A 57,671-nucleotide genomic window follows, 5' to 3' on the forward strand; every position below is an offset into this window, starting at 1 on the left:
TCGAGGCCGCCAGGCAGGGTGACGTCGAGGCGCGCCGGGCCGTCCTGCGCTACGTCAAGGTGCTCGCGCTGGCCACCACCGCGATGGCCCTCACCGTCGACCCCGACCTGGTGGTGCTCGGCGGGGGGTTCTCGCGCTCGGCCGACGTGCTGATGGAGCCGCTGAGGGTCGAGCTGGAGACGATGTGCCTGCGCACGCCCGAGCTGCGGGCCTCCGTGCTCGGCGACGAGTGCGTGGCCATCGGGGCCGTGTGCCACGGCGTCGAGCATCTGGCCAAGGTGCTCTTCGACCCGGAGATCGACCTGGCGGTCGCGGCGCCTCCTCCCTCATTAATGGTGTAGCTCACTGAATATAGTCATTTGCATCGAACTTCGATATAAATGGGCGCGTGGCATCCTCTCAGGCGGACCCCTGCCCCGCCCTCGACCTCGACGCGCTGGTCGGCGCGATCGAGGACTTCAACGCGTACTTCATCCGGCTGCCCTCGGTGCGGCGGCTCAGCTTCTCGACCCTGTCCGTGCTGCACACGCTGGCGGGCAAGGGTCCGATGCGGCTCACCGACCTGACGGCGACGGAACAGCTCAAGCAGCCCGCGCTCACCAGCCTGGTCGCCAAGCTCGAACGGGACGGGCTGGTCTCGCGCCGCCCCGACCCGCGCGACGGCCGCGCCGTCCTGCTGACCCTCACCGAGGAGGGCAGGGACATCGTCCGCTCCCGGCGCGCCGACCGGGTGGCGCGGGTCGCCCGGCTGGTGGCGCACCTGAGCGAGGACGAGCGCGCGGAGCTGGCCCGGTACGCGGGCGTCCTCGGCCGCCTGACCGAGATCGCCGCGCGTGTCGAAGACTAGGAGGACGGTTCCCTTGACTCGCTCGACTTCCTTCCCGTTGCGCCCCGAGCCGCTGCACGTACCGGACGAAGTGCTCGACGACCTGCGCCGCAGGCTCACCATGACCCGATGGGCGCCGTCCGCCGGGAACGACGACGGCTTCTACGGCGTGCGCGGCGAGTACCTGCGCGAGCTGGTCGCCTACTGGGCCGACGGCTTCGACTGGCGGGCGGCGGAGCGGGCGATCAACGCCTACGAGCACTACCGGGTGGACGTCGGCGGCGTGCCGGTGCACTTCATGCGCAAGCCCGGCGTCGGCCCCGCCCCCGTGCCGCTCATCCTCAGCCACGGCTGGCCCTGGACGTTCTGGCACTGGTCGAAGGTCATCGACCCGCTCGCCGACCCCGGCGCCCACGGCGGCGACCCGGCGGAGGCGTTCGACGTCATCGTGCCCTCATTGCCGGGTTTCGGGTTCTCGGCCCCGCTGGACGGCCGGCCGGACATGAACTTCTGGAAGATCGCCGACGTGTGGCACGAGCTGATGACCGGCGTCCTCGGCCATGACCGGTACGCCGCCGCCGGATGCGACGTCGGGGCGCTGGTCACCGGGCAGCTCGGCCACAAGTACGCCGACGAGCTGTACGCGATCCACATCGGCTCGGCGCAGAAGCTCACCTTCTTCAACGGCGACCGCGCCTGGGACCTGAGCGGCGGCATGCCCATCCCGGACGGCCTGCCCGCCGACGTGCACGCCCGGTTCGTCGAGCTGGACCGGCGGTTCGCGGTGCACCTGGCGGCGCACATGCTCGCGCCGTCCACGCTCGGCCACGGCCTGGCCGACTCCCCCGCCGGCATGCTGGCCTGGATCCTCGAACGCTGGACGAAGTGGTCCGACAACCACGGCGACGTCGAGACCGTCTTCACCAAGGACGACCTGCTCACCCACGCCACGATCTTCTGGGCGGGCAACACGATCGACAGCTCGATCCGCACCTACGCCAACAACAACCGCTACCCCTGGACGCCGTCGCACGACCGGTGGCCGGTCGTCGAGGCGCCCACGGGCATCACGTTCGTCGACTTCGAGAACCCGCCCGGCGTGACGACCGGCGAACAGCGGATCCGCAACTTCCTCGACGGCGACCGGGCCGCCTGGTACAACCACGCCGGCATCACCTGCCACGCTCGCGGCGGACACTTCATCCCATGGGAGATCCCCGACGAATGGGTCACAGACCTCCGCCACACCTTCCACCCCCACCGCTGACACACCCTTCCCGCCGATCCCGCCGAACGGCTCACGCGAGCCTCCTTCCTGCAACGGTGACGGGCTGCGGGGACCCCGCAGGACGGCGACCCGCTCGGTGGCCTGTTCGCCCGCGTCGAGGGCGGCCTCCTCGACCCAGGTCCGCAGTTCGGCCTCCAGGGCCTGACGCCGTACGGTCTGCCGAAAGTCGTCGCGCAGGACGTTGCGGGCGACCCGGAAGAGCCACGGCAGCTCGGCGTGGGCCGGGATGTCGTCCAGCCGCCGCCAGGCCACCAGGAAGGTCTCGCTGACCACTTCCTCCGCGAGCTGATGCCCGGCGCGGCCGGCCGCGTAGGCGTACACCCGCGGCCGGTAGGTGTCGTAGAGCACGGTGAAGCGCTCGTGTGGGTCGGGCAAACCGTGTCCTTCGGTCGCGGATGAGTCGTTCGTAGAACATGTGGTCCGAAGGACGGTTTTCTTACATCCCGGTTCCGGATTTCCGGCGAACCTGGCTAGCCGGCGAGGGCCTCGGTGATCTGCCGGGTGGTCTGCGCGGCGACCCTCGGGCTGACGGCGGCGTAGGCGGTGTACGCGTTCAGGCCGGTGGCCAGGGCCCAGCCGCGGCCCCGGGTCCAGGTGGCCTCGTCCACGCCGAGCGCGGCGCGGAAGACGGCCCGGCTGCCGGCCGACATCAGCGTGAAGGCGATCATCAGGTCGGCGGCCGGGTCGCCGAGGCCGAGCCCGCCGAAGTCGATGACCGCGCTGACGCGGCCGCCGACGGTCAGCACGTTGCCGGTGTGGAAGTCGCCGTGGAACCAGACCGGCGCGCGGTCCCAGCCGGGGGCGCTCATGGCCGCGTCCCACAGCCCGGTCATGGCGGCGCGGTCGAACACGCCGCCGAGCGCCGCGATGGCGGCCCGCGTCGCGCGGTCCCGGCCCGCCAGCGGCTGCTGCGCGAGGTCGGGACGGGCCTTCAGGGACGGGACGGACTCGGGCGCGAACCGCTGCAGGGCCACCAGGAACTCCGCCAGCGCCTCGGCGGCCACGGACGAGCCGGCCAGCGCCTCGACGGTGGCCACCTCGCCCGCCAGCCAGCGGGACACCGCCCACCGCCACGGGTAGCCGAAGCCGGGCTCCCCCACTTCCACCGGCACCGGGACGGCCAGCGGCAGCCGCGGCGCGAGCCTGGGCAGCCACTCGTGTTCCTTGTCGGCCTGCCCGACGGCGTCGGCGTGGCGGGGCAGCCGGACGGACAACTCGTCGCCCAGCCGGTAGATCACGTGGTCCGAGCCCGCCGGGTCGAGCAGCCGCAGCGGCAACGCGGCCCACTGCGGGAACTGCGTGTCGACCAGCCTCCTGACCAGGGCGGCGTCGATCGTGGGACGGGTGGGCGCGGTTCCCGGGACTGCCAAGGACGACTCCAGCGACGGGCCCGCTCCGTGCGGCGGGCGGCCGGTCCATCACAGTGCACCGCGCACCCGCGTGTCGACCCGATTATCGAAGGCCCGTGGGGCAGGTGGCGTCTGCCCCGCGGGGGTCGGCCGCGTCCTGTACGCGTTTCCGGGGCGGAGCCGCCGGGGTCAGCCGGGGCGGTTGCCGGTCGGAATCACGATCTTGGTCTGCGCGCCCTTGGTCAGGTAGAACGTGGTCCACTTCTTGATCATCTCGTCGAGCAGCCAGGCCGCGGCGGGCACCAGCGGCAGCCCGATCACCCCTTCCCTGAACGCCACCAGCAGCGGCCAGGCGGTCTTGACGACCGGGTCCCACAGCGGCTCGCGCGGGATGCCGTTCCAGTCGGCCGCCTGGTTGCCGGTGAGGTACCTGGAGAACGCGTTGACGAGCGGCTTGTCGATGCTCCCCGGGCTGGTCAGCTCCGCGAGCATGTCGCGCAGGATGTCGTTCAGCTCCACGCCCTCCGGCGTCGGCCCCATGTTCCTGGGCAGGACGATGTCCGACTGGGCGTAGGAGGTGTCCCAGGTGGCGGGGATGAACTCGTCCCTGATGCCGAGCATGTGCGCCAGCAGCTGCAACGAGTGCAGGTACGCCGCGGACTCGGCGGCGGAGATGCGCACCTTCCACTCGCGCATCCCGCGCATGGAGTAGGTCGCCAGGGTGTGCCACGTGACGAGCATGTCCTCCTGGCTGATCGGGATGGGCCCCGGCCAGTGGGGGGACGACTTGAGCAGGTGCCGCACGGCCGCGTGCACCAGCCGGGTCTTGACGGCCTCGACCACGGCCGTCCCGCCGGGCCCCCAGGCGTTCTGGGGCCTGACCGCGTACGCCAGGACGTTCGTCTTGGCGACCCGGTCCTTCAGGTCGGCGCCGCCCGCGGAGTAGTAGACCGCGCGGGCCTCCTTGGGGATGGCGGTGGCCAGCATGCCGGCCCCGACGATGGTGAGCACGACGATGTAGTTGCCCTTGAGCGCGTGGAACCGCGACGCGGCGTCCAGCTTGGCCTGGTCGGCCCAGGACGGGAGCTGACGCGCCTGCTCGATGAAGGCCCGCAGGTCGGCCGGCAGCCCGGCGGGCAGCGGCTGGTCGTTGCGGTTCCAGTCGTAGAGCAGCCGGTTGACCTCGGGGATGAGCCCGCGGTCGAACAGCGAGGCGAGGAGCGGATCGGCGACGTCGTCCCACACCCAGCGAGGGTCGGCGCCGGTGCCGGAGCCCGCGACCGAGCCGGCGGCCGGCCACTCCCAGCCGTCGGCGAGGGCCTTGGCCTGGGCCGGGGAGGTGATCCCCAGCGCGCCGAGGGCTCCCAGGGCGGTGCCCGAGATCAGTATCTCGCGCCTGCTCAGCTCTGCCATGCTCTGCACTCCTTCGAGATGGGGGGTCCCGCTCAGGGCAGTCTCGATCGGCTCGCCGGAGATCCACCGAACAGGGAGCGCGTGCCGTCGCCGTCGCCGGAATCACGCCTGCTGAGTTCTCCCACGCCGCTTCCTCCTTCTCGTCCGGGGCCGAGAAGTGGGTGATACTGAGAAACAAACCATGAGTCTGTGTATCATCATGAGAGCACGTTGTGATGGACATCACAAGACCCGCCCCTGAGGCAGAATCGATCCAGGAGGTGATCGTGGAATCCGTGCTGTCCGGCTTCATGGCGCCGTCGGGCTCGGAGTCGTTGCTGGAGCGCGCCTTCGTCGACGCCGTCGAAGGCGTCGGCGACCCCGACGAGCTGCGGACGCGCATCCTCGACGCGGCCTACGAGCAGTTCTGCCGGATGGGCATCAGGCGCTCCACCATGGAGGACGTCGCGCGCCTGGCCAAGGTGTCGCGGATCACCGTCTACCGGCGCTTCGACACCAAGGACACACTGGTCGAGCACGTGGTGCGCCGGGAGTTCCGCCGCTACTTCGACCGGTTCCTCATCGACATCGAGCAGGCGCGCACGCCGGCCGACCGGGTGGTCCTCGGCTTCGTCAGCTCGTTGCGGGCCATCCGCGGCAACCCGCTGATCGGCGGGCTCATCGCCACCGAGCCCGACCTGCTCGTGCCGTCCATGATGACCGACGGCGGCCAGACCCTCGCCACGGTGCGGCAGTTCGTCGCCGGCCAGCTCCGCCGGGAGCAGCGCGCGGGCAACGTGTCCGACGGCCTCGACGCCGACCTCGTGGCGGAGATGATGGTGCGCATCTCCACCTCCTTCCTGGCGATCCCCAGCGCCGTCATCGACCTCGACGACGACAGGCAACTCGCCGAGGTGGCCAGGCGCTTCCTGGTGCCCATGCTCCAGCCGCCCGCCTGACGCACGGGCCGGGTCTCACTTCCCGCCGGGGAAGGCGGCGCGCAGCGCGGCGCCGCGGGTGACGACGGCGACGCCGGCCAGGGCCAGCGCCGACAGGCCCTGGAGCACGGCGTACCAGGCCGGGCAGAGGCCGGGGATCAGGTCCACGCCGATGATCGCGATCGGCATGACGGTGGACAGGGTGCGCACCCGGTCGAACGCCTGGTACGACCCCGCCGCGGCGCGGACGGTCATCCGGTGCATCAGCGGAGCCATCGCGACCAGCACGACCTCCCGGACCCACATGAAACCGGACGCCTCGCCGCCGGTGAACGCCATCACCGCGACCACGCCGAGGACGATGACACCGACGGCCCCGAAGAGCGTGACGCACTTCTTCACCGTGGCGAGGGCCTCCTGCGCGCGGGCGTCGCCGAGGGCCGTCGTCGCGGTCGTGAGGTCGCCGGTGTTCGTCATGATCTGTCTCCTCCGTGTCGTTGTGGCAGCGAGCCTAGGAAGCACCCGCCGGGCCGGAACATGGGGTTGGCCGTACGGGTGGGTGGGGCTGGCCCCACTTCTGCCGGCGATCCCGTCCCGCCCGTCCCTCTTGACTTATTCTTTTGACCGACATATCTACTTTCCTGAAGGCATATTCCAGCCACGCAATGGTGGCCGATCAGATGAACTCCGAGGCGATTAGGCAATTCGTCTGGGACCATGAATTCGCGTCGTCACGTTCAGCCTTTCGCCGACCATCTGAACAGTGGAATGGAAATCCGCGATGTCTCACGCACCGGTTCCCTCCGACGTCTCCGCCTCCCCGTCCGGATCGATGTCGGGGCCGTCCCGGCGGGCCGTCCTGGCGGGTGGCGGCGCCGCGCTCGCCGCCGCGCTGGCCCCGGCCGCACCGGCGCGGGCCCGCGCGGCGCGGGACGCCGGCCCGACGGCCGTCACCTCCGGCACCGACTTCGCCGTCGCGCCCTCGCCCGACGGCCGCTTGCTCGCCCTCGACCTGCTCGGCGTCCTGTGGGTCTGCTCGGCCTCCGGCGGCGCCGCGCGCAGGCTCACCAGCGACCTGTACGACATCGCCCAGCCCGACTGGTCCCCCGACGGCGGGACGATCGTGTTCCAGTCGTACCGCGACGGCGTCTTCGACCTGTGGACGATCCGGCCCGACGGATCCGCGATCAGGAAGCTGACCACCGGCCCGTACGACCACCGCGAGCCCCGCTACAGCCCCGACGGCCGCACGATCGCCTACTCCTCCGACGCGGGCGGCAGCTACGGCATCCATCTGCTCGACGTCGCCACCGGCGCGAGCCGCGTCCTGACCGACGGCTCCGCCGAGGAGTACGAGCCGGCCTGGTCGCCCGACGGACGCAAGATCGCCTTCGTCGTCGCCGACACCAGGATCGACGTCGTCGAGGTCGCCACCGGCACGCGCGCCACCGCGGTCACGGTGCCCGCCGGGCAGGTCGTCCACCAGCCGTCCTGGCTGCCGAACGGCGCCGACCTCGCCTACCACCACTTCCACGCGGGCGCCAACGACCTGGCCGGCACCGCGGGCGCGCTCGTCACCGGCGAGGAGGTGTTCCCGTTCCGCGCCCGGTTCGCCCCGGACGGACGCTATTACTACACCTCCGCCGGCACCATCAAGGTCCGCCGCCTCGGCTCCACCACCGCCGGCACGGTCGGCTTCACCGCCGCGCTGACGACGACCACTCCGAAGTACCGGAAAAAGGTCCGGGTATTCGACCGGCCGGGCTCGTTCCCGGTCGTCGGAATCGGCAGCCCGGCCGTTTCGCCGGACGGCTCCGCCATCGCCTTCCGCGCGCTCAACGACATCTATCTCATGCGCGCCGGCGGCACCCCCGAACCGCTTTTCCGGGACCGCTGGTGGAAAGCCGACCCGGATTTCTCCCCCGACGGGCGGCGGCTGGCATTCGTCACCGACCGCACCGGCACGCTCAACGTCTGGGTCCGCGAGCTGGACACCGGCGCCGACCGGCAGGTGACCCGGTTGACCGACTCCGCCGCCCTGTCGGTCCGCTGGTCACCCGACGGCAGCGAGATCGCCTACCTGGACCAGGACGGCGCCCTGTGGGTCGTGGAGGTGTCCACCGGCGACCGCCAGAAGATCTACGACGCGACCTTCGAGCCGGGCCGCCCGACCTGGTCCCCCGACGGCAGGACGCTGGCGATGGCCGCGGTGGTGCCGTACTCGCGGCGCTACCGGGAGGGCCTGTCCAAGATCCTGCTCGTGGACCGGGCCACGGGCGCCGGCGCGTACGTCGATCCCGCGCCCCACCGGTCCCTGCAGACCCGGGGCGACGACGGCCCCGTCTGGTCGCCCGACGGCACGATGCTCGCCTTCGCCATGGAGTCGCTCCTGTGGGTGCTGCCCGTCGACCGGACCGGCCGGCCCACCGGCGCGGCCCGTCAGGTCACCCGCGAGGTCTCCGACGCCCCCGTCTGGGCCGGCGACTCGGCCACCCTGCTCTACCTGAACGAGGGACGTCTCAAGAAGGCGAGCCTCGACGGCAGACCCGCCCGGCCGGTCCCGGTGCCGCTGACCTGGCGCAACGACCCCGGCCCCGACCAGGTCGTCATTCACGCGGGCCGCATGTGGGACGGCGTCTCCGGCCGGGTCGTCCGTGACGTCGACATCGTCGTACGGGGCCAGCGCATCGCCGCGATCGAGCCGCACCGCGACGGACGGCCCGGCGACCTGATCGACGCCCGCGACAGGTTCGTCATGCCCGGCCTGATCGACATCCACCACCACCGCGAGATGCAGGGCTACGCCTACGGGTCGCGGCAGGGTCCGCTGTGGCTGGCGCTCGGCGTCACCACCACCCGCTCGCCGGGCTCGCCCGCGTACCACATGGTCGAGGAACGGGAGTCGGTGCAGTCGGGCGCCCGGCTCGCGCCGCGCTACCTGGGCACCGGCGAGGCCGTCGACGGGGCGCGCATCTACTACAACTTCATGCGCCCGACGTACTCGCACGAGCAGCTGCGGCTCGAACTGCGGCGGGCCGCCGCCCTCGACTACGACCTGCTGAAGTGTTACGTGCGGCTGCCGGTCGTCTGGCACCGGGAGGTCATCGACTGGGCCCACCGCCAGGGCAAGCCGGTCAGCTCGCACTACCACTACCCGGCGATCGCCATGGGCGGCGACCAGACCGAGCACGTCGGCGCCACCAACCGGTTCGGCTACTCGCGCACCGTCACGAACGTCGGCTCGGCCTACTCCGACGTCATCTCCATGTTCAACGCCTCGAAGATGGCCAGGACCCCCACCCTGTTCAACTCCTCGACCCTGTACCGGGAGGACACCTCGCTGGTCACCGACGAACGGGTGCGCCGGCTCTACCCGAACTGGCGGATGGCCGCGCTCCGGGCGACGGTCACCGCGGCGCAGACCGCCGACCCGGCGGCGGTCCAGGTGGTCCGGACGAACCTCGCCAACCAGGTCGCCCAGCTCACGGCCATGATCCGCGGCGGCGGCGTGGTCACCGCCGGCACCGACGCGCCGATCGACCACCTCGGGCTCAGCCTGCACATGAACCTGCGGGCCATGGTCCGGTACGGCCTGACCCCACGCGAGACGCTCACCGCCGCGACCAGCACGTCCGGGGCCTACCTGGGCCTCCCGCTGGGCCGGATCGCCCCGGGCATGTACGCCGACCTGGCCATCGTCGACGGCGACCCGCTGTCCCGCATCGAGGACGCGGCCAACGTCACCGCCGTCGTCGTCGGCGGCAGGCACCACACCGTCGAGCAGCTTCTCGCGCCCTATCCGTCCGCCACCGCCACCGATCAGGCGGCGTCCGCGGCGTCCGCGCCCGCCGGGCGGGTCAAGGCCCGCGTCCCCGTCCATCCGAGCACGGCGGGCCACTGGTGGAACGCCCCCGCCCACCTCGACGAGGCCCGCACCGCCTGCTGCGACGGCCACTGAACGGCCCCTGCTCGTGCCCGCGCGCCAGGTGATGGCCGTCCGGGTCAGGGCGCCGGAATGGCCGTACGGCCGATCCCGGTCGGCCGTTCGGCCGATCAAGGTCAACCGCACGGCCCCCTAGCGTCGGTGCCGACATCATCAGAAATGGGGGCTTTCTGTGCGTGCACGAAGAATCGTCACAGCCGTCGCCGCGAGCGCGACGCTGGTGGCGGGGATGGCGGTCACCGGCCAGGCGTCCGCGGACGTCAGGCGAGACCACGGGACCGACGCCCTGGCGACGTTCCACCGCCAGACGCTCGCCTGGCACCGCTGCGCGACCGGTCCGGCCGACGACGTCGGCGCGGCCCTGGACGCGGCGGGCGCCCAGTGCGCCGAGGTGACCGTCCCGCTGGACTACCGCAGGCCCCGGGGGCGGACCGTGTCGGTGGCGATCTCACGGATCAAGGCGGCCGATCCCGGCGCGCGCCGGGGCGTGCTGCTGATCAATCCCGGCGGTCCGGGCGGGAGCGGACTGCGACAGCCGCTGCTCGGCAGGCTCATGCCCGCCGTCGCGGCCCGTTACGACCTGATCGGGATGGATCCGCGCTTCGTCGGCCGCAGCACGCCGATCCGCTGCCGGTGGACGACCGACACCCCCACCCGGTCGGCCGGCCCGACCCGCCGCACGTTCGACGAGAGCGCCACGCTCATGAAGGAGCTGGCCGCCGGATGCGTCCAGGGCAACCGTGACCTGCTGCCGCACGCCACCACCCGCAACACCGCCCGCGACATGGACGTCATCCGCGCCGCGCTCGGCGAGCCCAGGCTGTCCTACCTCGGCTACTCCTACGGCACCTACCTGGGCGCCGTCTACACGCAGCTGTTCGGCGGCCGTGCCGACCGGTTCGTGCTGGACAGCGCGGTGGGCCCGGACGTCTACGGCCCCGACCTGCTGTCCGCGAACGGCCCGGCGATCGACGCCGCGCTGAGGCACTGGGCCGCCTGGGCCGCCGCCCGCGACTCCGAGTACGGGCTGGGCGCCACCGAGGCCGACGTCCTGGCCACCGTGGAGCGGGTGAACCGGGCCGCGACCCGTCGTCCGCTGCGCGTCGGCGGGTACCGGATCGACGCCCAGCACGTCCCCTACCTGCTGTTCATCCGCCTCTACGACGACAGCGCCAAGGCGTACGCGAGCTTCGCCGCGGAGGTGCGGACGCTGGCCGGCGCCGCCCGCGGCGACGCGGTCACCGTCCCGGCGTCGTTGAAGGAGACGCTCGACGGCCTGTTCACCGGGTGGGGGTCGGCCGAGGACCGGGCGGGCACCCCGATCCTCTGCGCGGACCGGGCCGCCTCCCGCGACCTGGAGTCCTACTACCGCGACATCCAGGCCCACCGCGCGGACGAGCCGCTGTTCGGGCCGATGACCCGCAACCTCGGTCCCTGCTCCTTCTGGCCGGCCGCGCCGGTGGAGGCGCCCACCGAACTCGGCAACGACGTCCCGCTGCTGGTCGTCGGGGCCGAGGGCGACCCCGTCACCCCCTTCCCCGGCCAGCGGTCCATGCACCGGGCGCTGACCGGCTCGCGCATGATCACTCTGCGCGGCGCCTTCCGCCACGGCGCCTACCTCGCCGCGGGCGACGCCTGCGTGGACGCCGCCGTCAACCGGTACCTGGTGGACGGCGTCCGTCCCGCCGAGGACACCACCTGCGACGCGACCGGCCGGGGATGACCCCGGCCGCGGATCGACAGGCGGGACCGGCCGGGGGCGAGCCCGGCCGCGGATCGATCGGCGGGCTGACCCCGCCGCGGGTCAGCCGGAGCGGGCGCGCCGGCAGCGGTCCAGCTCGGCGCGCAGGTCGCGGCGGAGCGCCCGGTCCAGGCCCGGCTGGGCGAGCGCGTCGGTGAAGTCGCGGGCCGCCTCCTCCCAGCGGCCGAGCCGGGCCAGCGCGGTGCCCCGGTTGTAGCGCGGCTCGGGCGCGGGCGACAGGGCCACCGCCCGGTCCAGGTCGGCCACGGCGGCGGTCACCTCACCGCGTTCGAAGCGGACGGCGGCGCGATTGGTCCACGCCTCGACCAGCGTCTCGTCGCCCTCCAGAGCCTGGGTGAACAGGTCCTCGGCCGGTTCGCCACGCTCGGAGCGGATCAGGCCGAGCGTGCACAGCAGCGCGGGGTCCTTGGGGGCCAGTTCGAGGCCGGCCAGCGCGTCCCGTTCGGCGGCGTCGAGCGCGCCGCGCTCCAGGTGGGCGTTGACCAGGGCGATCCGGGCGTCCAGGTGGCCGGGGTCGATGGCGAGCGCGTGCTCCAGGTCCTCGCGGGCCCGGTCGTCGCGGCCGCGTTCCAGGTGCAGCACGGCACGGTTGTAGTAGGCCTCGGGCAGGTGCGGCCCCAGGCTGATGGCGGTGCCGTAGTCCTTGATCGCGGCTTGGACGCGACCGGCCGCCCGGTGCAGGGCGGCCCGGTCCACGTAGTACTCGCTGTTGTCCGGGTCGTGGGCGATCACGCTGTCCAGGTCGGCCAGGGCCCGCTCCGGGTCGCCGAGTGCCAGGTGCACCTGGGCGCGGTTGTGCCGCAGGCGGGCCAGGTGCTGCGGGTGCTCGCCCGGCGCGAGCACGGCGGTCAGCCTGGCCAGCCCGTCGTCGACGAGCCGCAGCGCCTGGTCGGGCGCGCCCGACTTGGCGTCCAGCAACGCCAGGCCCTGCTCGTAGAAGACGGTGGAGATCACCTGGTGACGCGGGTCGTCCAGGCTCCGCGCCAGGTCGAGCGCCTGTTCCAGCCAGTGCCGGGCCTGCTCGGGGTCCTGGCGGGCGGCCGGGAGGTGGCGGGCGTACAACATGGCGGTGGCGTACGCGGCGGACATGTTGATCTTCGGGTCGCCGGTGGCGGCGCGGGCCTCGTCGTAGAGATCGAGCGCCTCCTCGGCGCGCTCCAGCGCCGCCAGGGCGGTGGCCAGGCCGGTGGTGCAGGCCCACCATTGCCGCAGGTCGCCGTCCGGGGTGACGAGGGCGCGTCCGTGGGCGGCGACGCGAGCCGCATGGTGGTAGAAGCCGCGGGCCAGGCCGTCGCCGAGGGCGGCGCGGACGGCGTCCGGGGCCGTGGGGAGCGGCGGCGGCTCGGCGGGGCCGTCGGCCCGCAGGTCCAGGCGCAGCGGGGTGGCGGCGGTCCGCGGGACCAGGGCGTCCAGCAGTTCGGCGGTGGTCTCGTCGGCGTTCGCGACGTGGTCGAAGGTGACGGTGACCGGGCGGCGGAGGGCGCCGGCCCAGGCGGCGGCGAACTCGGCGGCGCCGTACGCCAGGCAGGCGGTGCGGCGGGCGGGGTGGAACCTGATCGGCTCCTCCTCGGCGGCCGGCCGCGCCGTGCGGTCGAGCCAGGGGGCGATCGCGTACAGCTCGACCCGATGACGGGCGGCCAGGCGGGGACGGTCGGCGGCGATCGTGGCGAGGAATCCGGCGACCCCGGCGTAGGGCCCGTGGCCGCGGTGGCAGTCGTAGCGGTTCACGGCCGCACCGGGAACCGCAGGGGCGGGCACCCGAGGGCGCCCGCCGTCTCGGCACCTACCAGCACCACTCGATCCAGAGCCGGCGGGCCCCGGACATCAGGCGCTGCGTGCTCTTGCGGCGGATGGTCATCTTCTTCATGGGCGCCTCCCAGGGGGGGTGATCCACTTCAGGATGCCCAGAGCATAAACCGGCTTGTCCGAAATGAGTAGACCATCCGGAATCAAACATGATCTGGCCTCAAAATCGGCGGAACGCGTGGCGGAGATCTTGTCGGTGGCGCGATCTATCGTCCCGGCCATGACTTCAGCGACGCAGGCGTACACGTACGCCGCGCCCTCCTCGCTCATCGACGGTCGCCTCGGGCTGGCGACCTCCGGCGGCCGTGCCCTGTCCGGCCCCGCCGTGGCCCCCCGCTTCTTCAGCGGCGTGGTGACCCAGGCCGCCCCCGCCGCGGCGGCCCTGCTCGGCGTCGCCGACGTGGCGCTGGCCCGCTACCACCAGCCGCAGGAGCGGCCCGGCTGGGTGCGCGACCCGGTGGTGACGTGCAACGGCGACCGCCTGCGCTTCGAGTCGTTCTCCGCCTGCGGCGGCGTGTACGCCCGGCTCGACCTGCTGCAGGGCGCGCTCGACGGCGAGGTCTTCGACCGGGGCACCACCAACGTCGACGTGAACGCCCCGCTGCGGGAGGCGCTGGCGCGCATCGGCGCGCGCGACCCGCTGCACCTGGGCGTGGGCCTCGACGAGCTGGTCGTGACCACCACGGACGGCGCGGTGGTGGAGAAGAAGGTGCCGCTGCCCGAGCGCTGGCTGCGCGGGTTCGCCGAGGTGCAGGTCATCGCCTCGGGCATGGACCAGCGCGGCGAGCTGGCCGGCATGGCGGCGGTGCGCTTCCTGCGCGGGCTGCCCAGGAAGGGCACGGTGTGGGTGGCGCAGGCGGGGCGCGACCTGAAGGTCGCCGGCCATCCGGTCGCCGGATCCGTCCAGCTCGCCGGCCCCAACCGGCTCGCCACCCTGCTGCCGCTGCTCCGCTTCGCCAAGGCCCTGCGGGTGTACGGCCCGTCCGACGCCGCCTCCAGCGCCTGGGAGCTGGAGCTGCCGGGCATGCGCTACACGCTCACCCTCTCGCCCGAGCGCTGGCGCGGCTTCTCCGGCGAGGGCGCGGTGCTCGACGACCTGGCCACCGACGAGGCCGAGAACGACGCCGACCTGGTCGGCATGCTGCTCAACTTCGAGCCCGAGGTCGAGATCGGCCTGCTGGCCGACCGCGCCGGCATCCCCGCCGACCGGGTGCGGGCCGCGCTGACGCAGCTCGGCGTCGCCGGCCGGGTCGGCTACGACCTGGCCGAGGCCGCCCACTTCCACCGCGAGCTGCCCTACGACAAGGACAACGTGACCGTGCTCAACCCGCGGCTGGCCAAGGCGCGCCGGCTCGTCGAGGCGGGCGCCGTGCGGCTCGACGGCGAGTCGGCCACCGTCCGCACCGCGGGCGGCACGCGTCAGGTCTCGCTGGCCGACGGCTCCTGCACCTGCGAGTGGTGGTGGGACCACCGCGGCTCCCGCGGCCCGTGCAAGCACGTGCTGGCCGCCCGGATCGTCGCCCGCGCCGCCGTGGAGGTCTCCCGATGACCACCTGGACGGAGATCCGCGACCTCGTCGTCCGCAACGAGTCCGGCCGCCTGGCCGACCGGCTGGTCACGCTGACCGAGCGGGAGCGCGCCGAGCTGGCCGGGCAGCTGCCCGGCCTGGTCAAGGAGCTGCGCCGGGTCCGCACCGAGCAGGTGCGCGCCAAGTACCCCGACGACTTCGGGGAGATGGTCTCCTGGGAGGTCGAGAAGCTGTTCACCGGCATGGCCAGGGCGCTGCTGGTGGCCGGCGTCGGGCTCATCACCGGCCCGGCCGCCGCGGTGACGTGGATGACCGGCCGCGACGTCAACCGCCGCTGGGCGCCGGCCATCAGGGTCGACCAGGTGTGCCGGGTGGCGGCCGCCCGTCCGCCGGAATGGCGCCGGGACGTCGCGGTCCGGCTGGCCCGGCGGGTGCGCCGTCCCGCCGACCGCGTCGCGCCGCTGGCCCTGGAGCTGCTGCGCCAGTCCGGCGCGGTGCCGCCCGACCACGACCCGCTGGTGGCCGCCTGGCTGTCCCTGCCGACCGTGCCGGACGACCCGCTGGCCCCCGTGCTGCTGCCCCGGGTCTTCGACGCCGACGGGGCCGGCCGCGTCCTGCGGGAGGAGTCGCTGCAGCCCCGGCCCACCCGCTGGCTGGCCGCCGTCGCCCGCAAGATCCCCAGGGAGCAGGCCCTCGACGGTTGCGTGCGCCGGTTCCTGCGCGGCGGTGAGCAGCAGGATCTGCGGTTCTTCGTCCGGCTGCACACGCTGCTCGACCCCACGCCCGCGGAGTCGGCTGCCCGCCTGCGCGACTACCTGCGGTTGTTGCCGTCCGCGCCGGGCACGGTCGCCGAGTCGGCCGCCGCGCAGGTGCGCGCCGCGCTGCCGCTCGACCACGCCGACCTGGTCGAGGCGGTCGACGCGCTCACCTTCCGGGCCGAGGCCAAGCTCGCCGCCACCGGCCTGCGCTGGCTCGACCAGGCGATCCGGGCCAGGCCGGAGACCGCCCCCGACTTCGTCACCGCGCTGACCACGGCGTACGGGCACACGTCCTTCGACGTGCGCAACCGCGCGGTCGAGCTGACCCTCAGACACGCCGCCCTGCTCACCGACCACGCCGAGGCGATCCTCGACGCCGTCCGCGACCTGCCCGCCGACCTGGGCGCGAAGCTGGCCCGGCGGTTCGGCGGGGAGACCCCGGTCGAGGAGCTGCCGGCACCCAAGGAGTTCCCGCCGCTGCCCGAGCCCGCGCAGGCGCTGCCCTTCCCCGAGCCGTCGATCTTCCCCGGCGGGCACGAGCCCTGGATCGACGAGGAGCGCTGGCTGGCGGCCTTCGTCACCGGCGTCGCCGACGACCGGGCGGGGCTGCGCCGCAGGCTCGCCCCCCACGTCGAGCAGGCCCACGCCGAGCAGGCCCACGGCCGGTGGCGGCTCAAGGACGTGTGCCTCGATCCCGGCGAATGGCGGGCGGCGCTGGCCGCCGAGCTCGTCACGCCCGGCAGCGTGCCGGAGCTCCCGCCGATCCAGCCGGAGCGGTTCTGGGAGCGCGCCGGTCACTCCGTGGGAGTGCGCGCCGTCCCCCGCGGGCAGGAGCCCGGCCGGGAGCCGTCGACCCTGCGGATCACGGTGGGCGGCGGCCACCGGCCCGGCCGCTTCCTCGACGACGACGCCCCGCTGCGCGCCTTCTCCATCACCTGGACCAGCGACGAAGGCCCCGCCACGGCGGTGGCCCGCGAGGGCGGCCAGGAGATCCCCTTCGCCGGCGGCCGGATCCGGCTGAACGAACCCGATGATCCCCGCCCGGTGCGGAAGAGACCCGGCGCCCGGTACGACGACTCCGTGGAGGCCATGCCGTACCACCTCCTCGACCGCGCCTACGACGAGATGGCCGCGCTCGGCGTGGACCCCGCCCGGATCGCGGCGATGCGGCTGGGGGAACCGGTGCCGCCGCCGGGCCCGGACGAGCCGCTCGCGCAGGTGACCGTCGTGTTCGTCCCGCCGCGGCGGCGTTCGTACCTGCCGCAGGCGCTGTCCGAGCAGGACGAGTGGCGGCGGCGCAACCGCCTGCCCCGCCTCGGTCGGGTCGCCCCGCTCCACGACTTCCTGCTGCACCGCTACGCCGAGCTCGCCGCGGCCCTGCGCGAGGACGCCCTCCCGCCGGTGCTGCTGGCCACGCCGACCTGGACGAGCGGCCATCTCGACCCCGACGTGCTGGTCGGCCGGCTGGAGACGTGCGCCGCCGCCGGGGTGGAACCGCTCCCCGCCGACCTGGCGCAGGCGCTGCTGCGGTTGCCGCGGGGCCGCCATCCGGCGGCGGCCGAGCGGGCCGCCGAGGTCGAGTCGGAGGCGGCGCGGTCGGCCGCCCGCTGGCTCGCCGGTGACGGCATGGCCGACCCCGAGTGCGGCCACGGCTGGCGGCACATGGTCGCCGCGTCCATGGTCGAGTTCGGCGACGGCGACCCGGAGCACTTCACCGAGGTCAGGCTGCGGCCCGAGCTGCGGGTGACGGCCCCGACCGGCCATCGGCTGATCGACGAGGTGGTGCTGCGCGAGCCGTCCGGCCGGGCGGGCAGCGAGTCCGGTCACACTCTGGGGGCGTGGCCCGCCGTGCTGCCCTCCCACCGCGAGGTCGTGGCCGTCCACTTCCTGCCCTACCTGCTGCAGCGCCACTGGGGCGCCTGGCGCGCTCCGGCGGAGATCATCCGCCTGGAGCTCGCCCAGGGGCCGATGGGCGAGTCCACGGCGCTGATCCTCGCCTTCCTCCTGGCCGACGGGGTGCCCGGCATGATCCCGCTGGTCCTGCGCCTGGCCGCCAGGGGCGAGCTGCCCGCCGAGGAGATGGGCCGTCAGCTCGCGCTGGTGCTGCGCCGCACCTGGCAGGAGACCACCCGCGCCATCGCGGCCCTGACCCGGCTGGCCGAGTCCGGCGGCCACCACGAGGTGTGGCGCGTCATGCGGGCCCTGCTGCCCGTGATGGCGCCCGGCGAGGGGCGGCGGGTCACCGTGAGCCACTCCCGGCTCGTCGCCTTCGCCACCGACGTGGCGCTCTGGACCGGCGCGCGCGGGGAGATCCCGGCCGTCGCCGAGTTCGCGGGCAGCCGCCGGACGACCCGCTTCGCCCACGCCTGCCGGCGCCTGCACGCCCAGCTCACCGGAGCCACGTCATGACCGCCGACGACGTCCGCGCCGAGATCAGGCGCCTCGTGCTCGCCTGTGACACCGAGCGGCTGGCCGTACGGCTGCCGGACCTCACCGGCGCCGAGCGGGCCGCCGTCGCCGCCGAGCTGCCGGGCCTGCTCGCCGAGCTGCGCCCGCGGCTGCTGGCCGCCCGCTGGAACGCCTTCGACCAGCTCACCGGTCCCGCCGAGGCGCTGATGATGGTGGGCGCGGCGACGGTTCCCGGCCCGGCCGGCGCGGCCACCTGGCTGATGAAGCGCGACCTCGACCCGGGGACGTCCGGCGCGCCGGGCCCGCACCGGCTGGTCAGGGCGGTCTCCGGCCGCCCGGTGGCCTGGCGGGCCGAGCTGGCGGTCCGGCTCGCGCGCCGCGTCCGACGTCCTGACGACCGGGTCGTGCCGCTGGCGCTGGCGCTGCTGCGCGACGGCCCGGTTCCCCCGCCCGACCACGAGCCGCTGGTGGCGGCCTGGTTGTCGGCGGCGACCGTGACCGACGACCCGCTGACGCCCCACCTGCTGCCGCGGATCTTCGAGGCGGCCGGCGCGGGCCGGGCGCTGGCCGAGGAGCAGCTCACCCCCGAGCCGTCCCACTGGCTGGCCCTGACGGGCCGCGCGCTGCCGCGCGAGCAGGTCATCGCGGGCTGCGTGCGCCGTTTCCTGCTCGGCGGCGACCCGCGTGACCTGCGCTTCTTCGTCCGGCTGCACACGCTGGTGGCGCCCACGCCGGCGGAGTCGGCCGGGCGGCTGCGCGACTACCTGCGGCTGCTGGCCACCGCGCCGGGCCCGGTCGCCGAGCTGGCCTGGCGGCAGGCGCGCGGGGCCCGGCTCGACCCGGCGGACGTCGCCGAGGCCGTCGAGTCGATGACCTTCCGCCCGGAGGCCGGGCTCGCGGTGAAGGGCCTGACCTGGCTCGACCGTGACCTCGGCGCCCGCCCGGAACGGGTGAACGACCACGTCAGGGCGCTGACCAACGCGTACGGGCACGCCTCCCACGAGGTGCGCGACCGCGCGGTGGCCCTCACCCTCAAGTACGCCGGGCACGTCACCGACCCCACAGCGCTCCTGGAGGGGGCCGAGCTGCTGCCCCCGGCCTCGGCCCGGCGGCTCCACGAGCGCTTCGGCGGGGGCCGGACCGGCGGTTTCACCCCCGGCCGGCTGCCCGAGGCCGCCGTGCCAGGCCCGTTCCCGGTCTGCGGCCCGGAGGCCGGTCCGCCGGCGGAGGCAGGCTGGATGGCCGTCGAGGCGTGGCTGGCGGCGGTGGTGCGGGAGGCCCACGCGGACCCCGGTTCCCTGCGCGAGACGCTGGCCAGGCGGTTCGGCGAGGAGCTGCGGCCGGTGCTCTACGACATGCCGGTGTGGGAGTCGCCGCGCGACTGGTGCACCGCGCTGGCCAGGGAGCTGGTCAACCCGGGCGAGGATCCGGGGCCGCCCGGCTCGCGTCCGCCGCGGGAGTGGCCGCCGTACCGGAGCACGCCCGGCGACGTCGGGCAGGCCCTGTACGACGGCGTGGTGAGCCTCGCGGCCACGGCCTTCCGGCTGCTCCCCGGCCTGCGCACGATGCTCCCGCTGCACGACCTGCCCGACGACGTGCAGGAGCGGCTGCTGCGGACGGACGACGTCGAGACCGATCTCTACGACCCCGGCGCCCGACCGGCGCCCGCCGAGTGGAACCGCCTCCCCCGCCCGGAGGAATGCGCCGGCCCCCACGCCTTCCTGCTGTCCCGCCTCGACGAGCTGCTGCGCGCCGCGAAGGCCGGCGCCCTGCCCCCGGTCCTGCTGGCCACGCCCACCCGCGCCGACGGCCACCTCGACCCCGGGACCCTGCTCACCCGCCTGGCCGGGTGCGCGCGCTCCGGCCGCGAACCGCTGCCGTTCGACCTGGCGCAGGCCCTGCTGCGGCTGCCCCCCGATCCGGCCCCCGACCTGGCCGAACGGGCGCGGGGCAGCGGCTCGGAGGCCGCCGCCGCGGTGGCCCGCCGGCTCGGGCGCGGCGCGCCGCCGCCGCCGCGGGTCGAGGTGACCTGGACCCCCGACCTCGGCTCGGCGCCCCACGAGCAGGTCCCCGACCGGCGTGGGATCGCCGCCGTGAGCTGGCCTCCCGCCGAGCCCACCGGCCTCGCCGCCGTCGACGCCCTGCTGGCCGCGCCCTCCCGGAGAGGCTTCTGGCGCGGGTCACGTGACTTCTGGCCGCGCATGACGCCGCACCACCGGGAGCTCGCGGCGGCCCATCTGGCGCTCTGCCTGCTCGACTACTCGGTCCCGCCCGGCATCGACGACCTGCGCGGCCTGGCCGTGGCCGACGGCGAGTCCGGCCCGGCCACGGCCCTGGTCCTGGCCTTCCTGCTCGCCGCGGAGGGCGACGACGCGGTGCCCCCGCTGCTCCAACTGGCGGCCAAGGGCGCGCTGCCCGCCGCCGGGACGGGCCGTGCGCTGGGCATGCTGAGCCGCCGCGGCGGCGTGCGGCCCGACCTCGCCCTGCCGTCACTGGAGCTGGCCGCCCGGCAGGGCGCGCACGCCGAGGTGTGGACGATCCTGCGCCACTTCCTGGCCGTCTTCCTCCCGCACGGGGGCGAGCGGGCCCGGCGTGCGCACACCGACGCCGTCGTGCTGGCCACGGACGTCGCCATGTGGGCCGGCGCGCGCGGCGAGATCCCGGAGGTGGCCGCCCACGCGGGCAGACGCGGCTCGACCTCGCTCACCCGCGCCTGCAGGGGCCTGCACCAGGCGCTGACCCGAGAGCCCTGAACCAGCCCTGCACCGGCCCTGCACCGGCCCCGCGCCGATCCGGCGCCGATCCCGCCGACCAAGCCGAACCGGCGGCGGGATCAGCGCCGACCAGCCGAACCGGCGCGGGGATCAGCGGCGGGCAGGCCGAAGCGGCGCCGGGGTCGGCCCGGCGCCGCTTCGGTGGTCTCGACGGCTCAGCCGGCCACCAGCTCGTAGCCCGCCTCTTCGACGACGTCCCTGATCTTGGCGTCGTCGAGGGCGTCGGTCGAGGTGACGGTCACCTGCCCCGTGGCCAGCTCGACGTCGACCGAGGAGACCCCGGCGACCTTGCCGATCTCGGTCTTGACGGTGCCCGCGCAGCCGCCGCAGGTCATTCCGGACACCGTGTAGGTCTTCGTGCTCATCGCCTCGCTCCTCTCGTAATACCCCGGCGGGGTATGCAGGAAGAGAACGTACGCCCGATCTTGCGGAAAGACAAGCCATACGGCGGAGGGGTATATGAGACGCGCGTCACATTGCCTTCGCCATACCCCCTCCCGGTATCGTTGCCTCGCATGAGAACTCTTGACAAGATCGTCGTGGTCGGCGCCTCGCTGGCGGGGCTGCGGGCCGTCCAGACCCTGCGCCGGGAGGGCTTCGACGGCGAGCTCACGCTGGTCGGCGCCGAGGCGCACGTGCCGTACAACCGGCCGCCGCTGTCCAAGAGCGTCCTGCGCGGCGACGAGGACGTCACGCTCCCCGGCGCCGAAGAGCTCGGCGACGACTGGCTGCGCGGCAGGCAGGCGGTACGCCTGGACGCCGGCAGCCGCACGGTCGTCCTCGACGACGGCGCCGAGCTCGGCTACGACGGCCTGGTCGTCGCGAGCGGCGCCCGTCCCAGGCGGCTCGACGGCGTGCACACCCTGCGCACCCTTGAGGACGCCCTGGCCCTGCGCGCCGAGCTGGACTCCGGCCACGAGCACGTGCTGGTCATCGGCGGCGGGTTCATCGGCGGCGAGGTGGCGACCACGGCCAGGCAGCTCGGCCGCAAGGTCACCCTGGTCGACTCCGGCCCGCATCCCATGCACGCGGGCCTCGGCGCGCAGGCGGCGCGCTGGCTGGCCGGGCACCACGAGCGCAACGGCGTCGAACTCGTCACCGGTGTCCGCGTCACCGAGGTGACCGGCGGCCAGGTGCGGCTCGGCGACGGCCGCGTACTGTCCGCCGACCTGGTCGTGGGCGGCATGGGCGTGACGCCCAACACCGAATGGCTGGACGGCAGCGGCCTGGCCGTGGACGACGGCGTGCTGTGCGAGCCGACGCTGTACGCCACCGGCTCGGTGAACGTCGTCGCGGCGGGCGACGTGGCCCGCTGGCCGCACCGCCTGTACGGCGACGCCCTGATCCGCGTCGAGCACTGGTCCAACGCCAACGAGCAGGGCGCGGTGGCCGCCCGCAACCTGCTGGCCGGGCCCGACGCGGCGCAGCCGTTCGCGGACGTGCCCAACTTCGCCACCCACGTGCACGGCGCCCGCATCCAGACGGCCGGGCTGCCCCACCTGGCCGACGAGGAACGCGTCGTCGCCGGCGACCCGGACGAGGACCGCTTCGCCGTGGCCTTCGCCCGCGACGGCGTGCTGGTCGGCGCGGTCGCCGTCAACGCGCCGAAGGACCTGATCAGGCTCAAGCGGTCCATCGCCGCGGGCGAGGCGATCTGACTACGACCGCGGGTAGCATGACCGGCATGATGCGTGGCCTTGGCGAGCTCGAATCCACGATCATGGACTGGATGTGGGCAAGGCGGCGTCCCGCCTCGGTCCGCGACGTCTTCGAAGACCTCAAGCAGCGGCGGACCATCGCCTACACCACGGTGATGACCGTGATGGACAAGCTGCACACCAAGGGCCTGCTCCGGCGCGAGGCCGTCGGCCGCGCCTACGTCTACGAACCGGTCGCCTCCAAGGAGGCCTACACCGCCGACCTGATGCGCCGCGCGCTCGCGGGCAGCGGCAACCAGGCCGCCACCCTCGTGCACTTCCTCGAACGGCTCACCCCCGAGGAGGCCACGGCGCTGGAGGCGGCCCTTCAGGTCTACCCGCACGGGGGCCGTCCCGCATGATCGCCGCCGTCGTCCTGGCCTGTTACACGGTGGTGGCGGCCGTCTGGCTGCCCGTGCTGGGGCAGCGGGCCGCCAAGTGGTCCGACCGGGCGCCGCGGCTGGCGATCGCGCTGTGGCAGGCGGGAGCGGCGTCCGTGGTCGCCTCGGCGGTGCTCGCCGCGCTGGCCTTCGCCGTGCCGGCCGAGATCGTGGGCCACGGGCTGGCCGGGTTGTTCGAGGCGTGCGCCGACATGCTGGGCGACGGCTCCAGCGTGTCCCGGGTGGGGTTAGCGGCCATGCTGGCGGCCGGAGCGGCGCTGTCCAGGGTGCTCTGGTGCGGCGGGACGGTGCTGGTGCGGGCCTCCATGGAACGTCGCCGGCACGCCGCCATGTTGCGGCTGCTCGGGCGGCGCGACGCCGAGCTGGGCGTGGTGGTGATCGACTACGACGAGCGGCTGGCGTACTGCGTGCCGGGCCGGCGCGCGCAGACGGTCATCACCACGAGCGCGCTGCGGGCCCTCACGCCGGAGCAGCTCGCCGCCGTGCTGGCGCACGAGCGGGCGCACCTGCGCGGCCGTCATCATCTGGTGCTGGCCGGGGCCGAGGCCCTGGTCCGGGCGTTTCCCGGGGTGCCGCTGTTCGAGCGGGCCAGGACGGAGATCGCGCGGCTGGTCGAGCTGCTCGCCGACGACGTCGCGGCCCGCCGCCACCCGCGCGCCCAGATCGCCGCGGCGCTGGTGAGCCTGGCCACCGGGCGCGCGCCCGCGTTCACGCTCGGGGCGGGCGGGGAGACGGCGCTCAGCCGCGTACGCCGGCTGCTCGGCCCCGAGCAGCCGCTCGGCCGCCGCGAACGGCTGACCGGGCTGCTGGCGGTCAGCGCGCTGCTCGGCGGGCCCGCGGCGGTGGCGCTGGCGCCGGGGGTCGGCTCGTTCCTGGCCCATCACTGCCACTCGCTGCTGTCGCTCTGACCCACTACTGCTGTTAGTAGCAGGGCGGCCGGACGAGGCCAGGCGACGCCCCAGCGCGTCCAGTGCCGCACGGCCGCCGTGACCAGTTGCACCGCCGTGGCCGCGGCCGGTCGGTCCCATCACCCGGGTGACCAGGTTGACCCCGTTGCCTTGGAGCAGCCGGCCGATCACGCGGGGGATGCGCAGCGTGAGCCGCGTCAGGAGCAGCGCCGCGGCCAGCGCCAGGCCGACCGCCGTCACGGCCGCGGCGGTGGCCGCCTTCGCCATGTAGAGCATCGTCGCCGCGATGGCCCCGGCCGCGTTGGCAACGGCAGCGCCTGCAAGGAGATGTCGAGCGCGTCGAGCACTGCGTTGCCGAGCACCGCGAACACGGCGACGATGCCGGCCGCCACGAGCACGGAGACCCTGGCCGTACGGCGGCGGCCGGCTCCCTGCAGCCACCGCGCGGGGCCGGGCCGGATCTTCGTGGAGCGGCCGGGCACGATCCGGCGCAACCACACCGCGCCGCCGCGTTCCCACCTGTTCCTGCCCGCCCGAACGGGCGGCGGCGGGCCGCTTGTGTCCACTATCCAGAATAGTAACGTGGTCTTCCGTGCCGAGCGGCCCCAGACCTCCCTCTTCGCCCCCCATGCCGCCGACAGGAGGCTCACCTCCGTCTTTACCGGCATACCCCATACCCCTAAAATCGGTCATCCCCTCTAAGGAGTATCAGCATGGACCATAGTGGACATCACCCTCCCTCCTCCTCGTCAGAGCACCAGCACGCCGCTCCGCCCGCCGCCACGTGGGCCATGGCCGCCCAGGCGACCCTGCACTGCCTGACCGGGTGCGCGATCGGCGAAGTGCTCGGCATGGTGATCGGCACCGCGCTCAGCCTGTCCAACCTCACCACCGTGATCCTTTCGGTGGCGCTGGCCTTCGTGTTCGGCTACGCGCTGACCATGCGCGGCGTCCTGCGTGCCGGGGTGGACTTCAAGTCGGCGCTGAAGGTGGCGCTGGCCGCCGACACCATCTCGATCGCGGTGATGGAGGTGCTGGACAACACCGTGATGGTGACCGTGCCGGGCGCCATGGACGCCGGGCTGGGCAACTGGCTGTTCTGGGTGGCGCTGGCCGGGTCGCTGCTGGTGGCGTTCCTGCTGACGACGCCGGTGAACAAGTGGCTGATCTCCCGCGGCAAGGGTCACGCCGTGATCCACCAGTACCACCAGGGCCACGGCGACCACCAAGGTCACGACGACCACGGAGGCCATCAGGGCCACGCGGGCCATCACGGCCACCAGGGCCACCAGGGCCACTGACAGGACGCCACCCCAGGCGCGACACGAGCCGACCCGCCCGCCGTCCATGATCGCCGACGGATCCCGGACGAGCGGCGGGCCCGCTCGCAGACACCGGCCCCGCCCCCATGAGCGGCCCTCTCCGACCACCGCACAGGCCCCCACACACAGGCCGGCCCCCGACGCCGAACCCGGAGAGCACGGCAACCCCGACACGACGCCCGGCTCGCCGCCACGACCGGGCATTTCCTAGCGCCGTCGCGCGCCTGACCAACGCCGAGCCAGGAGCGCGCGGCGATCCCCCGACGCGATGCCTCCCGCGACGCGCGATCCGCACGCCCAGCTTCCCGGGCACGCCAAGCCCGCACACCCCGGCCCCCTGGCGCGCCCCGCATACCCCACCCCCGCACCCCGGCCCGCTGACCCGTTCCACATACCCCCGGGACTCCCCCGGTCCTCTACCCGGACCGCATACCCCCACCCCGCATACCTCGCGGCCCATCCCGCACCCCCTCACCCCGGACACGTCCCGCGCACCCGGCCTCGTGACGCGGCCCCCGACGCCCCACGTCCCTCGGAGCTGCGGGAACGCCGTCGCCGCGTGGTCGTCCTCCCGCATCGCCGAGGCACGCGAGCCCGCCGTCACGCGGCGCCGCCCGGACGATCTCCGGTGTGCGGACTTGACAGATACCCCCCCGGTGTATGTATGTTCATCGCCAGATACCCCCTACCGGTATTTTCGAGGAATCCAAAGTCCCGCCCGCATCCCCCACCGGGGTACGGCGTAGTGCTGGAGAATGCTCATGTCCGCACCATCCCCCCGGCGATGGACCGCCCTGGCCCTGATCGCCACGGCCCAGTTCATCGTCATCATGGACACGTCGATCATCGGCGTGGCCCTCCCCCGCATCCAGGAAGACCTCGGCTTCTCGCAGGAGAACCTGTCGTGGGTCTTCAACGCCTACGTCGTCGCCTTCGGCGGGCTCCTGCTGCTCGGCGGCCGGCTCTCGGACCTGTTCGGCGCACGCAAGCTGTTCGGCGCCGGCTGGCTCATCCTGCTCGCCGGCTCGCTCGTCGCGGGCCTCGCCCCCGAGGTATGGGTCGAGCTCACCGGACGTGCCGTCCAGGGCGTCGGCGCGGCCCTGATCGCCCCGTCCGCGCTGACCCTGCTGATGATGCTGTTCGGCCACGACCCCAAGGAGCTCACCAAGGCCCTCGCCCTGTACGGCGCGGCCGCCCCGGCGGGCGGCACCGCGGGCGTGTTCCTCGGCGGCGTCATCACCGAGTACCTGAGCTGGCCCTGGGTCTTCTACATCAACATCCCGATCGCGCTCGTCGCGCTCTTCGCCACCCGTCCGCTGATGCCCGCCGGTCAGTCCCAGCGCGGCTCCATCGACATCCTCGGCGCGCTGACCGTCACCGCCGGGCTGGGCGCGGCCGTCTACGCCATCGTCCGGGCACCCGAGGTCGGCTGGGGCTCCGCCCAGACCTGGGGCGTGCTGGCCGCCGCGATCGCGCTGCTCATCGCCTTCCTGGCGATCCAGGCCCGCCGCCGCGAGCCGCTGATGAGGCTGTCGATCTTCCGTACGCCGAACCTCGCCGCCGCCAACCTGACCCAGCTCCTGCTCGGCGGGGCCTGGATCCCGATGTGGTTCTTCCTGAACCTGTACCTGCAGCAGGTCCTCGGCTACAGCGCCTTCCCCAGCGGCGCGGCCCTGGTGCCGATGACCGTCCTCATCATGCTCGGCATGATCGTCCTGGCGCCGCGCGCCATCAACCGGTTCGGCCCCAAGGCCGTCACGGTGGCGGGCCTGGTCCTGCTCGCGGTCGGGATGGGCTGGCTGTCGCTGATCAGCCCCGAGGGCAGCTTCGCGGTCGACGTCCTGCCCGCCAGCCTGGTGGCCGCGCTCGGCATGTCGCTGGCCTTCATCCCCTCGCTCGGCACCGCCATCTCCTCCGCCCGTCCCGAGGAGGGCGGCCTGGCCTCCGGCATCGTCAACACCAGCTACCAGGTCGGCTCGGCCCTCGGGCTGGCCGCCATGACGGCCGTCGCCGCCGCCAACGGCGCCGCCCAGCTCGGGAACCTGCCCGCGCTGACCGACGGCTTCTCCTCGGCCTTCGTGGGAGCCGCCGGGATCGCGGTCGCCGGCGCCCTGATCGCCGCGCTGACGCTCCGCTCGCGGGGCGCCGCACCCGCCGAGGCCGCCGAGACCACCGCCGCCACCCGCGGCTGACCTCGACGCTCACAGCTCCGAAGGAGATCCCCATGTCCATCCTCATCGCCTACGACGGTTCACCCGACGCCCGCCACGCCGTCGAGGAGGCCGCCCGGCTGTTCCCCGGCGCGTCCGCGGTGGTGCTGTACGCCCGTCAGCCCCTGGAGAGCCTGGCCGCCCATCTCGAAGGGCATCCCGCCCTGGAGGACCTGCGGGACATCGACGCCAGGACCATGGACGCCTCGGAACGGCTGGCCGCCGAGGGCGCCGACCTCGCCCGCTCCCTCGGGCTGCGGGCCGAGCCGCGGGTCGCCTCGGTCCCGGAGGAGGTCGTCGCCGCCGCCATCGTCGACGCCGCCGAGGAGGTCGACGCCTCGCTGATCGTCCTGGGCTCGCGCGGGCGGCAGGGGCTGCGGGCGCTGCTGTCGGGCAGCACGTCCACCCACGTCATGCACGCCACCGCGCGCCCCACGCTGATCGTCCCGTCCAAGCCCCTGGCCGACGCCCGTCGCGCCGCCGAGCACCGCGCGGCCCGCTGAGGTCGCCGAGAGACGCCCGGCTCCCATCGGAGCCGGGCGTTTCGGCGTTCCGGTGAACGCGCCGGACCTGGCGTGCGTATCCCCACACACGAGCCGGAACGACGGCCTGTTACGCCGGATAGTACCGACGAAATGCCAACAAGCAGGGCGACCTTCGGTACTATTCCGCCTCAGGCATGGAGGCGTACGAGGAGGCATCGTAGTGGTCGTGGCGACGAGGCTGGGGCGAGCGGCAGTGGCCGTGACACTTGCGGCGGTCGCGGCGGTCTCCATCCCGGGCGTCGCCTCGGCCGATCCGTCGCCCGCCAAGGCCAGGGCCAGGCTGGTGAAGCTGAACGAGCGGGCCGACGAGGTGGTCGAGCAGTACAACCAGGCCACCGAGGCGCACAAGAAGGCCCAGCAGAAGTACGACGCGCTCAACGCCGAGGTCGCGCGCAAGAACGCCCAGGCGGACGGGTTACGCAAGGACCTCGTCTCGGCGGTGGTCAGCGACTACCAGTCGGGCCCGCTCACGACCTGGGGCCGCTTCGTCGCCGACGGCACCCCCGACGAGGTGCTGAGCGGCATGGCCGCCCTTGAGCAGATCTCCCGGGCCAGGGCGGCGAAACTGGCGGCGTTCCAGGCGACCACCAAGGACCTGCGCGCCCGGCGCGACGAGGCCCGAGCCGTCCTGGCCGAGGCCGACGCGGCGCGCGACAAGGTGCGGGCGGAGAAGGCGAAGGTCGACGAGCTGGTCAAGGCGCAGACGAAGCTCCTGCGCAGGCTGGGCGCCTTCCGCGCGGGTGATCCGAACAGCGCCGGCATCAGGTACACCGGCTCGGCCTCCGGCAACGCCCGCCTGGCGTTGCAGTTCGCCTTCGCCCAGGTCGGCAAGCCCTACCAGTACGGCGCCGAGGGCCCGAACTCCTACGACTGCTCCGGCCTCACCCAGGCCGCCTGGCGCACCGCGGGCGTCGAGCTGCCCCGCACCACCTGGACGCAATGGGCCTGGGGCGCGAGCAGACGCGTCTCGCTCGACGCGTTGCAGCCCGGCGACCTGCTGTTCAGCAAGGGCCTCGGCCACATGGGCATGTACGCCGGCAACGGGAAAATGGTCCACGCGCCCCAGACCGGTGACGTCGTCAAGGTGGTCGACCTCGACGACTACTGGCGCACCCGGCTGCTCGGCGCGGTCCGCCCCTGACCGGCAACCGGCAGCCGAGCCAGGGGACGCCGTGGGTGAAGGCGCCGGAACGCGCCGCCCGAGCAGGGGTGGGCCGGGAACGCGAAGAGGGCTCCGGGCGGCACGCCCGGAGCCCTCTTCACTTGAGGCCGTCGTTCACTTGAAGCGGCGCAGCCGGAGGCTGTTGCTGACCACGAACACGCTGGAGAAGGCCATCGCGGCCCCCGCGATCATCGGGTTGAGCAGGCCGAGCGCGGCCAGCGGCAGGGCGGCCACGTTGTAGGCGAAGGCCCAGAACAGGTTGCCCTTGATCGTGCCGAGCGTCCGGCGGGAGAGCCTGATCGCGTCGGCGGCCACCCGCAGGTCACCGCGGACCAGGGTGAGGTCGGACGCCTCGATGGCGGCGTCCGTGCCGGTGCCCATGGCCAGGCCCAGGTCGGCCTGGGCGAGCGCGGCCGCGTCGTTGACGCCGTCGCCGACCATCGCCACGACCTTGCCCTCGCCCTGGAGCTCCTTGACGACGTCGACCTTGTCGGCGGGCAGCACCTCAGCGATCACCTCGTCGATGCCGACCTCGGCGGCCACCGTCCTGGCCACGGCCTCGTTGTCGCCGGTCAGCAGGACCGGGGTGAGACCGAGCGCCCGGAGCTGCTGGATGGCCTCCTTGCTGGTGGGCTTGATCACGTCGGCGACCACCAGCACCGCGCGGGCCTTGCCGTCCCAGCCGACCGCCACGGCGGTCCGGCCGCCCGCCTGGGCGGCGTGCAGAGCGCGTTCCAGGTCGGACGGCAGGTGCTGGGACCACTCCTCCAGCAGCCTCGGCCGGCCCACCAGGACCGCGTGCCCCTCGACGACGCCCTGCACGCCGAGGCCCTCGACGTTCGCGAAGTCCTCGGGGGTGGGCAGGTCGCCGACGCGGGCGGCGGCGCCCTTGGCGACGGCCTGGGCGATCGGGTGCTCGGAGGCGTGCTCCAGAGCGCCCGCCAGGCGCAGCACCTCGGCCTCGTCCTCGCCCTCGGCCAGGTGCACCCCGGTGAGCGTCATCCGGCCCTCGGTGACGGTGCCCGTCTTGTCGAGCACCACCGTGTCGATGCGGCGGGTGGACTCCAGCACCTCCGGCCCCTTGATCAGGATGCCGAGCTGCGCGCCCCGTCCGGTGCCGACCAGCAGCGCCGTCGGGGTGGCCAGGCCGAGCGCGCACGGGCAGGCGATGATCAGCACGGCCACCGCGGCGGTGAAGGCCGCGCCGACGCCGTCGCCGGTGCCGAGCCAGAAGCCCAGCGTGCCGAGAGCCAGCGCGATCACGATGGGGACGAAGATGCCCGACACGCGGTCGGCCAGCCGCTGCACCTGCGCCTTGCCCGTCTGGGCGTCCTCGACCAGCTTGGCCATCTGGGCGAGCTGGGTGTCGGCCCCGACCCGGGTGGCGCGGACGACCAGCCGGCCGCCCGCGTTCACGGTCGCGCCGGTGACGGCGTCGCCGGGACGCACCTCGACGGGAACGGACTCGCCGGTCAGCATCGAGGCGTCGACCGCGGAGGTGCCCTCCTCGATCACGCCGTCGGTGGCGATCTTCTCGCCGGGCCGCACCACGAACCGGTCGCCCACGGCCAGCCGGTCGCTGGGGATGCGGGTCTCCACGCCGTCGCGCAGCACCGCGACGTCCTTGGCGCCCAGTTCCAGCAGGGCGCGCAGGGCGGCGCCGGCCCGGCGCTTGGAGCGGGCCTCGAAGTAGCGGCCGGCCAGGATGAACGCCGTCACCCCCGCCGCGGCCTCCAGGTAGATGTTGCCCGACCCGTCGGTGCGCTCGATCGTGAACGCGAACGGGTGGGTCATGCCCGGGGTGCCCGCCGTGCCGAAGAACAGCGCCCACAGCGACCAGCCGAGCGCGGCGATGGTGCCGACCGAGATCAGCGTGTCCATGGTGGCGGCGCCGTGGCGCAGGTTCGTCCAGGCGGCCTTGTGGAAGGGCCAGCCGGCGTAGACGACGACCGGCGCGGTGAGCACCAGCGACATCCACTGCCAGTTGGTGAACTGCAACGGCGGGATCATCGCCATCGCGATCACCGGCACCGCCAGCACCACCGAAGTGATCAACCGGCTGCGCAGCGGGCGCAGCTCGTCCTCCGGCTCCCGCTCGCCCGGCTCGCCCTCGGTGCGGGGCGGCGCGGGCAGCGCGGCGGTGTAGCCGGCCGCCTCCACCTGGGCGATCAGCTGCTGCGGATCGACGCCTTCGGGGAAGGTGACCTTCGCCTTCTCGGTGGCGTAGTTGACCGTGGCGGTCACGCCGTCCATCTTGTTGAGCTTGCGCTCGATGCGGTTGGCGCACGAGGCGCAGGTCATGCCGCCGATCGAGAGTTCGACCGCGTTCTGCCGGTCATCGGTGACAGAGGTCATCACCGTTCCCCTTTCCCAGTGGCTTTTCTCAGTGGCTGTGGTTGCCGTGCCCGGCGGGCGTCGCCGACGCGTCGGGGGTGGCGGGCCGCGGCCCGGCCGCGAGCGTGAAGTCGGCGGTACGGACCTCGCCTTCGTGCTGGAAGTCCAGGAACAGGCGGTAGTCGCCGCCGCTCGGCACCTCGGCGTAGAAGACGATCTCGGGGCCCGGCTGCGTCTTGCCGTCGCCCGGCTCGCCGTCGGGGTGGACGTGCAGGTAGGCCAGGTCACGGCCGCGGAGGGCGACCAGGTGGCCGAAGGCGCCGAGGTAGGGCTGCAGGTCGGTGACCGGCTTGCCGTCCTTGCTGACCTTGAGGGTGAGCTTGCTCGCCTGGCCGGGCGTCAGGTCGCCGTCGAGGGTGACCTCGTAGCCGTCGATCTTGGAGGTGCGGCCGGTCTCCGGCAGCGGCTTGGGCTGGTAGTCGCCCGCCACGGCCAGGTCGGCGCCCAGCGTCAGGGCCTGACCGCCGGTCGGCGCGAAGTCGGCGAAGGCCCGGTAGCCGCCCGCCTCGGGGAAGGTGACCTTGACCGACCAGATGCCGTCGGCCGACATCTCCGGATGTACGTGCTGGAAGCTGCCCAGGTCGCGGGAGACCACGATGAAGTGCAGCTTCTTGTCGTGCTGGACCTGGTAGTCGGTGACCGGGCGGCCGTCGGGGCCGGTCACGGAGAAGCGGAAGTCGGCGGGCTCGCCGGGCTTGAGCGACGTGGTGAGCGGGTTGAGGGTGTAGCCGTTCTCGGACACTTGGAGCCCCCCGGGGGTATCGTTCTTCTTCGTCGTCGTCGTCTGCTGGGCTGTGTGCTGGTTGTGGCCCGCGCTCTGCGCGGTCTCCGTGGCGGCCGTCATGGCGCCGTGGTCGGCGGCGGGAGCGGCCCCCACCGGGCCCACCGCCTTGCCGGCGCCCAGGGCGCCGCCGAAGACGACGGCCAGCCCCAGGGCGTAGGAGCCGAGCTTGGCTGCGGTGTTCACGACTGGTCCGCCACTTCGTACCCGGCCTCCTCGACGGCGGCGACGATCTTCGCCGCGTCGATCGGGCTGTCACTCTCGACGGTCAGCAGGCCGGAGGCCAGATCGACCTCGACGCCGGTCACCCCGGCGACCTCGCCGACCTCCTCCTTGACCGAACTGACGCAGTGGCCGCAGGTCATGCCCTTGACGGTGTAGGTGGTGGTGCTCATATCGGTCTCTCCTTCAATCCGGTCAGGAACGAACAAGTCTGGCGATGGCGTCGGAGGCTTCCTTGACCTTGGCCTCGGCCTCCGGGCCGCCCTTCGCGGTGGCCTCGGCGACGCAGTGGGCCAGGTGGTCCTCCAGCAACGACAGGGAGAACGACTTCAAGGCGCTGGTCGCGGCCGACACCTGGGTGAGGATGTCGATGCAGTACTTGTCGTCCTCGACCATCCGCTGCAGGCCGCGGACCTGCCCCTCGATGCGGCGCAACCGCATCCCTTGGTCCTGCTTGCCACTGCCGTGTCCAGCCATGTCAGCCCTCCCTCGGCTCGTTGCCGTTGAGGACACTATACCCCCCTATGGTATCCAGAAGGCAAGTGGCGGCGCCTGCGACGACGAGCTCTACGTCTTGGCGCGGCTCCACGACATGGGGCTGACCGAGCCCTTCGACAGCCACCGGCTGCCGTTCGAGGAGGCGGGCGGGCAGCTCGCCTGGGTGTTCGGCACGGCGGCCGGCCGGCCGGCGGAGCGCGCCGAGCGGGCCGTCGAGTGAGGTGCTCGCCCGCCACCCCAGGCCGGGATTCGGCGCCGAGTTCCTGGCCTGCTTCGAGGACCAGGCCAGGCGCAAGCCGGACAGCGCCGCCGCGGCGGCGACGCGGGGTCAGGAACCGGGCCGCAACGAGTTCCGGTACGGCGGCATGAACCGCGTCCTCGGCATCTGGTCGGCCAGCACGCCGCCGTCCACGACCAGGGTGGAGCCGGTGACGTAGCGGGCCGACTCCGAGGCCAGGTACGCCACCGCGCCGGCCACGTCGTCCGGCCTGCCGTACCCGCCGCGCAGCGGGATGCGCTCCTCCCACGCCGCCTCGAAAGCCGCACGGTCGAAGGGGAAGTCGCCGTCGATCGGGGTGGCGATCATGCCGGGCGCCACGGCGTTGACGGTGATGCCGTGGGCGCCCAGTTCGGCGGCGAGCGAGCGGGTGATCAGCTCCAGGGCGCCCTTGGAGGCGTTGTAGTGGGCCAGCCCGGCTTCGGCCATGAGCCCGTTCTTGGAGGAGACGTTGACGATCCGCCCCCGCACGCCGTCGGCGATCATGTGCTCGGCCACCCGCTGCGCCAGGAAGAACGGCGCGTCGCAGTTGACCCGCATGACGGCCTGCCAGCCGGCCACGGTGATCTCGTTGAAGTGTTCGAGCCGGGCCACCCCGGCGTTGTTGACCAGGACGTGGATCGGCCCGTGGTCGCGGCGGACCGCGTCGGCCAGCCCGGCCAGGCCCTCGGTGTCGGCCAGGTCGAAGCCGTAGGCGCAGCCCGCGCCCGGCCGGTCGACGGTGATCACCCGGTAGCCGTCGGCCGTCAGGCGCGCGGCGATGGCCTGGCCGAGGCCCCTGGCGGCCCCGGTGACCACGGCCAGTTCGGTCATGACAGCCCCAGCAGGTCGAGCGACGGGCGGTGGATCAGCTTCTCGATCTCCTCCCGGTCGAGAGGCGGCAGGCCGGGGATGCCGGGGACCGCGCCGACCGCCCGCAGCCCCGCCACCGAGGCGTCCACCGTGGTGAAGGGGTAGTCGCTGCCGAACAGCAGCTTGCCCCACACCCCGTAGTCCTGGGCCAGGCGCAGGCTGTGCCAGAGCTGGAAGGGGCGGTAGTGCAGGGCGGAGACGTCGGCGTAGACGTGGCGGTGCTTGCGGATCACCGCGATGCACTCGCCCTCGTACGGGTGGCCGAGGTGGGCCAGGACCATGCGCAGCTCGGGATGCCTGATGGCGACCTCGTCCAGGTGCACCGGCAGCGCGTAGCGCAGGGGCGCGGCCGAGACGAACGTGGTCCCGGTGTGCACGAGCAGCGGCAGGCCGTGGCGGGCGGCGTAGGCGTACAGGTCGTCCAGCTCCGGGGCGGCCGGGTCGAAACCGGCGTACATCGGCATGAGCTTGATGCCGCGCAGCCCCAGGTCGCGGTGGCCGTGTTCCAGCTCGTCGCGCCAGCCGGGCTGGGTGGGGTCGAGCGACAGGTAGCCGATGAGCCGGTCGGGGTGCTCGCCGGCGTAGGCGGCCACGGCGGCGTCGTCCACCCACAGGCCCGACCGCCTGGCCTTGCCGCCCACCACGACGGTACGGGTGCCGGCGGGCGAGGTGGCGGCGTAGTCCGCCCAGCGCACGGTCAGGTCGACGTGACCGCCGTGCGCGCGGGCGGACTCGGCCGCGAACGGGTCGCCGACGTCGTCCGGGCAGCTGAACAGATGGGAGTGGACGTCAACGATCACGCTTCTCCCAGCCCTCCTTGAACATGTTCCAGAACCGGTGGGACGGCGGGTGCTCGGCGAAGACCTCGTCGGCCAGCTCGACGCCGAGGCCGGGCCGCTCCGGCAGGCCGACGTGCCCGTCGACCACCGGCAGCACGCCCTTCAGCGCGTCGAAGACGTACGGCTCCAGCATGCCGTCGAACGTCTCCAGGACGAGTAGGTTCGGCATGCCGAGCACGGCGTGCACGGAGGCCGTGGTGCACAGCGGGGAGTTGGAGTTGTGCGGGGCGACGAGCATGGCGTGCACGTCGGCCTGCGCGGCCAGCTTCCTGATCTCGGTGAACCCGCCGGCCATCGACAGGTCGGGCTGGATGATGTCGACGGCGCCGGTGGCGAACAGCCGGGCGTACTCGTAGCGGTTGTGGAAGTGCTCGCCGCCGGAGATGGGCATGGCGGCGCGGGCGCGCAGCTCGGCGTAGCGCTCGATGTGCGTCCACGGCAGCGGCTCCTCGAACCAGCCGAGGTCGAACGGCTCCAGCTCGCGCACGAGCCGGACGGCGGTCGGCATCGCGAACCGGGCGTGCCCCTCGACGAACAGGTCGAGGTCGGGCACGGCCTCGCGGACCGCCGCGACGATGTCGACCGAGAGCCGCAGCTCGGCCCGGGACAACTCGCCCAGCCCGGCGCCGAACGGGTCGAACTTCAGCCCGGTGTAGCCGCGGGCGGCGACCTCCTTGGCCTTGGCGGCGAACACCTGCGGGTCGCGCTCGCCGGTGTACCAGCCGTTGGCGTAGACCCGCACCCGGTCACGGCAGGCGCCGCCGGTCAGCCGGTAGACGGGCACGCCGAGCGCCTTGCCCATGATGTCGTGCAGCGCCTGGTCGACGCCGGAGACGACGATGCCGCCGACGTCGCCGCCGCGCAGGAAGTCGCCCTGGTACATCCGCAGCCAGATCTCCTCGACGTCGAAGGGATCGGCGCCGATCAGGTGGCGTTGTGCCATGGCCTCGGTCAGCGAGCAGGTCTCCCGGCCCCGGTAGGGGTGGGTGATCTCGCCGATGCCGCTCAGCCCTTCGTCGGTGTGGATGCGCACGTAGGAGAAGTCGCGCCAGGCGGTGCCCAGCGAGAGGGTCTCGACGCGGCTGATCCGGCCGGCGGGCCCGGCCGGGCGGCTGGTGTCAACGGTCAGCATCGGCCCCGCCCATGGTGCTGGCGTCGGTCAGGTCGAGCACGTCGCCGCGGGCGAGCCGGGCCGCGGTGGCGGCCGCCTCCAGCAGGTGGTCGGCGTCGGCGTCGGTGTGGGCGTAGGAGACGTGGCTGCGCTTGAGGTTCAGTGGCAGCTCGAAGACGCCGTGCTCCAGCAGCCGGCGGCGGTACCCGATGAACATGTTGGCATCATTGCGCAGCAGGTCGTCGTAGGTGCGGGCGGGTCCGGTCATGAAATATCCGACGAAGACCGAGCCGTACCCGCTGACCAGCGCCGGGATGTCCAGCGAGGCGAAGACCTCGGCCAGGCCGGTCCTGATCCGCTCGCCGAGGCGGAAGACGTGCTCGTGCACCGGCTCCTCGCGCAGCTTGCGCAGCGTGGCCAGGGCGGCCGCCACGACGGCGGGGTGGCCGTTGTAGGTGCCGGCGAAGAAGGCGGGGCCGCCCGGTCGCGAGCTGAACAGCTCCATGAGATCGGCGCGGCCTCCGAGCGCGCCCACCGGGTAGCCGTTCGCGATCGCCTTGCCCATGGTGGTCAGGTCGGGGGTGATCCCGCAGATCGCCTGCCAGCCGCCCAGGTGGTGGCGGAAGCCGGTGATGACCTCGTCGAAGATCAGCACGCTGCCCGCCCTGGTGCACTCGGCGCGCAGCGTCTCCAGGAACTCCTGCTCGGGCAGCAGGCAGCCGACGTTGTGCGGCACCGGCTCCAGGATGACGGCGGCGATGTCGTCGCCGTGCTCGGCGAACGCCCGGCGTACCGCCTCGGGGTCGTTGAACGGCAGGACCAGCGTGGCCTGCAGCACCTCGGGCAGGATGCCGGTCGAGATGGGGTCGTGGGTGCCGACCTTCTCCGGCGCGGAGATCACGTTGAGGCTGACCGCGTCGTGCCAGCCGTGGTAGCAGCCCTGGAACTTGACCACGAGCCGGCGGCCGGTCGCGGCCCTGGCCACGCGCAGGGCGTGGAAGGTGGCCTCGCTGCCGGTGCTGGTCAGGAGCACCTTCTCCACGCTCGGCACGAGCTCAACCAGCGTCTCGGCGAGCTCGACCTCGCCGGCCGTGACGCCCACGCCGCACAGGTCCACCGTACGGCCGGCCTCGGCGACGGCCGCGCCGACGTCGGGGTCGTTGTGGCCGAGCAGCGGCGGGCCGAAGGCGGCGTGGTAGTCGACGAACTCCCGTCCTTGCGAGTCGCGGAAGCGGGCGCCGGCGGCATGGGTGATCACCAGGTCGGTGAGCCCGGGGATGCTGCGCTGCCCGCTGTTCACGCCGCCGGGGATGACCTGGCGTGCGCGCTCGGCTAGGTGCTTCAAATCTCTCTCCTCCGACGCGCCTCCCGGCCCGGCCCGGCCTGGGAAGCGCTGGTCGTCCGCCACAAATTCCGAACAGTGTTTGGCAATACCGAACAGACGAGGGAGATTGAAACACGAGATTGGGTGGGGGTCAACGATGAATTCCGCTAAGCTGTTCGGCTGTGACGAACACTGCTGCTGAGGAATCGCGATATTGGGTCCGCAGCGTCGCCCGCGCCGCCGAGGTGCTGGAGGTCCTGTCCCGCGTGGGGCCGGGTGGCGGCATGAGCGTGACCGAGGTCGCCGCGGCCTGCGGGCTGAGCAAGAGCGCCGCCTTCGCCACCCTCTACACGCTGCGCGGCTACAGCCTGGTCGCCGACGACGGCGAGGGCATGAACCGCCGCTACCGGCTGGGCATGGCGCTGTCCAGGCTGGGCGCCAGGGCCCAGGAGCAGCTCTCGCTGCGCGACGTGGCCCGCCCCGCGCTGGTCGCGCTCACCGAACGCACCGGGATGAACTCCAGGCTCGCGGTGCCCGAGGCCGGCCAGGCCGTCGTCGTCGACCAGGTGAGCAACGGCGAGCGCATCCAGGTCGACCTGCGGATGGGCACCAGGGAGCTGCCCCACTGCACCGGGCTGGGCAAGGCGCTGCTGGCCGAGATGGACGACGAGGAGGTCGCCAGGGTCGTCGGCCACGTCGGCCTGCCGCGCCGCACCGGCAACACGATCACCGAGCTGCCGGTGCTGCTGGCCCACCTGAAGACGGTCAGGGAGCTCGGCTACGCGGTCGACGACGAGGAGGACGCCGACGGCATCTTCTGCATCGGCAGCGCGCTGCGCGACCACACCGGCGCCTGCGTCGGCGCGATCAGCATCACCTCGCTCAAGCGCGACCTGCCCGCCTGGCGCTACCAGGAGCTCGGCCGGGAGGTGAGAGAGACGGCGGCGATGATCTCCCAGCATCTCGGGCATGCCACGTGACGGCTTGACAGATGCCTCATCCACTGTCTAGCGTCCTCGCCAATCGTTTCGGGCGAAGATCCGACTCCGAGCGCCGCGGCCCCCGGCGCCGGACGTCTGGGCCGCAGCACCGCCGCCTGCCCGCCTTCGCACGTCGCCCGGCCTTCCCATCACCCCGCTCCCGAAGGCCTCCCCCCATGAACCATGTAGCCGACGTCGCGCGCCTTCTCGCGCTCGACGCCTCCCGACTCGCCGACGGCACGCTGCTGCGTGTCGCGGGCTATCACCGCGCCGGTGACGGCGGTGGCAAGCTCGTCCGCTGGGACGCCGCCGCCACCACGCCCGCCAACGGCGGCACCGTGCTCGGCTCCGCGCCCCAGGGCCGCTGGATCCAGCTGCACGACGGCTGCCTCGACTTCCGCGCCTTCGGCGTCTTCGACGACAAGACGCCCGCCGACGCCGCGCTGGAGGCCATGGTCGGCGACCCGGCCGTCTCCAGGATCGAGGCCCGCACCGACCTCAACTTCGTCAAGCGCCACACCTTCCGGCGCTCGGACCTGGTGCTCGACTTCGGCGGCCACACCATGACCACCGCCGGCATCGAGAAGAACTCCCACGACAACCCCTTCGGCGCGGTCCTGTTCTTCCAGGGCGAGCGGACCGGGACCACCGTCACCGGCACGCTCACGGCCACGCTCCCCGACCTGGCCGACGTCTTCGAGGTCGACTCCCGGCGGTTCCAGGTCGGCCAGTGGTGGGCCGTGGAGGTCGACGCGCTGGCCGGCACGTACGAACGCGAGCTCCAGCGCCTGGTCCAGATCACCCAGGTCGTCGACGGCCGGCACGTCCGGGTCAACTACAAGAACGGCTGGGAGCTGGCCGCCGGCCGTACGCTGACCTGGACGCTGGTCCGGCCGGTCGAGCGCGTGCACGTGCGCGGCCTGCGCTTCGAGGCGGCGCCGGGCGGCGACGAGTACACCGGCTCGCACCCGATCGCCTACGAGTACGCCGTCCACTGCGACGTCGAGGACGTGCACGCCACCGGCAGCTTCTGGCCGGTGATCATGCGACGCTGGTGCACCCACTTCCGCACCGAGCGCTGCAGCCTGAAGAACCCCCCGACCGTCATGTACGGCGGAGCCGGCTACCTGACCCAGCAGATCTACTGCCTGTACGGCCACGTCGCCGACTGCACCACCTCCAACGTCCGCCATCTCAACGACTTCACCGCCAGCGCCTACTGCACGGTCGAGAACTGCCACGGCGACGGCGACGACGAGGGCGGCAACCCCTTCACCACCCACGGCCAGTACGAGCACGACCTGGTCTTCACCGGTAACTCCGGCCTCATGGACATCGCCAACAGCGGCGCGCTCTGGGGCACCAGCGCCAAGCGCATCACCGTGCGCAAGCACCTGTGCTCGTGGTTCGTCGCCGGCACGAAGATCACCGACCTGACGCTGGAGGACGTCCGGGTGATCCCGCGCTCGACGTTCGACCCGGCGGGAACGCTCCAGGTGAACGCCGACGGCCTGCACATGCGCGGCTGCTCGGCCAAGACCGTCGCGATCGGCCAGCGGTCCAACCGCTCCGGCCGGCCCAACGTCATCGAGGGCTGCTCCTTCGACCTGCCGAAGGACCAGGTGCTGGTGCAGACGCCGGTGAGCAACGCGCTGCACTTCAAGGACTGCGCCGTCACCGGGCTCGACGGCGCCACCCTGCGCGGCTCCGGCCCGCTGCGCTTCACCGGCTGCGTCCTGAGCGGATCGGGCAAGGTCTCGGTGGGCTCGGCCGACGTCGTGATCAGCGGCGGCCGGCTCGACGGCGTGCGCGTCGAGCTGAGCGCCGTGCGCGACCAGCGGCTGCGCCTGGAGGGCGTCACGCTGGAGCACGCCGCGCTCGGCCGGGCCGCCGGTCCGGGCGTCCTGACCTGGGAACTGGCCGCCTGCACGGCCACCGACACCCGCGTCGAGCCGGCCACCGGCGACAACCGCTGGCGCGCCAGCGGCTCCCGGTTCACCGGCGGCCGGCTCGACCTGACCGCCGCCACCGTCCTGGTGCACACCGGCTGCACCGAGGAGGGCGTCGAGCGCGCCTTCCCGCCCGCCGGCCCCCGCGTCCTCATCGCCGACACCCTCGCACTGTAAGGAACCACCCCCATGGAACGTCGTGACATCCTGCGCGTCACCGGTTTAGCGGCTGTCGGCACCGTCCTGATGGCCAGGCCCGCGCTCGCCGAGCCGGACAAGAAGCCCAAGGACGAGGTGCAGGCGGTCGCCACCGTGGCCGAGCTGCTCGCCTTCGAGGCCGCGAAACTGGCGGACGGCACGCTGGCGCAGGTCGCGGGCTATCTCAAGCCGGGCGACGGCGGCGGCAAGCTCGTCCGCTGGGACGCCGCCGCCACCACGCCCGCCAACGGCGGCACCGTGCTCGGCTCCGCGCCCCAGGGCCGCTGGATCCAGCTGCACGACGGCTGCCTCGACTTCCGCGCCTTCGGCGTCTTCGACGACAAGACCCCCGCCGACGCCGCGCTGGAGGCCATGGTCGGCGACCCGGCCGTCTCCAGGATCGAGGCCCACACCGACCTCAACTTCGTCAAGCGCCACAAGTTCCAGCGCTCGGACCTGGTGCTCGACTTCGGCGGCCACACGATGCGCACCGTCGGCATCGAGAAGGCGGGCCAGGACGACCCGTTCGCGGCGGTGCTGTTCTTCCGCGGCAAGGTCACCGCCACCACGGTCAGCCACAAGCTGAGCGCCCCGGTGCCCGACCTGTCGGACGTCTTCGAGGTCGCCGACTCCGCCGCCTTCAAGGTCGGGCAGTGGTGGAGCGCCGAGGTCAACGCGCTGTCCGGCCGCTGGGAGCGCGAGCTGCAGAAGCTGGTCGAGATCACCCAGATCGTCGACGGCACGCACATCCGGGTCAACTACAAGAACGGCTGGGAGCTGGCCGCCGGCCGCACGATCACCTGGACCCTGGTCGAGCCGGTCGAGCGCGTGCACGTGCGCAACCTGCGCTTCGAGGGCGTCGCGGACGGCGACCAGTACACCGGCTCGCACCCGCTGGCCTACGAGTACGCCGTCCACTGCGACGTCGAGGGCATCCACGGCACGGGCACGTTCTGGCCGCTGATCATGCGGCGCTGGGCCACCCACTTCCGCACCGAGCGCTGCACGCTGAAGAACCCCGCCAGCGTGACGTGGGGCGGGGCGGGCTACCTGACCCAGCAGATCTACTGTTTGTACGGCCACGTCCGCGACTGCCACACGGCCAACGCCCGCCACCTGAACGACTTCACCGCCAGCGCCTACTGCTACGTGGAGAACTGCCACGGCGACGGCGACGACCAGGGCCCGTTCGTCACCCACGGCCAGTACGAGCACGACCTGACCTACACCGGCAACTCCGGCCTGATGACCTTCGCCAACTCCGGCGCGGCCTGGGGCTCGGCGGCCAAGCGGATCACGGTGCGCAAGCACGTCTGCTCGTGGTTCGTGGCCCGGGTGAAGGTCACCGACCTGACGCTGGAGGACCTCCAGGTCATCGGCAAGCCGTCGCTGGAGGGCTCGGGCATGATCTGGGTCAACGCCGACGGCCTGCAGATGCGCGGCTGCTCGGCCAGCCACACGCTGATCGTCTCCCAGCAGTCGAAGGTGTCGCGGCGGCCCAACCTGATCGAGGGCTGCGTCTTCAACGTCCCGGCCAAGAGCGAGATCGTCCAGGCGAACGTGACCGCGCCGCTGCACGTCAGCCGCACCACGTTCCACGGCCTGAACGGCAACGCCTTCAACGGCGCCGACCTGCGCCTGTCCGGCTCGACGCTGAACGGCGCCGAGGGCGCGGCCCCGCTGGTCCTGGCCGGTTCGGTGGCGCTGACCGGCTGCACGGTGAAGAACGTGGGCCTGGCCGCCGCCGGCAAGGCCGACCAGCGCATCCGCCTCGACGGCGGCACGGAGCTGGCCGAGGCCGGGCTGTCGCGGGTGGAGGCCGCCGGGCTGGTCTCCTGGCAGCTGGCCGGGGTCCGCAGCCAGAACGCCGGAGCCCACGTGCAGCTCGACTCCGGCCGGAACCGCTACGCGGCGACCGGCTGCCAGTTCGGCGGCGGCCGCCTGTCGATCAAGGCCTTCGAGGTGGTCCAGCACACGGGCAACGTCGAGGAGGGCGTCGCCAGGGAGCTGCCGGCCGACGGCCCGAAGGTCCTCACATCAGGAAATCTGGTGATTTAGGTGCGAAAAATAACGCTGGCGGTCGCGGGAGCGGGCAACCGGGGGCAGACCTACGCCTCCTGGATCGCCGCGCACCCCGATCGCGCGGAGCTGGTCGCCGTGGCCGACCCCGACCCCGCCCGCCGGGCCAAGCTGGCCGGCCCAGGCGTGCGCGAGTTCGGCGACTGGCGCGACCTGCTGCGCGAGCGGGTGGCCGACGCCGTCGTCCTGGCCACCCAGGACCGCCTGCACGTCGAGCCCGCCATCGCCCTGGCGCGGGCGGGCTACGCGCTGCTCGTCGAGAAGCCCATGGCGCCGACCGAGGAGGAGTGCCGCGAGATCGTCTCGGCCGTCGGCGAGACCGGCGTGCTACTCGCCGTCTGCCACGTGCTGCGCTACACGCCCTACACCGCGCTGGTGAAGGAGACCGTGGACAGCGGCGTGCTCGGCGAGGTCATGAGCGTCGAGCACCTGGAGCCGGTCGGCTGGTGGCACCAGGCGCACTCCTACGTGCGCGGCCCCTGGCGCAGCGAGCGCCTGGCCAGCCCGATGCTGCTGGCCAAGTCCTCCCACGACCTCGACTGGCTGACCTACGTCACCGGGCTCAGGATCGAGCAGGTCGCCAGCTTCGGCTCGCTCGGCCACTTCAGGCCCGAGCGGCGCCCGGAGCAGGCCGCCGACCGCTGCCTCGACTGCGTCCTGGAGCCCCGGTGCCCGTACTCGGCTCCCCGCCTGTACCTGGACCGCGGCTACGACTGGCCGACCAGCGTCCTCGGCGAGAACGAGGAGCAGGTCATGGACGCCCTGCGCACCGGCCCGTACGGCAGGTGCGTCTACGCCTGCGACAACGACGTGGTCGACCACCAGGTGCTCGCCATGCAGCTGACCGGCGGCGCGACCGCGACCTTCACCATGACCGCCTTCACCGAGCAGACCCACCGCCAGACCAGGATCTTCGGCACCCACGGGCGGCTGATCGGCGACGGCGAGTCGGTCGAGGTCCTCGACTTCCGCGACGGCCGCAGCAGCCGCCGCGGCGTCGCCGAGACCGGCTCGAACGCCGGCGACGGCCACGGCGGCGGCGACGACGGCGTGATGGACGCCTTCGTCACCGCGCTGGCCACCGGCGACCCCGCACACGTGCGCTCGGGCCCCACCGAGTCGCTCCACAGCCACCTCGCGGTCTTCGCCGCCGAGAAGGCCCGGCACAGCGGCACGGTCGTCACCGTGCCCGCATTCTAGGAAGGAACCATCATGCGACTGCGCGCGCTGGCCGCCGCTGCGGCCGCCCTCGGCACGCTGACCGCCTGCGGCGGCGGCTCCGGAGGCGACGAGAAGCAGACCGTGACCATGTGGATCTACCCGAACATCGCCGACCAGCCCAAGCACCAGGCGTTCTGGGACGAGCAGACCAAGGCGTTCGAGGCGGCCAACCCGAACATCGACGTCAAGGTCGAGATCTACCCGTGGGCCAAGCGCGACGAGGCGCTGTCCACGGCGATCGCCGGCAACAAGGCACCCGACGTGGTCTACCTCATCCCCGACCAGCTCCCCAAGTACGCCAGGACGCTGGAGCCGGTGGACGCCTACCTCGCCGACAAGGCCGACTACCGCGACAACGCCCTGAAGTCGGTCACCATCGACGGCAAGGTCATGGGCGCGCCGATCCTCATGTCGGCCAACCCGCTGGTCTGCAACCAGAAGGCGTTCGACGCCGCCGGCGTCACCGAGTTCCCCAAGACCTGGGACGACGTGCTCGCCCTTGCCCCGAAGTTCAAGGCCAAGGACGTCGACGTCACCAACTACTGGGCCGACCCCGCCGCCACCCTCAACCAGTCGTTCTACCCGCTGCTGTGGCAGGCGGGCGGCGACGTGTTCAGCCCCGACGGCAAGTCGGCGGCCTTCGGCGGCGCCGAGGGCGTCAAGGCGCTGACCTTCCTGAAGAAGCTGGCCGACGGCGGCTACGTGGAGAAGGACCTGCTGACCGGTCTGCCCAAGTTCGAGCAGACCAGGACCGCGCAGAACAAGGTGGCCTGCACCTGGCAGCAGCTGCCCGCCGACGTCGAGTCGTTCTGGGGCAAGGAGAACATCAAGGTCCTGCCGCCGCTGACCGACGCCAAGCAGGTCGCCTACGGCACGGTCGGCTCGCTGGCCCTGCTCAAGGCGTCCGACCACAAGGAGGCGGCGGGCAAGTGGATCGGCTTCGCCACCGGCGCCGCCCCGAGCAAGGCCTACGACCTGGCCTCGGGCTACTTCTCCCCGCGCAAGTCCACCGGCTCGCTGTACGCGGCCGACCCGGTGCAGGCCGAGGTGGAGAAGGCGCTCGACCTGACCACGGCCGGGCCGCTGCACGAGAAGGCGCGTGACGTGATGGGCGTCCTGGCTCCCGAGATCCAGGCCGCGCTGATCGGCAAGAAGACGCCCGAGCAGGCGCTCGCCGACGCGGCCAAGGCCGCGGACGCGCTGCTGGGTGGCTGATGGCGGCGATCGACGTCAGGCGGTGGGAGGCGCGGACCGGACTGCTGTTCGTCCTGCCGTGCCTCCTGCTCTTCCTGCTGTTCCGGTTCGGCCCGTCCGTCGCCGGGGTGCTGCTGGGGTTCTTCGACTCCTCCATCGGCGCCAGCCCGGAGTGGACCGGCGTGGACAACTACCGGCGGATGGCCGCCGACCCCGTCTTCTGGGAGTCGCTGCGCATCACGCTGATCTACACGATCCTGTACGTGCCGGCGTCGATGGCCGCCTCGGTGGGCATGGCGCTGCTGGTGCGCCGCGCCTTCCGCGGGGCGGCCTTCTTCCGCTCGGTCTTCTTCCTGCCCGTCGTCACCAGCCTGGTCCTGGCCGGGACGGTCTTCACCTGGCTGTTCTCCTCCGAGGGGCCGATCACCAAGCTCACCGGGCAGTCCTGGCTGGCCTCGACCACGCTGGTCATCCCGGCCCTGGTGATCGTCTCGGTCTGGTCCAGGTTCGGGTACGGCATGCTGATCGTGCTGGCCCGGCTGCAGGACCTGCCGCGGGAGCTGGAGGAGGCGGCGCTCACCGACGGCGCCTCCACCTGGCAGCGGTTCCGCTACATCGTGGCCCCGCAGCTGCGCCCCGCGCTGTTCTTCGTCGCCGTGATCGAGACGACGAACTCCTTCCAGGTGTTCGACCTGGTCTACGTGATGACCGGCGGCGGCCCGGCGCACGGCAGCTTCACGCTGGTCATGGCCCTGTACGAGCAGGCGTTCAAGAACTTCGACTTCGGCTACGCCAGCGCCATCGGCGTCGCGCTGTTCGTCATGACCCTCGTGGTCGCGCTGGTCCAGCGTCTGATCATCGGGAGGTCGAAGTGACGACATACCGCTCGTACAAGGCGCTGGAGCCGACCAGGGCAGGGAAGGTGGCCAGGTTCGTCCTGCTGGCCGTCGCCACGCCGGTCACGCTGTTCCCGTTCTACGCGATGGTCGTGCTGTCGCTGAAGCCGGGCACGGCCGTGACGTTCCCGGAGAGCATGCTGCCCTGGCCGGTCGACTTCAGCGCCTACGGCGAGGTGCTGGGCGGCCGCGACCTGGTCACCTGGACGGTCAACACGCTGATCTACTCCGTGGTCAGCGTGGTGGCCGTGCTGCTGCTGGCTTCGCTGGCCGGATACGCCTTCGCCAAGAAACGGTTCCCCGGCCGCGAGCCCATGTTCTGGTCGTTTCTGGCCATGGTCATGGTGCCCTACCACGTGACGCTCATCCCGACGTTCATGCTCATCGCCGAGCTGGGCGGGGTGGACACGTACTGGGGGCTGATCCTGCCGACGCTCGCCAACGCGCAGGCGGTCTTCCTCATGCGGCAGTTCATCATGGGCCTGCCGGACGAGCTGTTCGAGGCGGCCCGGCTCGACGGCGCCTCCGAATGGCGGATCTTCATCAGGATCGTCCTGCCGTTGTGCAAGCCGATCCTGGCCACGCTGGGCGTCTTCGTCTTCCTGTGGCACTGGAACGACCTGCTGTGGCCGCTCATCATCGGCGGCGGCGCCGACATGCGCACCCTGACCGTGGGCATCGCCTCCCTGCAGACGGAGAACGTGCCGCTCAGCGTCGTGCTGGCCGGGGCCACGGTCGCGTTCGTACCGATCTTCGCCGCCTACCTGGTCGGCCAGCGTTATTTCACCGAAGGAGTCACGATGTCGGGGATCAAGGGTTGATGTTCACCTCCGTCGACGATCTGGAAGAGCACCTCACCCGCCCGTCCGAGTCGCTCGTCGCCGACCTCGCCGCCGGCTCCGGCGACCTGGTCGTGCTGGGCGCCGGGGGCAAGATGGGGCCCACGTTGTGCCGCCTGGCCCGGCGCGGCCTGGACGCCGCCGGTCGCGGCGCCGACCGCGTCTTCGCCGTCTCCCGGTGGTCCGACCGGGCGGCGGCCGGCGCCCTCGCCGCGCACGGCGTGGACGTCGTCCCCTTCGACCTGCTCGACGGCGACCTGGGCACGCTGCCCGACGCCGCGGACGTGGTCTTCATGGTCGGGGCGAAGTTCGGCACGTCCGCCGCGCCGTACCTGGCCTGGGTCGTCAACGCGGCCCTGCCCGCCCGCGTCGCCGAGCGGTACGGCGGTGCGCGCGTCGCGGCGCTGTCCACGGGCAACGTCTACCCGCTGGTGCCGCTGTCGTCCGGCGGCAGCGTCGAGGGCGACCCGGTCGGGCCGGTGGGCGAGTACGCGATGAGCTGCCTCGGCCGCGAGCGCGTCTTCGAGCACGCGGCCGCCGCCCGCGGCACGGCGGTGACGATCGTCCGCCTCAACTACGCCGTGGACCTGCGGTACGGCGTGCTGGCCGACATCGGGCAGCGGGTGCTGTCCGGCGCTCCGGTGGACGTGACGACCGGGCACGTCAACGTGGTGTGGCAGGGCTACGCCAACGAGGTCGTGCTGCGCTCGCTGGGCCACGCGACGGCGGGCACGCCGTTCACGCTGAACCTGACCGGCCCCGAGACCGCCTCGGTGCGCCGGGTGGCCGCCGCCTTCGGCGCGCGCCTCGGCACGCCGGTGTCCTTCGAGGGCGCGGAGGCCGCGACGGCGCTGCTCAACGACGCCACGCTCTGCCACCGCCTGTTCGGCTACCCGCACGTGCCGCTGGGCACGCTGGTCGACTGGCAGGCCGACTGGCTGGCCGCGGGGCTGCCGACGTCGGGCAAGCCCACCAAGTTCGCCGTACGAGACGGGAGATTCTGATGCCCACGCCGAATCCCGCGCTGTCGCGCCTGCGGGCGGGGGCCGTCATCCCCGCCCACCCGCTGGCGCTCACCGCGGACCGGACGCTGGACGAGCGCCGCCAGGCCGCGCTCACCCGGTACTACCTGGCGGCGGGAGCCGGCGGCCTGGCCGTGGGCGTGCACACGACCCAGTTCGAGATCCGCGGGGCCGGGCTGCTGGAGCCGGTCCTCCGGCTGGCCGCCGACGTGGCCCGTGAGTCCGCCCGGGAGTCCGCCCGGGAGTCCGCCGGGGAGCCACCGGTGCTGGTGGCCGGGGCGTGCGGGCCGACCGCGCAGGCGGTGGCCGAGGCCGAGCTGGCCGCCTCGCTCGGGTACGACGCCGTGCTGCTCTCGCCGGTCGTGCCCGGCGCCTCCGAGGACGACCTGCTGGCGCGGGCGCGGGCCGTGGGCGAGGTGCTGCCGGTCGTCGGCTTCTACCTCCAGGCGGCGATCGGCGGGCCGGTGTTGTCGCGCGGCTTCTGGCGGGCCCTGGCCGACCAGCCCTCCACGGTCGCGGTGAAGGTGGCGGCGTTCGACCGCTACCGCTCGCTGGACGTGGCGCACGGCGTGGCCGCCTCCGACAGGGCCGACCAGGTCACCCTCTACACGGGCAACGACGACCACATCATCGGCGACCTGCTGGCCGAGCTGCCCGGCGGCCTGCGCTTCGCCGGCGGCCTGCTCGGCCAGTGGGCGGTGTGGACGCGGGCGGCGGTGGAGATGGTCGACGGCCTGCGCGACGACCCGGCGCGGTGGTGGGGCCGGGCCACGGCGCTCACCGACGCCAACTCCGCCGTCTTCGACAGCGCCAACGCCTTCGCCGGCTGCATCGCCGGCGTGCACGAGGTGCTGCGCAGGCAGGGCCTGCTGGCCGGCACCTGGTGCCTCGACCCGGCCGAGGGCCTCTCCCCCGGCCAGGCCGAGGAGCTGACCCGGGTCAGCGCCGCCTACCCGTGGCTGACCGACGACGACTTCGTGGCGGAGCACCGCGATGCCTGGCTCGGCTGACTCCGCCGTGCGCGTCCTGGTCAGCGTCCCGCCGCCGCTGCGCGCGCAGTTCTTCCCCGACCCCGCCGCCCTGCTGGCCCTGGGGGACGTGCGGCTGCTCGACGACCACCGCGCGCTGCCCGAGGCGCTGCCCGGCACCGAGGTGCTGGTGACCTCGTGGGGCGTGCCGCCGCTGACCGCCGAGCTGCTCGACCGGGCGCCGGGGCTGCGGCTGGTCGCGCACACCGGGGCGACGGTCAAGCCGTTCGTCACCGCCGAGCTGTGGGCGCGGGGCGTCCGGGTGACGCAGGCGGGCGCGGCCATGGCCCGGTCGGTGGCCGAGGTGGCGCTGACGTTCACGCTGGCGCTGCTGCACCAGGTGCACCGCTTCGACCACGCCCTGCGCGGCGGCCGGCCGTGGGAGGCGGCCGAGCGGGCGCCGGCCAGGCGGGAGATCCTCGGCTGCCCGATCGGCGTCATCGGCGCCTCCAGGACCGGCCGGGCCTACCTCGGCCTCGTCCGCGCGCTCGGCGCCGAGGTCACCGTCGCCGACCCGTACCACGAGGGCGCCGTGGAGCTGGACGAGCTGCTGTCCACCAGCCGGATCGTGGCCGTGCACGCCCCGGCGCTGCCGGAGACGCGCCACCTGCTCGGGGCGCGGGAGCTGGCGCTGATGCCCGACGGCGCCGGGCTGGTCAACACCGCCAGGTCCTGGCTGGTGGACGAGGCCGCCCTGCTGGCCGAGCTGCGTTCGGGACGGCTGGACGCGGCGATCGACGTCTTCGACGAGGAGCCGCTGCCGGTCGGGCACCCGTTCCGCGCGCTGCCGAACGTGCTGCTCACCCCGCACCAGGCGGCCGGCACCGATTCGGGACGGGCCCGCCAGGGCCGGGTGGTGGTCGAGGAGATCGCCCGGTACGCCGGCGGCGTCCCGCTGGCGCACGAGGTGACGCCGGAGCTGCTGGGGAGGATGGGATGACGTCCCTGCGCACCGCCCGTCCTGGCGACCGGGAGGCGCTCTACGCGCTGTGGGCCGCCTGCTTCGACGCCCCGCACGTGGTGCCCCTGTACGAGACCGACCCCGGCCGGTACGGCCGGACGTTCGTGACCGGCGACGTGTCGGCCTGCGTGTACTACCTGCCGCGCCGGCTCCACGACGGCCTGGGCGGCGAGGTGCGGGCGGGCGGCGTGGCCAACGTCGCCGCGCATCCGTCGGTCCGCGGGCGCGGGCACGTCCGGCGGCTGCTGGCGCTGGCGGCCGAGGCGATGGCGGCCGACGGCTGCGCCTGGTCGTTGCTGTTCACCGGCACGCCGGGGGTCTACAAGGAGTGGACCGGCTTCGAGCTGCGGACCGTGTCCGGCCCGTTGCGCCGTACCGGCCCGGCCGGGCGGGGGCTGCGCAGGATCCCCGCCGGCGAGGCGGCGGTGCTGCGGGAGGTGTACGAGCGGCACAACGCGCGGCGTCCGCTGACCGCCGTGCGCGACGAGGCGCACTGGCGGGACCGGCTGCCGATCTGGTACGGCGACCCGGTCGAGCTGCTGGCCGGGGACGCCGGGTACGCCGCCGTGCGCTGGGACGGCGGCGTCCTCGACGTGCTGGAGGTGGCCGGGGACCTGCCCGGGGTGCTCTCCGCGCTGGCCGCCGAGGCGGCGGCCCGGGGCGTCCGTACCGGCAGGGCCAGGCTGACCTGGGACGAGCCGGCGCTGCCGCACCTGTTCGCGGGCGTCGTCCGGGAGCGGGACCGCACGGGGATGGCCCGCGCGATCCTGGGCGACCCGGGCCCCGTGGTGGGCGCGGAAAACGCCGCCCACTGGCCGGCGGACTACTTCTGACGGCTGCGTCTCCCCGGACAGACATCGGATGAATCTCCGCGCAGCCCTTGCCGAGAGAACAAAGATCGGGCTACCTTTCCTCCAATCTCTCCCCCCGCTTTGGAGTGGACATGGCCCGCTTACGTCGACTTCTCGCCGTCTCCATGCTCAGTATCATCGGATGTCTTCCCGCTCCCGCCCAGGCCGCCACGGACGGCCCCTACGAGCCGACCGTCGAATCCCTGAACAGTCACCCGACCCCTAAGTGGTTCAACAACGACAAGTTCGGCATCTTCCTCCATTGGGGGGCGTACTCCGTCCCGGCCTGGGGCCCGCGCGGCAGTTACGCCGAGTGGTACTGGTACTACATGAACTCCCCCGGGAACGCGACCAACAGCTACCACCGGGACACCTACGGGCCGGACTTCAACTACGACCGCTTCGCCGAGCAGTGGAAGGCCGAGAAGTTCGACGCCGCCGACTGGGTCAAGCTCTTCAACGACGCCGGGGCCAAGTACTTCGTCCTCACCTCCAAGCACCACGAGGGCGTCGCCCTGTGGGACAGCAAGGTGAGCGAACGCGACACCATGGCGATGGGCCCGAAGCGTGACCTGGCCAAGGAGCTGTTCACCGCGGCCCGCGCCGACGGGAAGCTGCGCGCGGGCTTCTACTACTCGCTCATGGAGTGGTACAACCCGCTGTTCACCGGTCACCCGGCGACCAACCCGTACACCGGGCAGCCGGTGCCCTACACCGGGGCCCCGCAGAGCGGCGACTACGTCAAGGACTACATGCTCCCGCAGATGCGCGAGCTGATCGACGGCTACGACCCCGACATCCTGTGGTGCGACGGCCAGTGGGACCGCTCGGCCGCCCAGTGGCAGACCGCGGGGGTGATCGCCGACTACTACAACAAGGCGGCCCAGAAGGGCAAGGAAGTCGCGGTCGCCAACCGGTGCAAGATCGAGAGCGGCGCGCTGGAGAGCCACGAGCTGGACTTCCAGACGCCCGAGTACTCCGTCAAGCCGGACATCGACCCCGTCAAGTGGGAGGCCAGCCGCGGCATCGCGCACTCCTACGGCTACAACCAGAACGAGCCCATCGAGGACTACCTGACCTCCGACCAGCTCGTGGACTCCTTCGTGGACATCGTCAGCAAGAACGGCAACCTGCTGCTCGACGTGGGCCCGAAGGCCGACGGCACCATCCCCGACGTGCAGCGGGAACGGCTGCTGGACATGGGCTCCTGGCTGAAGGTCAACGGCGAGGCCATGTACGGCACCACGTACTGGACGCGCGCCGAGGAGAAGGGCGGCCCGGACGACGTCCGGTACACCGTCAAGGACGGCGTCCTCTACGCGACCGCGCTGAAGTGGCCGGGCGAGCAGCTGACGCTGGGCGCGGACGTGCCGGCGGGCCCCGGGACGCGGATCACGCTGCTCGGCTCCGACGCCGGCCCGCTGCCGTGGCAGCGCGACGAGCAGGGCCGGGTGGTCGTCACCACGCCCGCCGAGACCGGGCAGTACGCCTACTCGTTCAAGATCGAGACGCCCGGCGTGACGGCCCTGCCGCGCTTCGGCACCGACCTGCCCAAGCACGTGCAGGCCGGTGAGAGCGTCACCGGCAAGGTGACCGTCACCAACCCCGGCTCCACGCCGCTGCGCGCGGCCTCGCTGACCCTCGCCGCGCCCGACGGCTGGACGGTCACCCCGGCGAGCACCCGCATCGGCCACCTGGCCGCCGGGGCGAGCGCCGAGGTGCCCGTCACGGTGACCGTGCCGCCCGGGGCCGAGCCCGCCGCGCTCGGCATCCAGGCGACGCTCAAGTCCGGACGGCTGCGCGCGGCGCACCGGATCCCCGTCTCGGTGGTGCTGCCGAACCTGGCCCAGGGCAAGCCGGCCACCCAGCAGAGCACCGGCTACGACGCCCCGGCCGCGCGGGCCGTGGACGGCAACACCGACGGCGGCTTCTGGAACGGCTCGGTCACCCACACCCAGGAACCCGCCAAGGAAGCCTGGTGGCAGGTCGACCTGGGCGCCTCGGCCGGCCTGGACAGCGTGGAGATCTGGAACCGCACCGACTGCTGCGCCGAACGGTTGCGGGACTACTGGGTGATGTCCTCCGAGCAGCCGATCACCGCCGACGGCCTGGAGGCGGCCCGCACCACGCCGGGCGTGACCGCCGTGCACGTGCAGGAACAGGCCGGCCGGCCCAGCACGGTCAAGCTGCCCGCCGGCACCACCGGCCGGCACGTGCGCATCCAGCTCTCCTCCGGCACCGACCCGCTCGCCCTGGCGGAGGTACGGGTGAGAGGCCGCTAGCACGGGCGGCGAACCACCAGGCCCCGCTCCCCGCCCTCCTGACCGAGGGCGGGGAGCACCGTTCTGCCCGAGCCCCGCCTGTCCGTCGGCGGGACGGTCAGGGGCGGCAGGTCTGGTCGGCGGCGGGGAGTGCGCCGGTGGCCAGGTAGGCGTTGACCTTGGCGTCCACGCAGGCGTTGCCGTACTCGCCGTAGATCCCGTGGGCGATGGCGCCGCGCAGGGTGAGCAGGCGGGAGCCGGTCAGCGCCCGGTGCATGGCCCTGCTGCCCTCGTAGGTGGTGGCGGCGTCGCCGGTGGCCGACACGATCAGCGCGGGGGTGGGGTTGGCGACGTGCGTGAGGGGCTCGCGCGGCTCGTCCGGCCAGAAGGCGCACGGCCAGATGTTGTTCTTGACCGGGCCGAAGAGCGGGTGACGCGCCCGGCTGCGCTGGACGTCGTCCCAGTAGACGTCGGGGTCGCCCGGCGCGGCCCGGTCACCGCAGGTGATCGCGGCGGCCGGGCTGGCGAGCGGCGAACCGGCGCCGGTCAGGACGAACGCCAGGAATCCGGCGAGCTCGGCGCCGGGTTCGGCCGGGCGGCCGTGCGCGGCCTCGTTCAGGGTCCGGACGGTGGCGGCGAACTCGGCGCGGGCCTCGGGACGGTCGTTCGCGGAGCCGACGGAGAGCAGGTACGGGACCGCCTGGTCGTCCACCTCGTACGCGCCGACGCGCAGCGGACGCTCCTCCGCGGCGGCGACGATCGTGTCCACGGTGGCCAGCACGCGGGCGGTGGTCGCGCCGAGCCCGTAGACGCCGTGGCGTCCGGCGGCCCAGGACGCCCAGGCGCGCAGCGCGCGGTCCGCCTCGTCCTCGGTGCCCTGCATGGCCCTGGGGCCCCACTTGCCCGGATCGCCCGCGCTGTCCAGGACCACCCGGTCGGTGCGGCCGGGGAACATCTGCGTGTAGACCGCGCCCAGGTAGCTGCCGTAGGAGTAGCCGAGGAAGGAGATCCGGCGCTCCCCCAGGGCACGGCGCACGAGGTCGATGTCGCGGGCCGTGTCGCGGGTGCTGGCGTACGGGAGCACGTCGGCGTGCCGCTGGGCGCAGCGCTCGGCCAGGTCGCGCTGCACCGCCACCTGGTGGTCGAACCGGGCGCGGGTCGAGCCGGCCGAGCGCAGCCACAGGCCGATGGGCCAGCCGCAGTCGAGCGGCGTGCTGCGCCCGACGAAGCGCGGGTCCAGGCCGATGACGTCGTACCGGGCGGCGACGTCCTTCATGGCCGCGCGCGTCTTCAGGGGCATGCCGAGCGTGCTCTCGCCGGGGCCGCCGCTGTTGAGCACCAGGGTGCCGATGCGATGGGCGCGGTCGGTCGCGGGGATGCGGGACAGCGCGAGCTTGATGGCGCGGCCGCCCGGCCTGGAGTGGTCGAGCGGGACGGCCAACTCCGCGCAGCGCCCGCCCGCCTGGTCGAGCTGCCTGCCGACGGCGTCGTCCGGGCCCAGGGAGCAGCGTTTCCAGTCGAGCGCCGGGGGTTTCCGGCCGGTCGCCGCGGGCGCGCCGGCGTCGGCTCCGGCCGGGGGCGCGACGGCGACGGACAGGGCGATCAGGGCGGTCAGCGCGATGGCCGGGACCAGACGGCCGAGCGGCCGCACACGAGTCGGTTTCATGGCCGGGGACGCTATTCCGGCCGGACGCCCGGCACGATACAGCCGGCCGCACGCCCTTGGTACAGCCCGCTGTAGTGTCCGGCCGCGGACGGTGACGGGATACTGGTGCCCCCGGTACGCAGGTCAGGAGGAGGTGCGCATGCGTGACCGCGCTCTCCCCGGCTCGCTCTCCCGGCTGTTCTCCGGCTCGCTCTCCCGGCTGTTCTCCGGTTCGACGTCCTGGCTGTCGTCCGGGTCGGTCGCCCGGCTGGCGTCCGGGTCGGCCTACCTGCTGGGCACGCTGGCCACCGCCGTGGCCACGGCGCTCGCGCTCCCGGTGCTGCTCGCGCCGGCGGCGGGGCGGGGCTGGGCGGCCTGGCACCGCCGGCGGGCCGGGCGGCTGCTCGGCGTCCCGGCGGGCGGGGTGGCGGGCGGGCGGCGGGATCTCGCCTGGGCGCTCGCGCACGTCGCCACCGGGTTCCCGCTCGGGCTGGCCGCCCTGCTGTGCCTGGGCAACATCGTGGTCGCCGCGGTGGCGATGGTCGCGTGGCAGGCGTTCCCGGCGGACGCCCGTCCCACGCTGTTCTCGTTCTTCGACGTCCCGGTGGACGATTGGGCGACCGCGCTGGCCGGAGGGTCGGCCCAGATCGTCGTCCTCGGCGCGGCGGCCTGGTGGGGGCTGCCCGCGCTGGCCCGGCTGCACGCCCGGCTGTCCCTGGCGCTGCTCACGCCGTCGGCCCGCGAGCGGCTCACCGAGCGGGTCGACGTGCTGACCAGGAGCCGGGTCGGCGTGGTCGACGCCCACGGCGCCGAGCTCCAGCGCATCGAACGCGACCTGCACGACGGGACGCAGGCCCGCCTGGTGACCATCGCCATGCACCTCGGCCTGGCCCGCGAGTCGCTCGCCGACGACCCGGACACGGTCGCCCTGCTGCTCCAGGAGGCGCACGAGACGGCGGAGGAGGCGATGGCCGAGCTGCGCGCGGTGCTCCAGACGATCTACCCGCCGATCCTCGCCGACCGCGGGCTCGACGGCGCGCTGACGGCGCTGGCCGCCCGGTCGAGCGTGCCGGTCCACATCGAGCTCGCCGGCCTGGGCGCGCTGCCGCCGTCCGTGGAGACGGTGGCCTACTACGTGATCGCCGAGGCGCTGACGAACGTGACCAAGCACGCCGCCGCCACCCGGGCGTCCCTGCGGATCGAGCGGGCCGGCGACGTGCTGTCCATCGAGGTCACCGACGACGGCCGGGGCGGCGCCGACGAGACGCGCGGCACCGGGATCCCCGGGATCCGCCGGCGGGTCGCCGCCCTCGACGGCACGCTGCGCCTCGACAGCCCGCCGGGCGGCCCCACCACGCTCGCCGTCCGGATGCCGTGCGCGTCGTGACCGTCGAAGGAGGTCCCTTGCGGGTCGTGATCGCCGAGGACAACGTCCTGCTGGCCAGTGGGCTGAGGCTGCTGCTGGCGGCCAGGGGGTGTGAGGTCGTCGCGGTCGTCGGCGACGGCGAGGCGTTCCTGCGCGCCGTCGCCGAGCACCGCCCCGACATCGCCATCGTGGACGTGCGGCTGCCGCCGTCGTTCCGCGACGAGGGCATCCACGCCGCGCTGCGGGCCCGCCGCGACCACGGCGCGCTGCCGATCCTGGTGCTCTCGCAGTACGTCGAGCGCGAGTACGCCGGCGAACTGCTCGCCGACGGCCGCGGCGGCATCGGCTACCTGCTCAAGGACCGCATCGGCCGGGTGGCCGAGTTCGTCGACGCCCTGCGGCGGGTCGCGGCCGGCGGCACCGCGATGGACCCCGAAGTGGTCGCCCAGCTCTTCGCCCGCCGCGCCGACGACCCCCTCGCCGCCCTCACCGCCCGCGAGCGGGAGTCCCTGGCCCTCATGGCGCAGGGGCACGACAACGCCACCATCGCCGAGCGCATGCGCATCTCCGACAACGCCGTCCACAAGCACATCGGCAACGTCTTCGCCAAGCTCGGCCTGGCCCCGGACGACTCCGGCCACCGCCGGGTCCGCGCCGTCCTCGCCTACCTGGACGGCACGCCGCGCCCGCCCGAGCAGGCCCCCGTCCGCGGGAACCCGCGCTGACCCCACCCCTTCCGGCGGGACCGCCCGCGCGACGTCAGAGCAGCGCGGCGAGCTCGGCCGGCCGCGAGAACATCGGCCAGTGGCCGGTCGGCAGCTCGGCGAACGTCCACTCGGGCGTGCCGAGCGCGGCGAAGGCCGGGTTCCCCGAGTCGATCAGCTCGCGGATCACCGCCATCGGCATGGTCGAGGCGACCAGGGTCTTCGGCGTCGCCGGGATGCGCTCCGGCCGCTGCGCCGGCTGCACGGCCGCGCCCCACGGCTGGGGCGTCGCCTTCGCGCGGATCTGCTCCCATCGTTCCTCGGTCAGGCCCGCGAACTTGCCCGCCCCCTGTTCGTAGGCGGGCACGTCGAGCGCGTGGCCGTCCCCGACCTGGGCGCGCCAGGCCTTCTGGGTGTCCTCGTCGTTGAAGTCGATCACCGCCGCCCCGGACGGCAGCGGCCCGGCGTCCACGTAGACGACCCGGCTGAGCCGCTCGGGATGCCGGTCGGCGACCGCGGTCACCGGGACGTTCGCCCCGCTGTGCCCGACCAGGACGACGTCGTCCCATCCGTCCATCGCCGCCAGGATGTCGGCGACGTGCGTCTCCACGCCGACCTCCGGCGACAGCTCGCCGGCCCGCTCCGCCACCCCGGTCAGGGTGACCGCCCGCACCTGGTGCCCGGCGGCGCGCAGTTCGTGCGCCACCTCGTCCCAGGCCCAGGCGCCGAGCCAGAATCCGGGCACCAGCACGTAGTTCGCCATCTCGTCGTCCTTCCAAGTGAGCCGATGTCGCTACGCTAAAGCCGAAAGCGGACAGAACCCGCCCGGATAAAGAGGGTGACCTGTGTCATATCCGGCGACCCGGATGCTGGCGATGCTCGAACTGCTCCAGGCCCACCACGTGCTGGGCGGCCGCGACCTCGCCCAGCGGCTCGGCGTGGACGAACGGACCGTCCGCCGTTACGCCGCCCGGCTCGCCGACCTGGGCGTCCCGGTCGCCGCCGAGCGCGGCCGGTACGGCGGCTACCGGCTGATGCCCGGCTACAAGCTGCCGCCGCTGATGCTCACCGACGACGAGGCCACCGCCGTGGTCCTCGGCCTGCTCGCCGGACGCCGCCTGGGCCTGGCCGCCGAGGCCACCGAGGCCGCCCTGGCCAAGA

Annotated in this window: 47 protein-coding genes and 2 pseudogenes (2 of these 49 cut by a window edge); 32 read left to right on the forward strand and 17 right to left on the reverse strand. The window is 73.3% G+C overall.

Annotation, left to right across the window (positions count from 1 at the left end):
- The 3 genes in view from ABT158_RS21825 to ABT158_RS21835 are tightly spaced (at most 47 nt apart) and all read left to right on the forward strand, a layout consistent with a single transcriptional unit that may run on beyond the window.
- Positions 1–341, forward strand: the 3' portion of a protein-coding gene (locus ABT158_RS21825) for an ROK family protein (RefSeq protein WP_352355979.1). Its footprint begins 835 nt before the window's first position; 341 of the gene's 1,176 nt are visible here — the last part of the coding sequence; its start codon lies beyond the left edge, outside the window; it ends in the stop codon at positions 339–341.
- A 47-nt stretch (positions 342–388) separates the two neighbouring features.
- Positions 389–847, forward strand: a complete 459-nt coding sequence (locus ABT158_RS21830; protein WP_352355981.1) for a MarR family winged helix-turn-helix transcriptional regulator — start codon at positions 389–391, stop codon at positions 845–847.
- A 13-nt stretch (positions 848–860) separates the two neighbouring features.
- Positions 861–2,093, forward strand: coding sequence for an epoxide hydrolase family protein (locus ABT158_RS21835; RefSeq protein WP_352355983.1), 1,233 nt, complete (start codon positions 861–863; stop codon positions 2,091–2,093).
- A 180-nt stretch (positions 2,094–2,273) separates the two neighbouring features.
- Here ABT158_RS21835 and ABT158_RS21840 read toward each other — a convergent pair.
- The 3 genes and pseudogenes from ABT158_RS21840 to ABT158_RS21850 all read right to left on the reverse strand — a co-directional run.
- Positions 2,274–2,462, reverse strand: a pseudogene (locus ABT158_RS21840) (RNA polymerase sigma factor); the annotation flags it as partial.
- A gap of 122 nt (positions 2,463–2,584) precedes the next feature.
- The gene (locus tag ABT158_RS21845) at positions 2,585–3,484 is read right to left on the reverse strand and encodes an aminoglycoside phosphotransferase family protein (RefSeq protein ID WP_352355985.1); all 900 of its coding nucleotides are present in this window, start codon (positions 3,482–3,484) and stop codon (positions 2,585–2,587) included.
- Between the two features lie 168 nt (positions 3,485–3,652).
- Positions 3,653–4,876 (reverse strand): oxygenase MpaB family protein, encoded by a 1,224-nt coding sequence (locus ABT158_RS21850; protein ID WP_352355987.1) that lies wholly within the window; start codon positions 4,874–4,876, stop codon positions 3,653–3,655.
- Positions 4,877–5,142: 266 nt separating this feature from the next.
- Between ABT158_RS21850 and ABT158_RS21855 the strand changes: the two genes are divergently transcribed.
- On the forward strand, positions 5,143–5,814 hold the full coding sequence (locus ABT158_RS21855; RefSeq protein WP_502911560.1) for a TetR/AcrR family transcriptional regulator: 672 nt from the start codon (positions 5,143–5,145) through the stop codon (positions 5,812–5,814).
- A 15-nt stretch (positions 5,815–5,829) separates the two neighbouring features.
- Here ABT158_RS21855 and ABT158_RS21860 read toward each other — a convergent pair whose 3' ends face one another.
- Positions 5,830–6,270, reverse strand: a complete 441-nt coding sequence (locus tag ABT158_RS21860; protein ID WP_352355989.1) for a hypothetical protein — start codon at positions 6,268–6,270, stop codon at positions 5,830–5,832.
- A gap of 304 nt (positions 6,271–6,574) precedes the next feature.
- On the opposite strand from ABT158_RS21860, the gene ABT158_RS21865 reads away from it, so the two are divergent.
- Positions 6,575–9,751: an amidohydrolase family protein gene (locus tag ABT158_RS21865; RefSeq protein WP_352355991.1), complete on the forward strand. Its 3,177-nt coding sequence runs from the start codon at positions 6,575–6,577 to the stop codon at positions 9,749–9,751.
- A gap of 157 nt (positions 9,752–9,908) precedes the next feature.
- Complete coding sequence (locus tag ABT158_RS21870; protein WP_352355993.1) at positions 9,909–11,459, forward strand: alpha/beta hydrolase; 1,551 nt, start codon at positions 9,909–9,911, stop codon at positions 11,457–11,459.
- An 81-nt stretch (positions 11,460–11,540) separates the two neighbouring features.
- On the opposite strand, the gene ABT158_RS21875 is transcribed toward ABT158_RS21870, so the two are convergent.
- Complete coding sequence (locus ABT158_RS21875; protein WP_352355995.1) at positions 11,541–13,226, reverse strand: tetratricopeptide repeat protein; 1,686 nt, start codon at positions 13,224–13,226, stop codon at positions 11,541–11,543.
- A 298-nt stretch (positions 13,227–13,524) separates the two neighbouring features.
- On the opposite strand from ABT158_RS21875, the gene ABT158_RS21880 reads away from it, so the two are divergent.
- From ABT158_RS21880 to ABT158_RS21890, 3 genes are read left to right on the forward strand one after another with little or no spacing between them, the layout of a single operon-like run.
- Positions 13,525–14,853, forward strand: a complete 1,329-nt coding sequence (locus ABT158_RS21880) for an SWIM zinc finger family protein (protein ID WP_352355997.1) — start codon at positions 13,525–13,527, stop codon at positions 14,851–14,853.
- On the forward strand, positions 14,850–17,999 hold the full coding sequence (locus tag ABT158_RS21885; RefSeq protein WP_352355999.1) for a hypothetical protein: 3,150 nt from the start codon (positions 14,850–14,852) through the stop codon (positions 17,997–17,999). The genes ABT158_RS21880 and ABT158_RS21885 overlap by 4 nt, the downstream gene beginning before the upstream one ends.
- Positions 17,996–20,752, forward strand: coding sequence for a hypothetical protein (locus tag ABT158_RS21890; protein ID WP_352356001.1), 2,757 nt, complete (start codon positions 17,996–17,998; stop codon positions 20,750–20,752). Before ABT158_RS21885 ends, ABT158_RS21890 begins: the two co-directional genes overlap by 4 nt.
- Before the next feature lie 176 nt (positions 20,753–20,928).
- On the opposite strand, the gene ABT158_RS21895 is transcribed toward ABT158_RS21890, so the two are convergent.
- Positions 20,929–21,138, reverse strand: a complete 210-nt coding sequence (locus ABT158_RS21895; protein WP_352329364.1) for a heavy-metal-associated domain-containing protein — start codon at positions 21,136–21,138, stop codon at positions 20,929–20,931.
- A gap of 150 nt (positions 21,139–21,288) precedes the next feature.
- Here ABT158_RS21895 and ABT158_RS21900 point away from each other — a divergent pair, with 150 nt between their 5' ends.
- From ABT158_RS21900 to ABT158_RS21910, 3 genes are read left to right on the forward strand one after another with little or no spacing between them, the layout of a single operon-like run.
- On the forward strand, positions 21,289–22,431 hold the full coding sequence (locus ABT158_RS21900) for an NAD(P)/FAD-dependent oxidoreductase (RefSeq protein WP_352356003.1): 1,143 nt from the start codon (positions 21,289–21,291) through the stop codon (positions 22,429–22,431).
- 26 nt (positions 22,432–22,457) lie between these two features.
- The gene (locus tag ABT158_RS21905) at positions 22,458–22,832 is read left to right on the forward strand and encodes a BlaI/MecI/CopY family transcriptional regulator (protein WP_352356005.1); all 375 of its coding nucleotides are present in this window, start codon (positions 22,458–22,460) and stop codon (positions 22,830–22,832) included.
- Entirely contained in the window at positions 22,829–23,779 is a 951-nt protein-coding gene (locus ABT158_RS21910) for a M56 family metallopeptidase (RefSeq protein ID WP_352356007.1), read from the forward strand. Before ABT158_RS21905 ends, ABT158_RS21910 begins: the two co-directional genes overlap by 4 nt.
- 174 nt (positions 23,780–23,953) lie before the next feature.
- On the opposite strand, the pseudogene ABT158_RS21915 reads toward ABT158_RS21910, so the two are convergent.
- Positions 23,954–24,472: pseudogene (locus ABT158_RS21915) on the reverse strand (hypothetical protein); the annotation flags it as partial.
- 20 nt (positions 24,473–24,492) lie between these two features.
- Between ABT158_RS21915 and ABT158_RS21920 the strand changes: the two are divergent.
- The 4 genes from ABT158_RS21920 (at position 24,493) to ABT158_RS21935 (ending at position 28,997) form a co-directional block, all read left to right on the forward strand.
- On the forward strand, positions 24,493–25,080 hold the full coding sequence (locus tag ABT158_RS21920) for a DUF4396 domain-containing protein (protein WP_352356009.1): 588 nt from the start codon (positions 24,493–24,495) through the stop codon (positions 25,078–25,080).
- A gap of 782 nt (positions 25,081–25,862) precedes the next feature.
- Entirely contained in the window at positions 25,863–27,293 is a 1,431-nt protein-coding gene (locus tag ABT158_RS21925; RefSeq protein ID WP_352356011.1) for an MFS transporter, read from the forward strand.
- A gap of 32 nt (positions 27,294–27,325) precedes the next feature.
- On the forward strand, positions 27,326–27,814 hold the full coding sequence (locus tag ABT158_RS21930; protein ID WP_352356013.1) for a universal stress protein: 489 nt from the start codon (positions 27,326–27,328) through the stop codon (positions 27,812–27,814).
- A gap of 235 nt (positions 27,815–28,049) precedes the next feature.
- Positions 28,050–28,997 carry a C40 family peptidase gene (locus tag ABT158_RS21935; RefSeq protein ID WP_352356015.1) on the forward strand — a complete coding sequence of 316 codons (948 nt, stop codon included), beginning with the start codon at positions 28,050–28,052 and terminating at the stop codon, positions 28,995–28,997.
- 135 nt (positions 28,998–29,132) lie between these two features.
- On the opposite strand, the gene ABT158_RS21940 is transcribed toward ABT158_RS21935, so the two are convergent.
- From ABT158_RS21940 to ABT158_RS21955, 4 genes are read right to left on the reverse strand one after another with little or no spacing between them, the layout of a single operon-like run.
- Positions 29,133–31,373, reverse strand: coding sequence for a heavy metal translocating P-type ATPase (locus ABT158_RS21940; RefSeq protein WP_352356017.1), 2,241 nt, complete (start codon positions 31,371–31,373; stop codon positions 29,133–29,135).
- 28 nt (positions 31,374–31,401) lie between these two features.
- Entirely contained in the window at positions 31,402–32,379 is a 978-nt protein-coding gene (locus tag ABT158_RS21945; RefSeq protein ID WP_352356019.1) for a DUF8832 domain-containing protein, read from the reverse strand.
- Complete coding sequence (locus ABT158_RS21950; RefSeq protein ID WP_352356021.1) at positions 32,376–32,588, reverse strand: heavy-metal-associated domain-containing protein; 213 nt, start codon at positions 32,586–32,588, stop codon at positions 32,376–32,378. The genes ABT158_RS21945 and ABT158_RS21950 overlap by 4 nt, the downstream gene beginning before the upstream one ends.
- 22 nt (positions 32,589–32,610) lie before the next feature.
- Positions 32,611–32,892, reverse strand: coding sequence for a metal-sensitive transcriptional regulator (locus ABT158_RS21955; protein ID WP_352356023.1), 282 nt, complete (start codon positions 32,890–32,892; stop codon positions 32,611–32,613).
- A gap of 97 nt (positions 32,893–32,989) precedes the next feature.
- Here ABT158_RS21955 and ABT158_RS21960 point away from each other — a divergent pair, with 97 nt between their 5' ends.
- Positions 32,990–33,133 (forward strand): hypothetical protein, encoded by a 144-nt coding sequence (locus ABT158_RS21960; RefSeq protein WP_352356025.1) that lies wholly within the window; start codon positions 32,990–32,992, stop codon positions 33,131–33,133.
- Positions 33,134–33,241: 108 nt separating this feature from the next.
- Here ABT158_RS21960 and ABT158_RS21965 read toward each other — a convergent pair whose 3' ends face one another.
- The 4 genes from ABT158_RS21965 to ABT158_RS21980 are packed head-to-tail and all read right to left on the reverse strand — an operon-like array spanning position 33,242 to position 37,337.
- Positions 33,242–34,003, reverse strand: a complete 762-nt coding sequence (locus ABT158_RS21965) for an SDR family NAD(P)-dependent oxidoreductase (RefSeq protein ID WP_352356027.1) — start codon at positions 34,001–34,003, stop codon at positions 33,242–33,244.
- Positions 34,000–34,842, reverse strand: a complete 843-nt coding sequence (locus ABT158_RS21970; RefSeq protein ID WP_352356029.1) for an amidohydrolase family protein — start codon at positions 34,840–34,842, stop codon at positions 34,000–34,002. Before ABT158_RS21970 ends, ABT158_RS21965 begins: the two co-directional genes overlap by 4 nt.
- Positions 34,832–36,013 (reverse strand): mandelate racemase/muconate lactonizing enzyme family protein, encoded by a 1,182-nt coding sequence (locus ABT158_RS21975; RefSeq protein ID WP_352356031.1) that lies wholly within the window; start codon positions 36,011–36,013, stop codon positions 34,832–34,834. The genes ABT158_RS21970 and ABT158_RS21975 overlap by 11 nt, the downstream gene beginning before the upstream one ends.
- Positions 36,000–37,337, reverse strand: coding sequence for an aspartate aminotransferase family protein (locus tag ABT158_RS21980; protein WP_352356033.1), 1,338 nt, complete (start codon positions 37,335–37,337; stop codon positions 36,000–36,002). The genes ABT158_RS21975 and ABT158_RS21980 overlap by 14 nt, the downstream gene beginning before the upstream one ends.
- A 161-nt stretch (positions 37,338–37,498) precedes the next feature.
- On the opposite strand from ABT158_RS21980, the gene ABT158_RS21985 reads away from it, so the two are divergent.
- The 12 genes from ABT158_RS21985 (at position 37,499) to ABT158_RS22040 (ending at position 52,816) form a co-directional block, all read left to right on the forward strand.
- Positions 37,499–38,296 (forward strand): IclR family transcriptional regulator, encoded by a 798-nt coding sequence (locus ABT158_RS21985; RefSeq protein WP_352356035.1) that lies wholly within the window; start codon positions 37,499–37,501, stop codon positions 38,294–38,296.
- A gap of 176 nt (positions 38,297–38,472) precedes the next feature.
- Entirely contained in the window at positions 38,473–40,422 is a 1,950-nt protein-coding gene (locus ABT158_RS21990; protein WP_352356037.1) for a putative phage tail protein, read from the forward strand.
- A 12-nt stretch (positions 40,423–40,434) separates the two neighbouring features.
- Positions 40,435–42,501, forward strand: a complete 2,067-nt coding sequence (locus ABT158_RS21995; protein ID WP_352356039.1) for a putative phage tail protein — start codon at positions 40,435–40,437, stop codon at positions 42,499–42,501.
- Positions 42,502–43,722 (forward strand): Gfo/Idh/MocA family protein, encoded by a 1,221-nt coding sequence (locus tag ABT158_RS22000; RefSeq protein ID WP_352356041.1) that lies wholly within the window; start codon positions 42,502–42,504, stop codon positions 43,720–43,722.
- A 12-nt stretch (positions 43,723–43,734) separates the two neighbouring features.
- Positions 43,735–44,958, forward strand: a complete 1,224-nt coding sequence (locus ABT158_RS22005; protein WP_352356043.1) for an ABC transporter substrate-binding protein — start codon at positions 43,735–43,737, stop codon at positions 44,956–44,958.
- Positions 44,958–45,812 carry a carbohydrate ABC transporter permease gene (locus tag ABT158_RS22010; protein ID WP_352356045.1) on the forward strand — a complete coding sequence of 285 codons (855 nt, stop codon included), beginning with the start codon at positions 44,958–44,960 and terminating at the stop codon, positions 45,810–45,812. The genes ABT158_RS22005 and ABT158_RS22010 overlap by 1 nt, the downstream gene beginning before the upstream one ends.
- Positions 45,809–46,654, forward strand: a complete 846-nt coding sequence (locus tag ABT158_RS22015; RefSeq protein ID WP_352356047.1) for a carbohydrate ABC transporter permease — start codon at positions 45,809–45,811, stop codon at positions 46,652–46,654. Before ABT158_RS22010 ends, ABT158_RS22015 begins: the two co-directional genes overlap by 4 nt.
- Positions 46,654–47,676 carry an NAD-dependent epimerase/dehydratase family protein gene (locus ABT158_RS22020; protein WP_352356049.1) on the forward strand — a complete coding sequence of 341 codons (1,023 nt, stop codon included), beginning with the start codon at positions 46,654–46,656 and terminating at the stop codon, positions 47,674–47,676. The genes ABT158_RS22015 and ABT158_RS22020 overlap by 1 nt, the downstream gene beginning before the upstream one ends.
- Complete coding sequence (locus ABT158_RS22025) at positions 47,676–48,704, forward strand: dihydrodipicolinate synthase family protein (RefSeq protein ID WP_352356051.1); 1,029 nt, start codon at positions 47,676–47,678, stop codon at positions 48,702–48,704. Before ABT158_RS22020 ends, ABT158_RS22025 begins: the two co-directional genes overlap by 1 nt.
- Entirely contained in the window at positions 48,688–49,662 is a 975-nt protein-coding gene (locus ABT158_RS22030; protein WP_352356053.1) for a hydroxyacid dehydrogenase, read from the forward strand. Before ABT158_RS22025 ends, ABT158_RS22030 begins: the two co-directional genes overlap by 17 nt.
- Entirely contained in the window at positions 49,659–50,516 is an 858-nt protein-coding gene (locus ABT158_RS22035) for a GNAT family N-acetyltransferase (RefSeq protein WP_352356055.1), read from the forward strand. The genes ABT158_RS22030 and ABT158_RS22035 overlap by 4 nt, the downstream gene beginning before the upstream one ends.
- 143 nt (positions 50,517–50,659) lie before the next feature.
- Positions 50,660–52,816: an alpha-L-fucosidase gene (locus tag ABT158_RS22040; protein WP_352356057.1), complete on the forward strand. Its 2,157-nt coding sequence runs from the start codon at positions 50,660–50,662 to the stop codon at positions 52,814–52,816.
- A gap of 97 nt (positions 52,817–52,913) precedes the next feature.
- Here the strand turns inward: ABT158_RS22040 and ABT158_RS22045 are convergent, their stop codons facing one another.
- A complete protein-coding gene (locus tag ABT158_RS22045; RefSeq protein ID WP_352356059.1) occupies positions 52,914–54,461 on the reverse strand; it encodes an alpha/beta hydrolase in 1,548 nt (515 codons plus the stop codon).
- Between the two features lie 139 nt (positions 54,462–54,600).
- Here ABT158_RS22045 and ABT158_RS22050 point away from each other — a divergent pair, with 139 nt between their 5' ends.
- On the forward strand, positions 54,601–55,827 hold the full coding sequence (locus tag ABT158_RS22050) for a sensor histidine kinase (protein ID WP_352356061.1): 1,227 nt from the start codon (positions 54,601–54,603) through the stop codon (positions 55,825–55,827).
- A 17-nt stretch (positions 55,828–55,844) separates the two neighbouring features.
- A complete protein-coding gene (locus ABT158_RS22055) occupies positions 55,845–56,531 on the forward strand; it encodes a response regulator transcription factor (RefSeq protein WP_352356063.1) in 687 nt (228 codons plus the stop codon).
- Between the two features lie 34 nt (positions 56,532–56,565).
- Here the strand turns inward: ABT158_RS22055 and ABT158_RS22060 are convergent, their stop codons facing one another.
- Positions 56,566–57,273, reverse strand: coding sequence for an alpha/beta fold hydrolase (locus ABT158_RS22060; protein ID WP_352356065.1), 708 nt, complete (start codon positions 57,271–57,273; stop codon positions 56,566–56,568).
- 82 nt (positions 57,274–57,355) lie between these two features.
- On the opposite strand from ABT158_RS22060, the gene ABT158_RS22065 reads away from it, so the two are divergent.
- Positions 57,356–57,671 carry the start of a helix-turn-helix transcriptional regulator gene (locus ABT158_RS22065; protein WP_352356067.1) on the forward strand. The gene runs 632 nt beyond the window's last position, so only the first 316 of its 948 coding nucleotides appear in the window; the start codon lies at positions 57,356–57,358; its stop codon lies beyond the right edge, outside the window.

The sequence above is a fragment of the Nonomuraea sp. NPDC001636 genome, assembly GCF_040298265.1.
Taxonomy (GTDB): domain Bacteria; phylum Actinomycetota; class Actinomycetes; order Streptosporangiales; family Streptosporangiaceae; genus Nonomuraea.

Bases quoted from the DNA above. Each gene is read 5' to 3' on its own strand.
- ABT158_RS21850 (WP_352355987.1), bottom strand. From the start codon at position 4,876: ATGGCAGAGCTGAGCAGGCGCGAGATACTGATCTCGGGCACCGCCCTG.
- ABT158_RS21860 (WP_352355989.1), bottom strand. From the start codon at position 6,270: ATGACGAACACCGGCGACCTCACGACCGCGACGACGGCCCTCGGCGAC.
- ABT158_RS21865 (WP_352355991.1), top strand. From the start codon at position 6,575: ATGTCTCACGCACCGGTTCCCTCCGACGTCTCCGCCTCCCCGTCCGGA.
- ABT158_RS21880 (WP_352355997.1), top strand. From the start codon at position 13,525: ATGACTTCAGCGACGCAGGCGTACACGTACGCCGCGCCCTCCTCGCTC.
- ABT158_RS21885 (WP_352355999.1), top strand. From the start codon at position 14,850: ATGACCACCTGGACGGAGATCCGCGACCTCGTCGTCCGCAACGAGTCC.
- ABT158_RS21890 (WP_352356001.1), top strand. From the start codon at position 17,996: ATGACCGCCGACGACGTCCGCGCCGAGATCAGGCGCCTCGTGCTCGCC.
- ABT158_RS21895 (WP_352329364.1), bottom strand. From the start codon at position 21,138: ATGAGCACGAAGACCTACACGGTGTCCGGAATGACCTGCGGCGGCTGC.
- ABT158_RS21900 (WP_352356003.1), top strand. From the start codon at position 21,289: ATGAGAACTCTTGACAAGATCGTCGTGGTCGGCGCCTCGCTGGCGGGG.
- ABT158_RS21905 (WP_352356005.1), top strand. From the start codon at position 22,458: ATGATGCGTGGCCTTGGCGAGCTCGAATCCACGATCATGGACTGGATG.
- ABT158_RS21910 (WP_352356007.1), top strand. From the start codon at position 22,829: ATGATCGCCGCCGTCGTCCTGGCCTGTTACACGGTGGTGGCGGCCGTC.
- ABT158_RS21920 (WP_352356009.1), top strand. From the start codon at position 24,493: ATGGACCATAGTGGACATCACCCTCCCTCCTCCTCGTCAGAGCACCAG.
- ABT158_RS21925 (WP_352356011.1), top strand. From the start codon at position 25,863: ATGTCCGCACCATCCCCCCGGCGATGGACCGCCCTGGCCCTGATCGCC.
- ABT158_RS21930 (WP_352356013.1), top strand. From the start codon at position 27,326: ATGTCCATCCTCATCGCCTACGACGGTTCACCCGACGCCCGCCACGCC.
- ABT158_RS21940 (WP_352356017.1), bottom strand. From the start codon at position 31,373: ATGACCTCTGTCACCGATGACCGGCAGAACGCGGTCGAACTCTCGATC.
- ABT158_RS21950 (WP_352356021.1), bottom strand. From the start codon at position 32,588: ATGAGCACCACCACCTACACCGTCAAGGGCATGACCTGCGGCCACTGC.
- ABT158_RS21955 (WP_352356023.1), bottom strand. From the start codon at position 32,892: ATGGCTGGACACGGCAGTGGCAAGCAGGACCAAGGGATGCGGTTGCGC.
- ABT158_RS21965 (WP_352356027.1), bottom strand. From the start codon at position 34,003: ATGACCGAACTGGCCGTGGTCACCGGGGCCGCCAGGGGCCTCGGCCAG.
- ABT158_RS21975 (WP_352356031.1), bottom strand. From the start codon at position 36,013: ATGCTGACCGTTGACACCAGCCGCCCGGCCGGGCCCGCCGGCCGGATC.
- ABT158_RS21990 (WP_352356037.1), top strand. From the start codon at position 38,473: ATGAACCATGTAGCCGACGTCGCGCGCCTTCTCGCGCTCGACGCCTCC.
- ABT158_RS21995 (WP_352356039.1), top strand. From the start codon at position 40,435: ATGGAACGTCGTGACATCCTGCGCGTCACCGGTTTAGCGGCTGTCGGC.
- ABT158_RS22005 (WP_352356043.1), top strand. From the start codon at position 43,735: ATGCGACTGCGCGCGCTGGCCGCCGCTGCGGCCGCCCTCGGCACGCTG.
- ABT158_RS22010 (WP_352356045.1), top strand. From the start codon at position 44,958: ATGGCGGCGATCGACGTCAGGCGGTGGGAGGCGCGGACCGGACTGCTG.
- ABT158_RS22020 (WP_352356049.1), top strand. From the start codon at position 46,654: ATGTTCACCTCCGTCGACGATCTGGAAGAGCACCTCACCCGCCCGTCC.
- ABT158_RS22025 (WP_352356051.1), top strand. From the start codon at position 47,676: ATGCCCACGCCGAATCCCGCGCTGTCGCGCCTGCGGGCGGGGGCCGTC.
- ABT158_RS22030 (WP_352356053.1), top strand. From the start codon at position 48,688: ATGCCTGGCTCGGCTGACTCCGCCGTGCGCGTCCTGGTCAGCGTCCCG.
- ABT158_RS22035 (WP_352356055.1), top strand. From the start codon at position 49,659: ATGACGTCCCTGCGCACCGCCCGTCCTGGCGACCGGGAGGCGCTCTAC.
- ABT158_RS22040 (WP_352356057.1), top strand. From the start codon at position 50,660: ATGCTCAGTATCATCGGATGTCTTCCCGCTCCCGCCCAGGCCGCCACG.
- ABT158_RS22045 (WP_352356059.1), bottom strand. From the start codon at position 54,461: ATGAAACCGACTCGTGTGCGGCCGCTCGGCCGTCTGGTCCCGGCCATC.
- ABT158_RS22050 (WP_352356061.1), top strand. From the start codon at position 54,601: ATGCGTGACCGCGCTCTCCCCGGCTCGCTCTCCCGGCTGTTCTCCGGC.
- ABT158_RS22060 (WP_352356065.1), bottom strand. From the start codon at position 57,273: ATGGCGAACTACGTGCTGGTGCCCGGATTCTGGCTCGGCGCCTGGGCC.